We start from the raw sequence: 55,717 nt of genomic DNA on the forward strand, positions 1-55,717 counted from the left end.
AAACTTTAAATGGTATTATAAGTTTTGTGCGAATAACCAAACTTAAAAATTAATATTTTAAAAATAGTTTATAAAAAAAGCTCCAAAGAAATTTGGAGCTTTTGCTTTTTATAATAATCCGCCACCGCTTTGGGTTTCGTTTTCATCACGTTGTTTGCGTTGTAGTGCTTTGTTTTTTCCGCCACCAAACATATAATTTAATCCTATATAAACTGTTCTGCTTTCCCAATAAAAAGCACCCGTTTGTTTGTAAGGGATACTTGAGTCAAACTGAAAATGCATGGTATTAAAAACATCATTTAATCTTCCTGTAATACTTCCTTTTCCTTTTAGGACAGTATAAGTAGCTCCTATGTCTGCCTTATACATTGGGCTTCTCTCAAATTGTAATCCTAAATCACGACCACGATACATTCCGAATAAATTAATTTTTAGATTTTTTGTTGCTGAAAATGTTTGGTTTAAACGAGCATTAAAACTTATTACATCTATTGCCGCTTTTTCTTGTAAACCACTAATTGCATTTTCTACGGTTCCTCTTACGGTTTTAAAATAAGCATCGGCACTTGCATTTGCAGACCACCATTTTGTAAATTTTAAATTTGCTGAGGTTTCAATTCCGTAAGCATTATTACTATTAAAATTGGCATAAGAAAGGATATCTTGGTTGTTATTGCTTGGGTTTTTATATATAGATCTGCTAATTTCACTATTTATTTGTCGGTAGAAAACCCCAGAGGTAATAGATCCAATTTTTGTGGTACGGGTATAATTTATCTCAAACGAATGGGTAAATTGTGGTTTTAATTCTGGGTTTCCTCTAGATTCTACAAGAGGTGTTGTCCATTCTCTAATAGGACTTATTTGTTCTATACTTGGTCTGTCTACACGTCTTGAATAATTAAAATTGAATGCGTTTTTTTCGCTCGCTGCATAAGTAAAAAATGCCGATGGGTAAAAGGACAAGATATTGTCTTTTATGGTTTGATTTCCGTTAAATTTTTTTGTTGGGTTTATAGCGTTTTCATTTCTCTGGAAATCTCCATCGATGGTATAATTTTCGATGCGAATACCAACCTGTCCGCTCCATTTTTCCCATTGCTTGCTATAATTGGTATATAATGCCGTAATGTTTCGGTTGAAGGTAAAGGCGTTATTTGTTGTTGTCGAATTAAATGTAGTAGGTTTGTTTGTAGATTCGTCAAAATTATTTTCTGTATTTTGAATTCTAGTTTCTAAACCAACTTCTAACTTTGTAGTTTCGGTTAATGGGTTTACATAATCAGCATTAAACTGAATGTAATTTGTTTTTCCGTGAATAATGTTTGTTTTTAAGGCACTAGATATTGGATTGAATTGGGTTAAATCGTAATTAGTATTTTCTTTATCTTTTGTATTAGAAACATTAACCTGAAATTCTATATTCTCTCCTTTTTTAGTAAAATCGTGTTTAAAATCTAAATCATAGGTTTGCGTATTTTCATCAGATTTAGATTTGAATAATTGGCTTGAATCGCTATTTGTGGCGTTAATATAATTTATATCTGTAAGGCCATAACCGCTTCCGTTGGTAATATTTTGGTTAGTATATATCGAGAATGTATTTTTGTCGTTAATATAATAATCTAAGCCTAATTTTAATAAATGAGAGGTATTTAAATTATCAAATTCAAATTGTTGCTCATTTTCTAACATTGGTCTAAAACTGTTTATGTAGCCATGGTTTTTGTTTTTTCCGTGGTTTAATCCATAATTAGTATAAATATTTACTTTGCCTATTTTATAATTTAGGTTTAAAGCGGTATTTAATTTTGGTGTTTTTCCAAAAGTTACACCAGAATTTATACTGCCATTAAAACCAGTATTTGCATTTTTGTGCAAAATAATATTAATAATTCCACTCATGCCTTCAGGGCTATATTTTGCCGAAGGATTTGTAATGAGTTCAATTTGTTTGATAGATGAAGATGGGATTTGTTGTAATAATTGTGTTGCACTAATATTTGTGGGTTTGCCATCTACTAGAACTTTTACATTAGTATTTCCTCTTAAACTTAATTCTTTGGTCTGCGGATCTATACTTACCGTAGGGATATTGTTCATTATTTCTGAAGCGGTTGTTCCAGAAGCAATTAAATCTTTGCCAACGGTTACTATTTTTCTGTCTATTTTTTGCTCGATGCTAGAGCGTTCTTTTACGATAGAAACTTCGTTGAGTTGCGTTGCTTCTTCTTCTAGAGCGATTGTTTTTAGTGTAATGTTTTTATTTTGGGTGGTTAAGGTAATATTGTTAACTTGTTTTTTGTAGCCTATAAACTGAACTTCGACGGTTAGTTCTTGTAATGCTAAATTTGTAATGCTAAAGATTCCGTTTTCTTTTGTAATAGCACCAGATATAATTTTTGTACCGTCTTTTATAGTTATCGATGCGTAAGGGATAACTTCATTTGTTTTCTTGTCTATTACTTTTCCAGAAATACTGCCTGAATTTTTAGTTTCAGGAACAGAATTTTGAGCTTTTACAAAAGTAAAATTTAATAAAGTAATCAGGATTAGGATTTTAATTTTCATGATTTTTTTTGATGATGATTTTTTTAAACTACTTCGATAGCAGTGCTTACTAGACTGCTAGATTGGTTTTTTGTTACGTTTTTAAGATAAGTTTAACAAAAAAGCCCCGATAATTGTATGTATCGAGGCTTTTATGTTTAGTTATCTTTTAAGGGTAAAATGTGATTTAAATATTTTAGAAGTTTCTTTTTCGTTATAATTTATTGTAAACCAATAGTCGGTTGCGGGCAATGGTTGTTCGTTATAGGTTCCGTTCCAGCCATCGCTTGTTGGGGTCATTTGCTTGATTAGTTTTCCAAATCTGTCAAAAATAAATATCATTGCATTTGGGTTTGTAATTTTCAAATTTGGAATATTCCAAGTTTCATTGTAACCATCACCATTTGGGGTAAAGAATTTAGGATAATTTATAATAATTGCTTTTACTGGAGAAGGAGCACAATGTTCGTTTTTGTCTCTTGCCGAAATGGTGTGTTCGCCTGGATAAATGTTGTAAAAGATATTACTACTTTGGTACAAACCATTATCTAATTGATATTCATAATTTCCTGAACCAGCTCCTAAAACGTTTACAGTGATATAAGTCGAATTTTCGAACGCATCGCTATAATCGAAAGTAATATAAGGTTCGTATAGCGTAATTTTTGTGGTTATGGTTTTAGGACAGTTTAGAATTGTAGAGGTGTCTGTAACTGTTACAGAGTAGGCTCCAACTTTATTTGTTGTAATAACACTTGTGTTTGCAGCATAAGGTGCATTGTCTAGTGTCCAGGTATAAGTATAATTTGGGTTAGATAGTTCAGTGTTTAGGGTTACGAAATTTAATAAAGTTCCTGTTTTGTGATCTTTGCAGATAAAATATTCGGGATTTAATTGCGGATTAGGCAAAAGATCTACTTTTAGTTTTAATTCTGTTATTGCAAAACAAGAAGTAATTGGGATATTATTGTTTTTGCTTACTCTTATCCAAACGCTATCATTGTTTGGATTATTATTTTTGTATGTTGTTGAATTGGGAATTGGAATAGCGTTTGGATTGTTAGCTTCAGCCAGCGAAGTGTAATATGTAATAGAATAATCTGTTGTTGGTGTTTGGGTTCCTAAAACTTCTGTTTCGCTTTGGGTTAAATCAAATTCGAAAATGCCATCATTTAATTTAAAGGTGTCACATTTTTCTATCACATTTACAGGATAAGCGGTGGGTGTTTTATTAATAATAATATTAAAGGAGGTTTCATCGGAACAAATCTGATGTACATTGGTTTCTGTATAAATAAAAATAGGTGCTGAGGTCGAGGTTGTATAAGTTTGTTGGGTTACAATACTACCTGTGCCGTGTGGTCCTCCTGTGGCGGTATAGTAATAAAAATTTGTAGGTAGTGTAGGTAAAGTGTAAGTATCGCAAGCATATCTGTCTTTTTTCATTTCATTGGTAATCGCAACGCCATCAAATTTGATAATAAATGAGGTTTCACTATTGCAAGACGCATCATTCGGATTTTCGGCGTAAATATATATTGTTTCTAAATTACTAGGCGTATTTTCCTGAAAAATGGTGTAGGGTAGTGCTATAGGAGTTTGGGGTATAAGGGGGTTGTGCGGTTTGTGGTAATAATTTCCTACAGGTGGTTGGTTTATAATGGTAAAATCGTAACATACTGTATATTCTGTTGCTATAGGAGCTAATGCTGGTTTTTGGTTTATAGTAATTGTCCAAGGTTGTTCGTTATAGCAAATTGGTAATAATGCAGTTGTAGATTCTTTGTAAATATATAGAGTTGTTGTGTTTGTAATAATATGTCCTACAGCAAGTTGTGTGTTTAGGGGTGTTGTTGGTCCGCCTGATAAAGTGTAATAAGTACCCCCCTCTAAATTTACGGGTAGTGTATATAAATTGCATCTAGTTTCTGGTGCTGGAGCAGTTAGGGTTGGTTTTATAATTCTAATCGTAAATGAGTAATTGTAAGTACAAGGCGCACCAGCTACATAGTGAAATATTGTAGTAGTAGTGTTTATGAGTCTAGGGGTAATTATTGTTCCGCCTCCATTGGCTTGTGTGCGGTATTCTCCAACAAGCGGAGCTGCTAAATTATAAGGACCACAGCTATCGGTATTGTCAAGGAAACTATCTGTTCCTATTACTACCGAGAAGTTTAATATGGGGGTTTTGCAATTGTTGTTTTCTGCAAATAAATATACTGTTGTGTTAGTTGTTATAGGTAATACGACTGGAGTATAAATACCAGTTGGAATAGCTAAAGTATAATATTTTGCAGTTCCAATATCTGTGCTTATAGGTTGTAACGAATTAACGACTGTACAGTCGAATAAGTTAGGATAGCTCCCCGTTATGGTAGGTGTTTTGCTAATTGTAACCGTAAAACTTGTAAATATAATACAGGTAGGATCAGTTGGCGATTGATAATATACATGTATTGTAGTAACTCCTAAACTTGTAATAGGCATTCCTGTTGGTGGCGGAAACAATTCGGTATTGCCATTTATTGGTCCACCTGCATTAGTAAAATAGCGAGTGCCAAGATAGGGATAGTTAGGTAAAGGATAGCTGTCGCAAGCGGTTACGTTTCCTGGTGTTAAGTCTTGTTCTTTTACAATGGTTACCTGAAAATCTGTTTGAGCATTACAGCCTGTTGTGGGATTTTGGTAATAAATGTAAATAAGCTGACTTATGCTTACTTGATGACCAATAGCATATAATGTACCTGTCCCATTTATTCCAGAATAGTAATTTCCTAAAGCAGGTGTTAGAGCAGGTAAGTAGTAACTGGCACATACAAACTGATCTGGTTTGTCTTCAATAATAGGTTTTGTATTTACAATTAAATTAAAATTTATGATACTCGAGCAACTAGGTTCTGTCTTCACATAAACGGCAATATATATAGTTGCATTACCTGAATTAAAAGCTATGGCTGTATTAATGGGGTTTGCGCCAGAGGCAGCATCGGTAGCAGTGAGATGATACGAAATACCGTAAATGCTAGACGATTGAGCGCCTAAAACGGTATTTGTTTGTGCTATATTTCCTAAATAGAAATCAGCTCGACCAGATTCTGAGATAGTTTCGCATTCTAGCATATTAGCAGGAAAATTTGCAATAGGACTAGGGGTAAGCTCTAAAATAAATGATTTAGAATAATAACATCCAGTTGTTAGGTTTTGTATGCGTATCCAAATGGTTTTAGGCAAACTTGCCGAAGCCACGGTATAACTAGTTGGTAGCGGGGAGGTATTGCCTGCATTTGCTTCATTTTGAAGTGCATAATAACTTATTAGGTAATTTGAACCTAGACCAACTATTGGCGTGTTTGTTGCTAAATCGAAAGTATAATTCGCAGAACCATTGTTGCATTTGTATAAGTTTATGGGGTCGGGAGTACTAATAGGTATATTATATTCAATGACAATATTATTGGTAGCTACTTCACAACTTGTCGATTGTACATAATATGTTAGTAGGTAAGTACCAGACTCATTAATAGTGAGGTTAGGGTCTGTTTCTCCGGGAATAGGAATGCCATTTATATCTTTCCATACAAAATCAAATAAATTAGGATCTAATCCTGAATATATCGTATAAGGTTGGTTTGTGTTATTGTTATTACATGGTGCGGTTCCGTTTGCAATGGTTAGATCTGGACCTAAAACATCTTGACCAAAATCGAAACTACCACCACCTAAAAATACAGCCGAATCAATTTTATTGTCATTAACCCCGTCGGCAATAACTAGTTTTATGTGATAGGTATCTGTTGTTGATAAGTTTGTAGCATAGGCATTCATAACCACCGTTTGTCCATTGTAGTTTGTTACTGCCGCCGTTGCCGCTGTGCCATCATTAAACAATCCAAAATAATTAGAATTGTTTGAAGAGCAAGAGGGGTTGTAAATACTGTTTCTAATGGTTTGAACAGATATTGGTATGGTAGTACTAGGAATAACTGCAAGATTTTTAGTTACACCTGTTGTGTTATTTTTTAATAAAAAGGCAAACGCATCTGGCGAAAAACATTGGTAATTACCATATTCTTCGGAGGCAAATAAAAAATTAAAATTAAAATTGGGCGAAAGAGGTTTAAAATCAAATTCTAAAACAGTGGCGTTTTTAGAAACTATAGTTATTCCAGCTAATGCAAGAGCCATTTCTAGGTCAGAATCTCCAGCCCAAGCTAGCGTTCCGTCGCTTAAAACAGTATTATTTGGACCAGGGGCATTCATTACATTTCCCGTAGTTAGGATTACGCCATTTTGCAAAGGAAAAGCCGGATTTGTATTTGTAAAATAGCCAATACCATTTGTAGATCCAAAATTTGTTCCAGTCCTTGAGCTCACATTATTTATGCTTAAGCAAGGGCTATTGTTTGTAAGTACAGTTTTTACTAAACCATCTATGGTATAAGTACTTGTATTTACAGTGATTACTTGCGAAAATCCAACGACTGAAAACAGTAAAAACGATAGTAGTATGACTTTTTTCATAGGTAAACAATTAAAGTGATAGACAATAAATGAATGTAAAAGACTGATTAAGAACGTTTTTTTTTTGCTAAGGAGGAGCTTTGTTAAAACAAAAAATAGCGAAAACTATTTTTGTAAAAACATTTTCAAGAAATTCAAATAAACTGTAATGATATAAATTTACTTATTTTTTTCCAATTAAATAGTATCTTTGAACTTCAAAAAAAATAAAAGTAAAAATGTCACTACAAGAAATTCTAAATCCAAGTATCAAAACCGCAATTCATCAACTTTTCGACCTTACAATCGAAAAAATAGAATTTCAATCAACAAGGAAAGAATTTGATGGCGATATTACAATGGTTATCTTTCCTTTATTAAAATTAATAAAAACACCCCAGGCAACACCGAACGGTGCAAAGCTAAATCCAGCCGATTTAGGAAATAAAATTGGAAACTATTTAGTCGAAAATGTAGCCCAAGTAGAAGCTTTTAATGTAGTTTCAGGTTTTTTAAATATTGTAATCGCTAATGATTATTATATTAATTTCTTCAACACAATAAAGACCGATGCACAATTTGGTTTTGTATCTCCAAGCGAACATGACAAAGCCATTATGGTCGAATATTCTTCGCCAAACACAAACAAACCATTACATTTAGGTCACGTTCGTAATAATCTTTTAGGCTATTCTGTTGCCGAAATTATAAAAGCTTCGGGTAAAAAAGTATATAAAACTCAAATTATCAACGATAGAGGAATTCATATTTGCAAATCGATGCTCGCTTGGCAGAAATTTGGACACTCAGAAACACCAGAAACTTCTGGTTTAAAAGGCGATAAATTAGTAGGTAAATATTATGTTGCCTTCGATAAAGCTTACAAAGTTGAAATAGCCGAATTAATGTTGCAAGGAAAAACCGAAGAAGAAGCTAAAAAACAAGCCCCAATTATTATCGAAGCACAACAAATGCTACTCGATTGGGAAGCAGGAAAGCCAGCAGTAATTACACTCTGGAAAACCATGAACCAATGGGTTTATGACGGTTTTGCAACAACATACAAAAATTTAGGAGTTAATTTCGATTCTTATTATTACGAAAGTAACACCTATTTATTAGGAAAGGAAGTAGTACAAATAGGATTAGATAAAGGTGTTTTCGAAAAAGATCCAGACGGTTCTGTTTGGATAGATTTGACACAAGACGGACTAGATCGTAAAATTGTACTTCGTTCTGACGGAACAGCAGTTTATATGACACAAGACATAGGAACAGCCATTCAGCGTGTTAAAGATTTTTCAGATGTTGGCGGTATGGTTTATACAGTGGGTAATGAGCAGGATTATCACTTTCGCGTTTTGTTTTTAATACTAAAAAAACTAGGATTCGATTGGGCATCTAGCCTATATCATTTATCATACGGAATGGTCGAACTACCTTCTGGCAAAATGAAATCTCGAGAAGGAACAGTCGTAGATGCCGATGATTTGATGGAAGAAATGACCAGCACAGCCCAGAAATTATCAGAAGATTTAGGAAAGCTTGAAAGTTATTCAGAAGAAGAAAAAGCAATATTATATAAAACTATTGGTTTGGGTGCACTCAAGTATTATATACTTAAAGTAGATCCTAAAAAATCGATGATGTTTAATCCTGAAGAATCTGTAGATTTTGCAGGAAATACAGGGCCATTTATTCAATATACTTACGCCCGTATTCAATCTATTTTACGCAAAGCAAATTTTGATATTACAGTTACAATTTCGACTAAATTGCATCCAAAAGAAAAAGAACTTATCAAGCAAATAGAAATGTATCCCGAAGTAATTCAGCATGCTGCTGCCAATCACAGTCCAGCATTAATAGCAAATTATATTTACGATTTAGTAAAAGAATACAACTCGTTTTACCAAACAGTTTCTATTCTTGGAGAAGAAGATAATGACAAAAAAGTGTTCAGAGTTCAGTTGTCTAAAAAAGTTGCCGATACTATAAAAACAGCATTCACGCTTTTAGGGATTGATGTTCCGGAGAGAATGTAATTTTTAATTGCACATTACTTTTTTGTTATTTAAGAATGATCTCTTTTTAAGAGGTGAAAACAAAAAAATCCGTCTCATTTTTATATGAGGCGGATTTTTTTTTAAAACCAAGCCAAAGCTTTAATTTAAAATCATAGTGTATTTAATATCTTCCACAGATAAATAAACGTTCCTTTGTTTTAGATTTAGTAAATCTATAAGTTCATATAATTCGAATCTATCAATTAGTAGCATAAGGTTGGTTTGTAAAGTAGGAATCGGAATTTTTTTCTCATAGATAGAGTTTTCGTATTCTTTTTCCCAATAGCTAACATCAATCTTAGACAAATAAATTTTAAAGCTCTCTAATTCGAAAGGCGTTAAGCTAAAGGTCAAATTCTTGTATGATAATTGGAAATTTTCTGAACTTGTACATTGGATCAAATTTCCATTTAAACTCGTGTTTAGAAATTTACACATAACATTTATTTTATAATGTAACTATCAATAATTTTGTTTACTTCTTCTCTTGGAGTGTCAGGTTTTAATGAAAAAAGTTTCACAAATAAAGGTTGGTTATCTACTGCTTTCTCGAGAGATAAGTCTTTGTTTTTAGCAAAAACCAATTCCCATTTGTCTCTTAATTTTTTCCAAAGACCATTGTTTTTTTTCCAATAGTTTTGTGCTATAATACATTTCGAATCATCTACTTTAGTATATACATCGTAACCTTTTTCTTGCGCAAGTAAAAAATCTTTCTGATTGTTGGCACGCACTATTTTGTCGTTATCTTGATTGTGTATCCATCCAAAATTAGTTATTTCGTGGGTGTTATTACGTTTCAAAACATTGTAGTCATTACGAATAGTGTGTTCACGTCTTGGCAAAGGAGCATCTGTAATGTTTTGCCAAAAATGTCTGTTGTCTGCATGAATCCAAGTTGCGGTACCTTCGTACCTTGGGCTATCATCTACTTGATATACTTTTTGTGTCCATTGCCCTTTTACCTCTTTTTTAGATAAGGTTTTAAACTTCCAAGTTAAATCTTTATAAAATTCATAAAAATTTGTATTCTCAAACTCCCAATCTTGTCTCCAGTGTTTTACGATATCATCCTCTTTTTCTCCCACAATTAGCAAATGTTGTAAGGCTATTTTGTTAGGTTGATCCTCTAATAATTCGACCCATTCTAGGCCTGAATCATGTTTTGTTTTCGATGGTTTGTAGTTTATACTGTCTTTCGAATAATTAAAAGTTTCGCTAAAGTTAAACTTTACTTCATAGCAACCACACATCGATTTAATTGCTTTTATGTCTTCTTGTTTTTTCGAATCTTGACTTTTTGCCGAGAAACCAATTAGGATAATAGACGTCGAGAATAGAATTGTTTTGATTTTCATAATGTTATGTTTTAGTATTGAAATTTTTATGCAAATATATTACATTTATTTAGAACAATTAAAAATAAGGACATATATTTGCAGAAAATAATTAAGAATGGTTATAAATAAAGCTTTTGGTTTGCACTTGTTACTGCTTTCGTTTGTGGGGTTTTCTCAGGAAAAGCAATTGTCTGATAGTGTAAAAGTTGCCACATTAAATGATGTTGTAATAACGGCAACCAGAACAGAAAGACAACTTTCTTCTTTGCCATTACCAATCTCTATAATTACTTCGGCAGATATTTCTAAAGCAGGTATTTCTAGATTAAATGAAATTCTTACCGAACAAACAGGTTTAATTACCGTTCCAGATTTTGGTGGCGCAGAAGGAATTCAGGTGCAAGGATTAGATGCTGCTTATACTTTAATCCTAATTGATGGTGTGCCACTTGTGGGGCGAAGTGCGGGAACTTTAGACCTATCTCGAATTAGTGTAGGGAATATAGATAGGATTGAAATTGTAAAAGGAGCATCGTCATCATTATACGGATCCGAAGCCTTGGCTGGTGTTATAAACATTATTACCAAAAAACCAAAATCCGATCATTTTTCGGGCAATCTTTCCTATCGTTACGCTAGCTTTAACACACATGATGCTACTGCTAACTTTGTTTGGAAAAAGAAGAAATTCTCGGGAAGTTTTTTTACCAATTATTTTGATACCAATGGTTATGATTTAGATAAGAAAAACAGTTTGCAAACAGTCGAACCATATTATAATACAACAATTCAACCCAAATTATATTATGACTTTTCAGATAAATTGAAACTGATAGTTGGTACACGTTTTTATCATCAAAAACAAGATAATAAGACTATAATTAATAATAAAAATTACCAAGGTGATGCGGTAATAAACGAATGGAATTCTCAAATAAAATTAGAACACAATTGGAATTCTAAGATAAATTCTGAGTACGAAATTTATCTAACTAATTACAAAACAGATGCGTTTCTTAATAATTCAAAAAACATATTATTTGAAGAGAGTTTTTATGACCAATGGCTTATTCGTCCCGAAATTAGAACTACTTTTTCTATAAATAATAACAAGCTAACAGCCGGAATTGGGATAAACCACGAAACATTAGATAGAACTTATTTTGGGATTAATGCAAACTTTAATTCGCAATACGGATTCCTACAATATGATTACAATCCGTCTAAAAAGTGGAATATTTTAGCTGGCTTTAGGTACGATAATCACAATCAATACAAATCACAATTAAGTCCTAAAATTGCCATAAATTATAAAGTTACAGATCATTTATCTTTAAAAACAGCTGTAGGATACGGATTTAAAGCGCCAGATTTCCGTCAGTTATATTTCGATTTTACTAATTCGTCCGTTGGTTATACCGTTTTGGGGTATAACGTGGCAGATACTAGATTGAATGCTTTAGACAATCAAGGTCAAATTTTAAAACGAATAAAAGATATTTCTTTTGATAATCCTTTGAAACCAGAAAGCTCTTTAAATTTTAATTTAGGAATATTTTACCAAAGAAGTAAATTAAAAATAGAGGTTAATGCTTTTTATAACGCTATTTCTAATTTAATAGATACAAGAGCTATTGCCATAAAATATACTGGACAAAATGTTTTTAGTTATTATAATGTAGGCAAAATTTTTACTTACGGAACGGAATTTAATTCGGCTTATAGTTTTTCTAATAATTTAAAAATTTCATTGGGTTATCAGTATCTAATAGCTAAAGACAAATCGGTTATTGATGATTTCGAAACCCATCAATATATACGTGATTCTCAAACTTTAGAAACTATTAAAATTAATAAAGTAGCTTATTTCGGACTATTTAATCGTTCCAAGCACACTGCAAATGTTAAGTTTTTATACATGATTCCGAAAATAAAAACAGATATTAATTTGCGTGTTTTTTATAGAAGTAAATACGGATTATTCGATACCAATAACAATCAGATATTAGATGTATATGATGATTTTGTTAAGGGTTATTTTATAACAAACGTATCAATATCAAAACAAATAAAAGAAAAATTTTCTTTTCAAGTAGGAGCTAATAACCTTTTAGATTATACCAATCCAAAGGAAATAAGTAATCTTTCAGGAAGGCAAATTTTCGGAAAATTGCAATTTAATTTTTAATCAATTTAATACTTTATTTTATGTCGAAAACTATCGCACGAACAAGAATATTTGGCGTTGTAAACCTTTTTCTTCGATTATTTTTAGGAGGTATGCTGCTTTTAGGAGGCGTATCTAAATTTGATAAACCTATGCCGCTAGCAACAAGTCAGATAGAACAAGTTAAAAAAGGAACATTAACTACTGAAAACGTTGAGGTTTTGAAGATGGAAAATTACCTCTTCGGAATGAAGCAAACAAATTATTTTTGGCAATTTTTGGGCGCAGTCGATATTCTTTTTGGCTTGCTAATTGTTAGTCAGGTCTTTGGTTTATTAGGCGAAATTATGGCACTTCCTATAACGATTAACATTTTTTTATTTCATCTTTTTCTCGAAAGAAACGAAATCGCAGAGTTGGTCGAAGTTTCTCTTATTCTAGCCGTAAATATTTGGCTAATAGCCTACGAATACAATCGCTGGAAAGGCATTGTATTTAAAAAACAAATTTTTAATTAACATTTATATTTTAACACTTTCATTATGAAAAATCATTTTTTTAAAGTTGCAGTTTTAGCACTAACAATTTTCGTGTCTTCTTGTAGTAAAGACGAACCTGCTACTGCTGTTCTTACTCCGCAACCACAAATTACTACATTAGAAGTAAAGACGGTTTCAAACCTTAATGCACCACAAGTAGGTATGTCGTTTGGACCTGTATCGGGCGAATTTACTAAATTTAGTTTCTCTGAAAATGCTGTTGTAACAAACGATAATTGGGATGTTGCTTTTCGAGGTACAACCATTCTTGTAAACGGAGGTGCTGCAATTGGTATTGCAGGAGAGCCATCTAGAACTGGTATGGGTGCTGTAAGTATTGCTAACAATACATTAAGTGGTGTTACTGCATTTCCTGCGGCAGATACTTTTAGACAAGACGCAAATTCTAGCTACGCAATTCCAATAGGGAGCGGTAATGGTTGGTACAATTATAACGGTGCGACTAATATTGTTACTCCTCTTGCCGGAAAAGTATTTGTAGTAAAAACACACAACGGGAAATATGCTAAATTTGAAATTTTAAGCTATTACAAAGACACTCCTGCAAATCCAGATGCAGCAACATCTGTAGGGCGTCATTATACTTTTAAGTTTGTTTATCAGGCTAATAGCACGACATCATTTTAATATAAATGTGGCGTGAGATAGTTTTAGATAGCTAGACTTTGTTTATTTTTTTTTGTTTAGTTAGAAAGGCTGTCTAATTCTTTAGACAGCCTTTTTTTAATAAAAATACAATATGTTAGATTATACAATATTTATTCTTGAAAAAGTAAGTTTCAATTTGAATCTTTTTTCGAAAGAATTGCAAAAAGCCTTAAAAATACTTATTCCTGCAGATATCATGCAACTTCAAGATTGGTTTTATTATTTTACAAAAGATAAAAAAGAATTGCTAATATTTGAATCCTATTTTTTGAAATTTAAAATCGAAGCCAATTCATTTTCTAACTTATAAGTTACATTTCTTATATTAATGATTATATTTGCGCATTACTAATATACTCAAATTAATTCTGAAAGACTTCTTCTTTCTGTGTGGAATCAAGTGAAATTCTTGAACTGTCGTGCAACTGTGTTTTCCTAGTTAAGGAATAAGTCAGATACATATAATTAATTTTTGTTTAAGCATCACGAAAGTGCTTAGACTCACGTAACTTCATTAATCTCTAATGAAACCATGCGTTTGTTTTATTCACTTTTTTAAATATAAAAACGAATAAGCATGAAACACACACGATTACCCCTCAATTTTACTATTGCTTTACAATATTTTAAAAATATACGAGTATGTTAGAGCAGTACGACAAAGCTTTTGCTAAGTATAGAAAATCTTTAAAAACAATTCCTTTGCCAATTATATGTTGGGATTTTCATAGTATTAAGAATTTAGAATTATTAGATTTTGATGCTATTCAGAAAAATTGGAACGAAAAAATAAGTTTCCTAAAAATCGTTAATAACGATAAGAAAGACATTATTGTAACTGACGAAAATTTCAAAATTATTTTTGTAACAAAAAATATTGTAGCAATAACAGGCTATAATTCGGACGAAATTATTGGAAAATCTCCCAAAATGTTTCAAGGAGTTTTAACTTCAGAAAGCATAAAAAATAATATTAGAAAGGCAATAATAAATAAAAAACCATTTAAAGAAGTAATTATAAACTACAAAAAAGACGGTTCTACTTATTTATGCGAAATCGAAGCAATTCCGAAATTTAATAAAAAAGGAGAATTTTTAAACTATATCGCTTTCGAAAGAATAGCATCTTAAATATATGAAAACACAAGAAGAAAAAATTAACGAATCTATTACACGGGTTTTTAAAGCCGTATTTCCTAACACAACAAACCATTACGATACCTTATTTGGCGGTACCGCAATGCAATATATGGACGAAGTTGCTTTTATAACAGCCACAAGATACAGCCGCCAGAAAATGGTAACAGTAAGCAGTGATCGAATAGATTTTAAAAGACCAATTCCTCATGGAACAATTATAGAACTTATAGGCAAAGTAACTTATTTAGGAACTACAAGTCTAAAGGTTAGTGTAGATATTTTTATTGAAGAAATGTACACAAATTCTAGAGAAAAAGCAATAATAGGAGAATTTACATTTGTTGCAATTGGTGAAAATAAAATGCCTATTAAAATCGATTAAAACACAAACTCTAAAGTAGCATAAAAAGTTCTATTATCAGACGGGATAATCCCAGGACCAGGATAGCCTGTGGCACGTCTGGTAAAATAACTATTATTTGTAAAATTATTTATTCCAGATTCTATTTTAAAGTGTTTCAATTTGTAAGAACACGAGAAATCTGCAACATAGTAAGTAGGTATTTGCCCAAAAATACCATACGTATTATCGTTTTTATCGGTAAAATTATTATTTGCTTCTGTAAATTGCGAAGAAACATAAGCCATTTGAATACCCGACATAAAATTTTTGTAACCAATTCCTGTTCCAGTTTTTATATTATATAAGGGCACAAATTCAACTTTTTTACCTTTAATATTAGATATTTCTGAATTCAGATATTCAGATTCTGTAATGGCAGTATTTAAAAAAACATTCCAAGTAAGTTGTTTCTTAGTAGCAAAAAAAGTTTTACTTAGACTCCAGTCTAACATTGTCTCAAAACCATAGGTTACAGCAGTTCCTATATTGCCTCTAAATCTCACAATTGCAGCAGAACCATTAGGGTTCCTTCTTTCAAACTCTCCAATTTTATCGTCGTAATACAGTCCAAAAATATTAGTATCGAATGTAATTTTATCGCTAATTTGCCCGCGAACTCCTATATCGGAGGTATATCCTTTTTCATCTGAAATGTTTTTGTCTATTACTTGGCTTGGCGATACAGTGCGTATATCGTTAAAAGTTACTGAACGGTAATTTTGAGAAATATTTCCATAAAATTCTATTCTGTTTTTGGGTTTGTAACTCAAGCCAATTCCTAGCAAAAGTAAGTTTCTATCTTTAATGATATGTTCTGATATATTTTTATCAAGGATTATATTTCCAGCAAAATCTCGGTTTATTTGTCTATAAAAACCAATAGCCTGTGTTTTTATATTTTCGAATCTAAACCCTGGTGTTATAGAAAATTTTGGTGATATTTTGAAAATATTTTCACCAAAAACAGCCAAATTTAAGTTTGGATATTTATAATTGGATTGATTTTGGTAAAAAGGAAATTCATTTGAAGCAACTTCAAAATTAGCATCGCTACCAGAACTTCCAGCATTTTGAATTCCTGAATTATCAGATTGATAATATTTAGCCCCAATCAAAAAAGCACTAATGTTGTTTTTAATTTTATATCTTTTCAGAAATCGGGCTTCGGCACTCCAATTTTTAAACACTCCAATTATTAAATCTCTTTCTGTTTCTAAAGCATCAGGATTTGAAACACGGTTAGAACGATAACCAATTGCTTTTCTAGAGGCATCTAGCCCAAATAATTGCAATGAAAAATCTGTTGTAGGATTAAATTTATGCTTTAACCTCAAAGCAAATAAGTTCCAGTTTACAGCAAACCAGTTTCTTGTTCGGTTGCTTTGTAATGGGTTTTTGTTAAACATTACATCGGTTAATCCACCTGCTTGTTGGGCTAAATAACTAAAATGGGTATAATCAAAATGCAATGAAGTTTTGTCTGTAAATTGATAATTTAAGTTTCCAAAGTAGTTTTTACTTTCAAAGTTAGAATTGGGTCTAAAACCATCACCTTGTTTGTAATTGTAAAAAGTATAATAGCTAAATTTCCCGTTAGTTCCAGATAACGAAGTAAAATTGGTAAATAAACCATAGGATCCGACGGTGTTTCTAGTAGTAATTTCGAATGGTTTTGTAGTTGGTTTCTTGATTTTGAAATTAACCAATCCCCCAAATTGTGTTCCGTATTGTAATGAAGCAGCACCACGAATAACTTGTATTTCTGCTAAACCTTCGGTTGGTGTGGCATAATAACTTTCGGGGTAACCCAAAACATCGGCAGAAATATCATAATCGTTTTGGCGTGTATTGAAATTAGAGGTTCGATTAGGATTTAATCCTCTACCGCCAATGCTAAGTTGCAGTCCGCCATCGGAACTTTCGTTGATGGTTAAACCTACAACTTGCGCAAAAATTTGTCTAGCATTATTGGTTGATTTATTTATGGTTAGTTTTTCAATAGCAATAACTTCGGTTTTTTTACCAGCATAAATAGCAGTTTCTTCAATATCTCGCAATTTATTGAGCGCAAAAATTTTCTCTTTTTGATTTTTTATAACAACTTCCGAAAGGGTGGTTATTTTTTCTAAAATTATTATTTTATTTTTTTCTGATGGTGCCATTTCGATTTCTACAATACTATAATTTTCTTTATAAAAGGTAAAATCATAGTTGCTTAATTTTTCTACTTCAATAGAAAAAGCTCCGTTTTTGTCAGAAAACGATTTTGTTCCAGTTGTTTTATTATAAATCTCTACCAAAGGTAATTTTGCTCCAGAAATTGAAGTAATTGTTCCCGAAATTTTATTTTGAGAAAAACAATTGAAGCTGAAAAGTATAAAAACTAAAAATTTAAAATCCGATAATTTCATCGTTAAAAGGTAATATCCAAGTTTTGTGTTGGAAAGATTCATACTGGTTTGCAAGATTTATTTTTGGGTCTATATATTTTTGGCTCAATCTTCCGTTTAGCGCAACATAACTTTCTACATAAACTTCTGGGTTCTTCAGACCTTGTTTTTTATAAAATTCGCAAAGATAATGTGCATATTCTAATATAAAATCTGGTTGAAATGACATTTGCTTTTCTTGAAATGTAGTTAAAAAAGAACTGTTATTTACTCTTATTTCTTTTTTAGTCGTGAGGTCCTTTACAATAAATTGTGTGTATCCTGCTTTTTCCATAAGCATTACACGCCAAGAAAAACGGAAACCTTCTTCGGTCCAAAATAATTCGTTTGGATAGCAAAGATATCGAAAGGGAAATAATAATTGAAAAGTAATGAACAGACCAATAAATATTAATTTTAATTTGTTGATTGTATTATATTCTTGAATTTTTACTTTTTTATTTTCAAAACAGTTAACATTTATTTTTAATAGATTAGAAATAAATATCAAACAATTCTTATGAAAGTTAGTATCGAAAAAAATCAGAGTACTAATAATCATGACATAAGGAAAAACACCAATTGGGAACAAAATTTTTGTTAGAACATGAAAAATAACAACAAGAACAAAAGCAAATACTCTAGTTTTTCTATATAATAACAAAAAAACAATGCTTAAGTCATACAATGTTCCTGTCCAGCTAAAGGCATAGTGAACCCAATTTTGGCTAAGTAATGAACCAATAATTGGTAGGTTAGAGTTAGAGGGTAGCCATATTTTGAGTGGCATAGCCTCAAGAATCCAGTCAGAATTTAGTTTTGCTAAACCCGCATAAAAATAAACAATTCCTAATAATAGTTTTAAAATATCGGTATTCCAAGTAGGAATTTTTTGAAAAGCAATTTTACTGTTTTTAAAAGCATCTACAGAAAACTGAGCGTTGGCAGGTAAAAAGATAAGCACAAAACTAATTATCGAAATAAAGTAGTAATGATTTAAATAAGTCGTTTTGTCAATCAATTCGATATATGTAAAACTCAAGAAAAATGTAATAATTGCAATTCTGTATTTATAGCCAATAGCCACAAACAGCGCTGCAATTGCTGCAATTAGAAACAGCAAATAAGTATAAATTCCTAAAGATTTTACCCAGCTAAAACCATAATAAGTAAAATGAAATTGGGGTTGGATATAAAATTTTTCTATCCAATTATAACTTGCAAAACGAATTAAACTAAAAAGCATCATAAAACCAAACGCTAGTCTAAAAAAGGCTAGCGTTGTAGCTTCTGAGTATGTATTTAGATATTTTTTGAGGTTAAAATTCATGATTAATCGCCATCACCATCCACATAATCGATAGCTATATTTAAAGCTTGCATCATATCTAGTTTTGTGTACACAACATTTTGTTGCAAAGCATCGTAAGCAGCAAGCATTTTTGTATTGTCATTAGTTACTTGTTGCGAAAAGCTATCGTTTAATGCGTTGTTTGCCGCATAAATAGGGGTAAATTGATTGTTGATAATGGTACTTAATTTTTGACCATTTCTGACCACATTTAAGAAGTCTAAATACGACCTAAATCCTTCGCCAGTTGTTGTACTATTGAAATGCTTACCATTAAAAAAATCTTGACTGGCTTTTACGGCTTCGTTTAATAATATTTTTGATATATTATTTTTATAATAAGCCTCTGTTTTTTCAGGATATTTTACGCCACTAGAAAAAACGCCTGCTGGAATACCCAATTTTCCTGTACGAATGTCTTTCTCTAAGTTTTTTACAAAATTATTGGCCGTTTTGTTTATAGAACTACTTACCGAGGTGCCGTTGTTGGCAATGTAGCTGGTTTTGAAGCCTGAATTCCAGCTGGTAACAATAGCGTCTGCATTGGTTTTTAATCTATTGGCAACAGCCAGTAGGTATGATTTGTAATTTGTAGCATTTGTATTCGTTGTATAAAACCCAACAATTGTAGCATCATTTGTGTGTAATCCATTTAGCAAATAATCTAGCGCAGGAAAACCTTGTTTGTCAAATTGCGATAGGTGCTCTAAATTATAACTTCCAGAAGTGATATTTGCTTCAATTCCTATTCTGTTTGTAGGATAAGTATTTGAGGATTCTTTTATATAAATTTCTTCGGCTTTGCCAAAATTATATATCGAAATGTACTGGTATGCTTTATATGATTCTAACCAAGACGCTCTAACCGTTTCTAAATTAGAAACGGTTGGCGTTGTGTTAAAATTATTTATATTTGTTACTAATAATTGTACTTTTTCTTGGTAATTTACATAACTAGGCACAATAATATTGTTTGCCCAATTAGTTAATAGGGCTGTTCTGTCATAAGCGTTTTCAGTCTTTACAGTTTCTTCTTCATTTTTTGAACAGGAAAATAAAAACGTTGCTAGGCTTAAAATTAAGACTACTTTTTTCATATAAAAATAAAATTATTTTGCAAAAATACAAATTGTTTTTAATTTAATCTAAATTAATTTACCGTAGCAGCCTGCAGTACTGTAAAACCAAATTTTGCAGCAATTTGAGTTGAAATAGCATCTAGTTTTAGACCTAGTGTGTTTATATCCCAAAGACCATTTGTGCCACTTATCATAGAAGCTAACATGGTATCAACTTCTGCTTTAGTAAAGTATGGGTTGTTTGTTCCTGGTTTGTTTGTGTAACGCAAAGAAAGGATAAAACCGTAAGCTTCTGATAAAGCATGAAATGCACCGGCACCATTTGCTGTTGTTAACTTTCCTTTACCTTCTTGTAAATAAAAGACCGCTCTTACGGCAGGAATCATTGCTATTTTTGCTTTAATAATATCTATTTGCGCATCACGAACCGCATAATCATTAGCAACAATAGCTGCTCTACCTTTGCGGAATGCTAAATCGATATCGGCTTTAAGGGTGTTAAAGTCTGAATCGGCACTTACTTGGTTTATATAACTACTCCAAAATTTGAAAGTATTTGGTGTTGTAGTTGTGTTGTCTGCACCATAAAGATAACCGTAAGCTTCGTCCCAATTGTGTTCCATCGTTGTATAGGATTTACCTGTTTCTAAAACTTTAGATGTGTTATTAGTTCTATTAGTTCCTTCGTCTAGTTTGTTTAAACTTAGATAATTGTTGCAAATTTGATCCATCATGCAAGAACCCATCATACCTTTTAGGAGAACTTGCTGAGGCTCTAATCCGTTGGTAGCAAACAATCTTTTGCTAGTCCCATCAGTATAAATACCTGCTATTCCTGCACTGGCATTAATTCCTTGGCTGGCTGCTTTGGCGTTCACGAACTGCGTTACATACAAATTTCTAATCTCTGTTTGTTCAACTACTGAACCACCACCCTGATATAAACTAAAATAGTCTTTAGATGCTGCGGTCTTGTCTTTTAATTGTTTTCCTGAAGCGTTTAAGCCTGCTCCTATGAAACGGTTGTTTTTGTTCTCATACATATCCGATAAGAATGCATCATCGACTGCTGTTGCGGTTGTTGCAGCAGTTTTTATATAGTTGCCCATTTCGTCTAGCATTAATAAACGGCTTGTTTGTCCGGCATAATCTACAGATGTTACAGAATTTCTTTCGAATGTATAGGTTGCAGGAATATTATAATTGAAACTTGTAGGGGCTACTACAGCGGGTATAGTTTCGTCATCTTTAGTACAAGAAGCTAATGATATAAAAGCTAATGAAGCTAATAAAATTTTTTCGTTTAACATAGTGTTTTATTTAGATTGAATTAAAATAATTTTCGCAAATATATAATCTAAATTTAAAACAAACAATCTTTATTTAAAATTATTCTAAATAAAGATTGTTTGTTTGTGAAAAAAAAATACTTTTGTATTAAATTTAATCATTCTAAATAAAAACAATGAAACAATTAAAAACATTTTTCTTCATAGTCATTACGATGTCTTTATGTTCTGCTTCTTCTATTTCTGGTGGTAACGACGAATTGGTAATAGTAAAGAAAGCTAAGGACACTAATAAATATATTGCGGTTTATTTTTCTGGATCAGATTGGTGTTCCATTTGTCATGTATTTAAAAAAGAGTTTGTCGAGCAAAAAGAGATTGCTACAATTTTAGGTACTGATTATGTATATTATAATGCCGATTTTCCCCAGCGGAAAAAATTAGCAAAAGAGATTGCAATAACTAATGATGCTATTGCAGAAAAACTAAATCCAAACGGTATTTTTCCGCTGTTAGTCATTGCAGATGAAAATTTGAATGTAAGAAAAATAATTACAAAAGTCATGGGGTATGACAAAGGCTTGCTTGCTTTAAAAGCAAGTGTTAAAAAATAACCATCTTCATGCAATCTTTAAAAAACATGAAAACCTACACAGAATCAATACCTTCTATGACTTCAATTTTATCTATTTCTATTGTCATGGATGAAAATGACGAAAAAGAAGCTTCTTTGCTATTAAGAAAAGGATTTGACAAAGCTAAGGAGATTATACAAATAATTTCGGCTTGGGAAGTTGGCACACAGATGCATGCTGTAAACCAAGCGGCAGGAATTTGTCCTGTTGTTGTTTGCGATGAATTATTTTATTTAATACAAAGAGGCTTAAAAATAGCTGAACTTACTAATGGTTTGTTTGATATAACTTTTGCCTCTATAGATAAGATATGGTATTTTGACAAACCAATGTACAAGTTGCCTAGTGCATTAGAAATTGCTAAATCTATTTCTAATATCAATTATAAATATGTAGAATTAGACCCCGAAAATAAATCTATTTTTATTACTAATAAAGGGACAAAAATAGAATTGGGTGCAATAGGTAAAGGCTACATTGCCAATGAGATAAAGAAACTTCTTTTAGTAAACGGAATTCAATCTGGATTAGTAAACGCAGGAGGCGATTTAGTGTGTTGGGGTAAGAATAGTGAAGGGTTTCCTTGGCGTGTTGGTATTGCCGATCCTAATAAAAAAGAATCCTTCATTGCTTGGTTGCCGTTAGAAAATCAGGCTGTGGCTACCTCTGGAAGTTATGAAAAATATGCTCTTATACACGGCGAAAAATACTCACATATCATACATCCGCAAACAGGTTATCCTGTAAAAGGGCTTCAAAGTGTTACTATCATTAGTCCAGATCCTGAATTGTGCGATGCTATTGCGACTTCTGTTTTTTTGATGGGGTTAGAAAAAGGTTTGGCGTTTGTAAATCAATTTAATGACATACAGTGCTTTATGATAGATGATAAGAATCAATATTATTATTCAGACAATTTAAATACAAATCAATATGTTCAAACAAATTAAAATAATCTTAGGAGTGCTAATATTAATAACTACTTGTAGCAGATGTACCCCAGTGAAAGCTTATCAAAGGCAATACGTATCTGACTATTCGATGCAAACAGGAACAACCTCAATAGAAAAACTAGAATCAGAAGGGTTTTCTTTTCGAGAAGGCGCCTCTGGTGGCGAAACAGGAAAAACAGGTGGTGGATGCGGTTGCAATTAAATCATTCTTATTCAAATTATAAATCATTCCTTTTATTATGCTCATTATACATTTATTTATCTCTTCTCTTCCTAGTTTAAACGTTTTGATAATGCTCTTTATGCTGTTAGTGGGTAAATTTTCATTTGCTCAAAACCTAAAGCGAAAAGAGATAAAAGACAAAAGACCTACTAAAATTACTTTATTAAGTAATTATTACGACCAAGATGGAAATAAAAGTGCCGTAAATGGCGGTTTAGGTTCCCAGAAAATAGAAAGTTTTTCTCAAGAAGTACATTTATATCTTCCTGTAAAATCGACCGATGCTTTAGCTATAGATGCAGGAGTAGATCATTTTACCTCAGCTTCTTTAGCTAGTATCGATAAATATGTTTCTCAAGCCAGTAGTGGTAACTCAGGCATTAGTGGTAGCGAAACCCGCATGTATGCAAACATTGCTTTCGAACATCAAATTTCTGAAAGACTAATAATATCTCCAAGAATAGGCTTCTCTAGCGAATATGACGTGCAGTCTGTAAATGCAGGAATCTCATTGCTAAAAAAGCTGCAAAATAATGATGGTGCAATTTCAACCAGCTTTGGTGCAACATTAGATAGATGGATGGTTGTGCACCCAGGTGAGTTTCGTGCTTCAGGTTTAGATGCAGAAACGGGGGCTTCAGTAAGTTCTGTAAATCCTTATGCAACACCTTTTGTATATAGCGGCGAGTCGATCTCGAAAAACGGACAAGCATATCCTGTAGATTGGAGAGCTTCTTATGCTCTTGTAAACGGATATTCATTTGCCATCAATCAAAAGATGAATGCCTCTGTAGGAATAGATTTGTTAGCACAGCGAGGCTTACTCTCTACGCCCTTCCATCGGGTTTATTTTAATGATGGCATAGGAGATGAGTATCAGAAAGAAGTTCGAATCGAAAAATTACCAAGAGAAAGGTATAAAATTGCCATTTCAGGAAGGTTTAATTACTTTTTAGATCCTGCTATAGTTTTAAGAAGTTATGCCAGATTGTATAAAGATACTTGGGATATTAATTCGATAACTTTAGGATTAGAAACCGTACTTAAGTTTAATAAATCATTTGCGGCAACGCCTTTTTTTAGATACCACAAGCAAGAAGGAACCTCTTATTATCGAGCTTATGGTCAGCACGTATATACCCCTGGAGATTTTTATACAAGTGACATAGATTTAGGTAGTTTTTCTGCAATTCGTTCAGGATTAGCACTTCGTTATGTACCGTTTGCTAATTTAAAATTAGACAGCAACGGAAAGCCTGTAAAACACTTTGCTTCAATGAAAGATGTTGGTTTAAGATATGGCTATAATAATAGAGAAGATGGTTTAACAGGGCACTCTTTATCTTTCGAAATCACTTTTGAACTGTAATAATTATAAAAACAAATTAATAATAAAAATGAAAACATTTTCTATAAAACGCTTAATATTAATGCTTTTAGCAATCGTATCTTTAGCCTCTTGTACACGTACTGATATTGAAGCGCCCTTGGTATATCCCAATCCCTATAAAGTTTTGGAAGATTTAAACACTATTAAAGATTATGCAACCATCAAGGTCATATCTAGAACAACTGCTATGGCAGTAGGCGATATGGGTCAGGTAATAAAAACAACAGACCAAGGTGTAACTTGGGACAAACTAGATTTAGGAATAACCAATTACCTAAACGATGTAGATTTCACATCAGACCAAATAGGATGGATTGTTGGAGAATCTAGTGTAATAAAAAAGACCACAAACCAAGGACTTAATTGGACAGATAAAAAACCAGCCACATTACCTAGTACAGAAAACGTTCTTGCCGTAAAATTTCTTAATGAAAACATAGGGGTTTGTACTACGGCTACTGGAAAAATATTAATGACCCAAGATGGTGGTGAAAATTGGACAATAAAAGTAGCAAAAAATGCTATTGGAGCTGATATTGTTACGGCATTGCGATCTATTTACATTAAAGATACAACTACTTTTTATCTTGTAGGATCTGCTGGAATAATTTTAAAAACAACAGATTTCGGAACAACATTTACGGTTTTACCAACCGCACAAACTACCAACTCGGCAACTACAATATTGTATAGAATAAAATCACCTTCAAATAAGGTCGCTTACACCTGTGGTTCTGGAGGAATGGTTTTAAAAATAAATTTAGAAAATGATGCCATAACATCTGTAAAACCACCAATGACCGAGACTATGTTTGGCATTAGTTTTATAAACGATAATGTAGGATATGTAGTAGGGAAATTTGGTCTAATTTTTAAAACAACAGATGCTGGTACAAGTTGGATTCGTGAAAAATCTGGCGTATCTAGTACATTAACTGATGTTGCCTACTGGGACGAAAATCTAGGTTATATTGTAGGAAATAAATTAATCTTGAAATCTAAAAAAGACTAAAAAACTGTAATATTTACATTAAAAGTAAAAAAAAAATGAAAACATCAGTTTTAAAACACAAAGCAGTAATAGGGCTAATAATATTTACCATTCTAGCTATATCGTGTACGAAAGAGAGTTTCCCAGAACCAAAACCAAAGGTTACGGATTATGCAATAAGCACAAACAGTTTAATCTTAAACTCTATTATCAACGATATAGATTTTAAAGGATTAGATACCGGATTTGCAGTTGGTACATTCCTAAACGGTATTGTACAAGAAGGCGTAATCCTAAAAACCAACAATGCAGGTAAAGACTGGCAAAAACTAGTTTCTCCTGCTCTTTTAGGACAATTTTATAGCAATTATTTCATAGACAATCAAACAGGCTGGATTGTAGGTGATTTGGGAACAATCTTAAAAACCACCAACGGAGGTACAACCTTTACTACACAAACAAGTGGTACAACAGAGCGTTTGTATGCAGTGACTTTTGCAGATGCAAATAATGGCGTTTGTGTGGGAGCAAAAGGAATTCTTCGAACTACAACAAATGGAGGAGCAACTTGGGAGGTAAAGAATAGTGGACTTACTAGTTCTACAGATTTAAGAGCCGTTTATATCTACAATGCTACGACAATTATAGTATGCGGATCGAACGGGGTTTTAAGACGATCAAACGATTTTGGTCTTACATGGGGAGTAATAACAACACAAGAAACGGTTAGATTACAAGACATGCATTTTCCTATAGCAAACATTGGATACATATGCGGACAAGAAGGTGTCGTTTTAAAAATAAATCTAACTGATAATACTGTAACCAAACAATACTTACCCGTAGACGAACAAATGAGAGCCATCTATTTCGTAAATGAACAAATAGGTTATACATCAGGATCATACGGCGATTTACTAAAAACAACCAATGGCGGACAAAATTGGAAATTACAAAACATTGACCCTATTGCCTACAATTTGTATTCTATAGATTTTCCCACAGAAAAACAAGGATACATTGCAGGAGTAAGAACGCTATTAACAACAAATACCAAATAAGCTGTAATTATATGAAAACTAAAAATATATTACAGTTTCTATTGCTCTTTACAATGTTTGCAAAAGCACAGCACAAAGATGTTTTTCAAATAGCAAGAAATGGCACTTTAGAAGAAATAGAATCTTTATATAATTCAAATCATGAAATTATTAACACGCTAAATGACCAGCAATACAGCCCTTTAATTTTAGCCTGCTATAATGGAAATGTAAAAGTAGCCTTGTTTCTTGCCGAAAAAGTAAAAGAGATTAACTATAACTCCACTTCAGGAACTGCACTAATGGCGAGTGTAATGAGCGGCGATATAAACATTCTTAAAAAACTTCTTGAGCATAATGCGAATGTAAACATAACCGATAAAAACCAAAAAACGGCACTTATTTACGCTTGTTTTTTCAATAAAACAGAAATAGCAAAACTCCTATTAAAGGCCGAAACTAATATAAATCATAAAGATAATGACGGGAAAACAGCTTTAGATTACGCCACTTTTAATAAGAATACCGAATTAATTATATTACTAACCAATAAATAACAACTAATGAAAAAACAATTATTTCAATGCGTATTCGCCTTCTTACTAATTTGTAATGCCAGTTATTCCCAAATAAAATCATCTGGAACAGTCATTCTAGACCCTGGAGTAATGAGTGTGAAGTTTGACCTTAACCAAGCTACATCAATTGTAACGCTTACCCTAACTGGCCCGTCTAACAAATGGTTTGCTATTGGTTTTAATGCAGATGAAATGGATCCAAATACCGATATGGTTTCAATGAAAAGCAGCACCGTTTTAGGAGATGAAAGGCTTGTAGTTGGTGGCCATCATGATGACCCCGTGGCCGATGCAGTAAATAATTGGACGCTTACCAGTAATATAGTAACTGGCAGTACAAGGACAATTGTCGCCACTAGAGCTTTTGTTGCCGAAAATACCGATTATACTTTCGCATACAGTAGAAACTCACTAAAAATAATTTGGGCCTATGCAAAGAAAACAACCTATGGCTATGACAATAAACACCATGGAGATAATTATGATTTTAAATTGATAAATTTTACGACTTTAGGGGAAGAAAATTATAATTATTCGAACGAAATAAATATTTTTCCTAATCCTTCTGATGGTATTTTTAATATCAGTAAGAAAACCGAAGTAAATATTGATACCATAAGAGTATTCGATATAAACGCAAAATTAATACGAACCATTAGTTTAAAAAACAATCATTTTACTAATGCTATTAACTTAGAAGATCTAACCTCTGGCAAATATTTCTTAGAACTCAGTAATGATTCGGAAAAAACAGTAAAAACAGTAATTATTAATTAGTCTTTAACTAATTGATAAAATTATTTAAATTTATTCTAAATAAATATTGTTTATTTGTGAAAAAAAAATACTTTTACATTAAATTTAATCATTCTAAATAACACAATTATGAAATTCTTTTTAAGAATCACTTTAACAATGGCAGGAATAGTACTTTTGTCCTGCAATAATGATAAAGAAGAAGCGGTTGTAGCACCAGTAAAAAACGTTACAAAAAAAGAAGTAATAGAAAATTACGCAAACATAGCCTACGAAAATTACAAGAAAGCTTATGATGATGCGGTAATTCTTAAATCTGCAATAACAACTTTTACAACAACTCCAACCCAAGTAAATTTTGATAATGCAAAAAATAAGTGGAAAGTAGCTAGAGAAAGTTACGGAACTACCGAAGCATTTCGCTTTGCAAATGGGCCAATAGATAATACAACAGGACCAGAGAGTTTTCTAAATTCTTGGCCTCTAGATGAAAATTTTATTGATTATGTAAATGGGGCACCTAACGCTGGGATAGTTAATAATGAAGCACTGTTTCCAATTATTACTAAATCTGTATTGAAAGAACAAAACGAACTAGGAGGAGAAAAAAACATATCTGTAGGGTACCATGCAATTGAATTTTTGTTGTGGGGACAAGATTTAACTGCGCCATCGGTAAACAAACCAGGGCAAAGACCTTATACTGATTATATTATTGCTGGCGGAACAGCTGCAAATCAGGCAAGAAGAACTGCATATCTTGTTGCTTGCTCTGATTTATTAACAGATAATCTACTAGAGGTAGTAAACCAATGGAAAGTGGGCGGTGCCTATAGAACGACATTCTTAGGGTTGCCAGAAAATGAAGCTCTGAAAAACATGTATTTAGGAATAACCACTTTAATCTCTGCCGAATTACCAGTAGAGCGTATGGAAGTTGCACTTGGTAATGCTGATCAAGAAGACGAACATTCTTGTTTTAGCGACAACACACACAGAGATATTATATTAAATTTGCAAGGAGTAATAAATGTTTATCAAGGAAAATATGGTTCTATAGATGGTGCCTCTCTTGAAGATTTAGTAAGCCAAGCCAATGTTCAAGCCAATACCGAAACCAATGCCTCTATAGCGCTATCGCTAACTAAAGCAAATGCTCTTTTCAATCCTTTCGACCTTGCAATTTCAGGAGGCGCAACTTCGGTTGAAGGAGCCAAAGTAAAATTGGCAGCAATGCAATTTAAAGACTTAGGATCCAATCTTTTAAATGGTGCAACTAAAATTGGGATAATTGTAAATTAACCCGTTTGGAGTAATTTAATTTATTTGTAAATTGCGCTAATTATATAATAAAAATATTTTTTAAAATCTCATTATTTGGGTGTTACCACAAGGGTTGGGCTTTTTTATTACAAACGGAGTTTGCTGAACTTCGATAAAATTAAAAGTATATTGAAACAATCTTTTTGAGGCTTTTTCTACCTCACAAAGATTGTTTCAATACCTAATAAAAAAACCCTGCAAATAATAAAATTAAGCCGTTTTAATAACATAGATCTTATTCTGTTTTATTAAGACGTTTTACTTTGTTATAGCAAAAATAGCTTTGTGAACTAAAAAAAGGTCTATGACCACTTTTTTCTATCTGTTTCTATTTCAAAAATAATGAGCATTTATAATTATCTATCAAGTTAAATTAATAATTTTGCTATAATAAATTAACAAAATCGTTTTTAATATTAAAAACGATTTTTTATATTTTCAAAAATGAAACATATCATAAAAATCTTAGTATTTATATTTTTTGTGCAGTTTATAAGTTGCAATACTGATAATGATAGTAAATACCAGGAAGTTCCAGCGCTTCTCTTGCCTGAAAATGGCGAAGAATATTCTGGAGGACAAGCAACCGTATTTAATTCATCAGAAGAAGCATTTGGTTTTTTTGCTAGGAATTTAACTCAAGAGGAACAAACTGATTTTGGGATGGGGAATTCTTTTTTTAGACAAAGTTGGGTTTCTGCACCAGCTTCAACAACGGCACGAGATGGTTTAGGACCTTTTTTTAATGCAGTTTCTTGTTCAAGCTGTCATTTTAAAGATGGTCGTGGTCGTCCGCCAGCTTTCGATGGCGAATTAGGTCGTGGTCTGTTATTACGTTTAAGTTTAGCGGGAAATCATCCTAACGGCAGCTCTTTTTCTGATCCAATTTATGGTGGGCAGTTGCAAGACAATGCTGTTTTAGGGCAAACTGTAAAAGGGAAATACACAATAACTTATCAATTAATTTCTGAAACCCTAGCAGACGGAACAGTTATTCAGCTTAGGAAACCAATATATCAAATAAATAATTTGGGTTACGGTGCTTTAGCAGGTGGGGTTTTAGTGTCACCTAGAATAGCCAATCAGATGATTGGTTTGGGTTTACTTGAAGCAGTACCAGAATCTACTATTTTAGGATTTATAGCCACTAATAATAGTAACGAAATAAGCGGAAAAGCAAATTACGTGTACGATGTAGAAAGTAATTCTCAAAAGTTAGGGCGTTTTGGCTGGAAAGCCAATCAACCCACTATACGCCAGCAAGCAGCAGGTGCTTTTTCAGGAGATATGGGAATTACAACAAGTATTTTTCCTAACGAAAACGCTCCTCCAAGCGTTAATTTGAACACTATTCCTAACGGAGGTAGTCCTGAAATATCAGATGATAATTTAGCTAAAGTTGTATTATATTCCAGTTCGTTAGCAGTTCCAGCAAGGAGAAATTATACCGAACAAAACGTGTTAAAAGGAAAAAAAATATTTCAAGAAATAAATTGTACGGCATGTCATGTTCCAAAAATACAAACGAGTACAAATTATCCAATTCTAGCCTTTAGAAACCAGACCATAAGACCCTATACAGATCTCTTATTGCATGATATGGGAGAAGAATTATCTGATAATGCCTCAGATTTTCTTGCCAATGGTAACGAATGGAGAACACAACCACTCTGGGGAATAGGATTAATTAATACAGTAAACGGACACACTAATTTACTACATGATGGTAGAGCGAGAAACATAACCGAAGCTATTTTATGGCATGGAGGAGAAGCACAAACAGCTAAACTAAAATTTAAACAATTAACAACCATAGATAGAAATAATTTGCTTGAATTTATTAATTCATTATAAGAATTAGTTAATCAAATCGATTGATTTTTGTATCGCAAATTCTTTAAAAAATATCTAATTTTCTAATTCGCAAATTCTTTCAATTAGTTTATATTTGCACCATCAAAACAAAAAAATCATGTTCAATAGTTTAAGCGAAAAGTTAGATAAAGCCTTCCATATATTAAAAGGTCACGGAAAAATCACCGAAGTAAACGTTGCCGATACACTAAAAGAAGTGCGTCGTGCCTTACTAGATGCCGATGTTAACTTCAAAATAGCCAAAGATTTTACTGCCAAAGTAAAAGAAAAAGCAATAGGAGCAGACGTTCTAACAACCTTACAGCCAGGACAATTATTAGTTAAAATTGTAAAAGACGAATTAACCGAGTTAATGGGGGGCGATGTAGCAGGAATTAACCTTTCTGGAACACCAACAGTAATTTTAATGTCAGGATTGCAAGGTTCTGGAAAAACTACTTTTTCAGGAAAGTTGGCTAATTTTTTAAAAACTAAAAAGAACAAAAAACCATTATTGGTTGCCTGCGATATTTATCGCCCTGCTGCAATAAATCAATTACATGTAGTTGGAGGACAAATAGGTGTCGAGGTTTACTCTGAACCAGAAAATAAAAATCCAGTAGAAATTGCTCAAAATGCAATAAAGCACGCTAAAGCCAATGGTTTTAATGTCGTTATAGTAGATACAGCGGGTCGTTTAGCTGTCGATGAAGAAATGATGGCAGAAATTTCTCGTGTTCATAAAGCAATTCAACCACAAGAAACCTTGTTTGTTGTAGATGCAATGACAGGACAAGATGCCGTAAATACAGCAAAAGCTTTCAATGATATTTTAAATTTCGATGGTGTAATTCTTACTAAATTAGATGGAGATACCCGTGGTGGAGCAGCAATTTCTATTAAATCAGTAGTAAACAAACCTATTAAATTTGTAGGAACTGGCGAAAAAATGGATGCGATTGATGTTTTCTATCCAGAGCGTATGGCAGAGCGTATTCTTGGTATGGGCGATGTTGTGTCGCTTGTAGAAAGAGCGCAAGAGCAATACGATGAAGAAGAGGCTAGAAAAATTCAACGAAAAATTGCTAAGAACGAATTTGGTTTCGATGATTTTTTATCTCAAATTCAGCAAGTAAAAAAAATGGGAAATATGAAAGATCTTGTAGGCATGATTCCTGGAGCAGGAAAAGCACTAAAAGATGTAGAGATTCAAGACGATGCTTTCAAACATATTGAAGCCATAATATATTCGATGACACCAACCGAGAGAAGCAAACCAGCAATAATCGACGTGAAGCGAAAAGCAAGAATTGCAAAAGGTGCAGGAAGAAAACTAGAAGAAGTTAATCAGCTCATGAAACAGTTTGATCAAATGAGTAAAATGATGAAAATAATGCAAGGTCCAGGTGGGAAAAATATGATGAAAATGATGGGCGGAATGAAAGGCGGAATGCCAGGAATGAAATAATAATTAGTCATAAAGTCGAAAGTCATAAAGTCATACAAACTTTCGACTTTCGACTTTCAACTTTAAGACCAAAATAACAATGATTCTACTAGACGGAAAAAAAACAGCACAAGACATTAAAAACGAAATTACAGCCGAAGTAAATAAAATGAAAGCCAACGGCGAGAAAGTACCGCATCTAGCAGCATTAATTGTGGGTAGCGATGGCGCCAGCTTAACCTATGTAGGGAGTAAAGTAAAAGCCTGCGAATTAGTAGGATTCGAATCGACATTAGTAAAAATGCCAAGTACTACCTCAGAAACCGAATTGCTTAAAAAAATAAAGGAATTAAACCAGAATGACGACATAGACGGATTTATTGTTCAGCTCCCATTACCAGAACAAATAGATACTCAAAAAGTACTAATGACCATCGACCCTAGTAAAGATGTAGATGGTTTTCATCCAGAAAATTTTGGAAAAATGGCACTCGATATGACCACATTTATTCCAGCAACACCATTCGGAATTCTAGAATTATTAGAACGTTACGGAGTAGAAACAAAAGGGAAACATACAGTAGTTATTGGTCGTAGCCACATTGTAGGCCGTCCTATGAGTATCTTAATGGGAAGAAAAGGTTTTCCAGGAAATTCGACAGTTACACTAACACACAGTTACACAAAAAATATTGCACAAATTACCACACAAGCAGATATTATAATTTCAGCATTAGGCGTTCCTAATTATCTTAAAGCCGAAATGGTAAAAGACGGTGCCGTTATTATCGATGTAGGAATTACTAGAGTTCCGGACGAAACAAACGAGAAAGGATATGTAATTACGGGCGATGTCGATTTCGAAAACGTATCTAAAAAAGCATCACATATTACGCCAGTTCCAGGAGGAGTTGGCCCCATGACTATTGCAATGTTGCTAAAAAACACTTTACTAGCAAGAGAACAACGAAAAGTAAACAACTAATTCGTCATTGCATAAATCGCTTTATGTTGATCAAATTATTTTCCACAGATTAAAAAATTAAAAATGTTTTTTATATAGCATAGTAAAAATATGTGCTAATCTTCTTAATTTGTGGGTAATAAAAACACAAACCTTTTAACTATAATTTCTTATGAAAATTTCTGTTGCAACAAAATCTAAATTAGAAATTATCAAAAAATTAGCTTATAAAATTTGGCCAAGTACATACGGAACAATTCTTCCAGAAGTACAACTCAAATTTATGCTCGATAAATTTTACAATTTAGACTACTTGACAAATCTATTAATACATGAAAATCAAGTCTTTTTATTAATAGAAGAAAACAACGAATATTTAGGCTTTTGTTCGTATGAATTAAATTACCAATCTTCAAACAAAACCAAATTACACAAGATTTATATTTTGCCAGAAACACAAGGAAAAGGAATTGGTAAATTCGCATTAGCAGCAGTAGAAAAAATAGCGTTAGAAAACAAGAATACAATACTTTTGCTAAATGTAAATCGAGGTAATAAAGCCCAAGAATTTTATAAAAAGCAAGGGTATTTAATTGTAAAAACAATAGATATCGAAATTGAAAATGGTTATTTGATGGAAGATTTTGTAATGGAAAAAGAGTTGTAAAACAAAATGTATATAACACGATTTTCACTAATTTACATAAATTGATTCGTGTAAATTAGTGAAATTCGTGTTTAAACTTAACTTGTACCTTTTTTAAAATATCGTATATTCGTAAAATGAATTTTCTACGAAAAACACTATTCCCATTTGCCATTTTATATGATTTTATAACCAGTATTCGTAATTTTTTATTCGATTGTGGGATTCTAAAATCGCATGCTTTCCCTATACCAGTTATTGCAGTAGGAAATCTAAGCGTTGGCGGTACAGGAAAAACACCACAAATAGAATACTTAATCAGATTATTGTCTAATAAATATCAGATTGCTACATTAAGTAGAGGGTATAAGCGAAAATCTGAAGGTTTTATCTTGGCAAACCCTACTTCAAACGCAGAAATTTTGGGAGATGAACCTTTTCAGTTTTACAAGAAATTCCCTAATATTCAAGTCGCTGTTGCTGCCAATCGCAAAAATGGGATCGAACGATTACTCTCCTTACCTAACAAACCAGAAATAATTTTGTTAGACGATGCTTTTCAACACAGAAAAGTTAAAGCAGGATTTTATATACTACTTACTGCTTACAATGATTTGTTTATTAATGATTTTATGTTGCCCACAGGTAATCTTCGAGAAAGTAGGAGCGGAGCAAAAAGAGCCAATATGATAATTGTCACAAAATGCCCCAAAGATATTTCTGAACTTGCACAAAATAAAATAAAAGAAGCGTTAATAAATTATAATAACAAAAAAGCAGAAGTGTTTTTTACCTTTATAGATTATGATGATAAAATATATTCAGCAAACAAAGTATTAAATGTAAATGAGGTAAAAACCGCAAGTAAATTACTTCTAGCAGGAATTGCTAAGCCAGAATCTTTTTTTGCTCATTTGCAATCTCAAAATGACGAATGCTTAGTATATCCTGACCATCATCATTTTTTAGAAAAAAATATTACTGATATTAAAGAAAAAGCAAAAAACAAAATCATTATTACTACCGAAAAAGATTTTGTTCGCCTTAGTGAAAAGCTAAATAGTGACAATCTTTTTTATTTACCAATAAAAAGTTTATTTGTAAATAACGAAAAAAAATTTGATAAAAAAATCATAAATTATGTGGAATCTAGTACAACAAACGGTTAATTATATTGTAGGGAAAACTAATTTTTTACCAGAATATGGAGTTATTTTAGGTTCAGGATTAGGAAATTTTACCGATGATATTAATATAGAATATATCTTGCCTTATTCAGAAATTCCAAATTTTCCAGTTTCTACGGTTGAAGGGCACAAGGGAGCTTTAGTTTTCGGAACCATTCAAGGAAAAAAAATAGTTGCTATGCAAGGCCGTTTCCATTTTTATGAAGGATACGATATGAAGCAAGTAACTTTTCCTGTTCGGGTGATGAAATATCTTGGAGTAGAAAAACTAATTGTATCTAATGCCTCAGGAGGAGTAAATCCTAATTATAAAGTGGGTTCTATAATCTTAATTAAAGATCATATTAATATGATGCCAGAACACCCGCTTCGTGGAAAAAATGACGAACGATTTGGACCACGATTTGTAAATATGAGCGAACCATATAGTCGTAAAATGATTGTTAAAGCAAAAGAAATTGCTTCCTATCTAGATATTCAAGTGCAAGATGGAGTATATCTTGGTTTGCAAGGCCCAACATACGAAACACTATCGGAGTATAAAATGGTTAAAAACGTTGGCGCAGATTGTGTAGGAATGAGCACTGTTCCTGAAGTTATCGTTGCCAGACACATGAATCTTGAGTGTTTCGGATTATCGATAATTACAGATATGGGTAACGAAGCTAGTATAGAAACAGTATCTCATGCTGAGGTGCTTGAAGCTGCTCAAAAAGCAGAACCTCATGTTCGTAATTTAATAAAAGAATTAATTATACAATATTAGGCTCTATTAATAATGCACACTCTATAACTTTATAAAAATTATCAGGATTAAAAGGTTTGGTAATCACATCATTCATACCATAAGAAAGTAGTATTTCTCTGTTTTCGTTCAGAGAAATTGCTGTAAGTGCAATGATTGGCGTGGTAGTATTAAATTTTCTAATCTCGGCAGTAGCTATAGTTCCATTTATTCCAGGCAAATGCACATCCATTAAGACTAAGTCGTAATTATTAGTTTGCATTTTTATTATCGCATCTTCGCCAGTTTCGCATATTTGGCAACGTATTTTTTTCTTTTCTAGGAATTTTCTGGTAATCATTTGGTTTATTTTATTGTCTTCTACTAATAAAACATTTTTATTGATAAATATTTTTTCATCAATAAGGTTGTTTAAAGTTGAAGGAATGATTTCCTGACCAATGGTGAAACTTAAATTGAATGTAAACGTAGATCCGATACCAATTTGACTGTGCACTTCTATCTTTCCATTCATTAATGCAAGCAATCTTTTTACAATGGTTAGCCCCAATCCTGTGCCACCATATTTTCGGTTAATTTCTACAGATCCTTGCGAGAAACTTTCAAAAATAGATTCTTGTTTGTCTGTTGGAATACCAATTCCATTATCTTTAACTTCAAATTTAACGAGGCAACTGGTATCATCTCTATTTACAACCCTAGCATTTACAATGATATTTCCGTTTTCGGTAAATTTTAAAGCATTACTTATTAGGTTTATAAATATTTGAGATAATTTTGTAGGATCGCCAATTAAAATTTCGGGAGCGTCATTATCTATAGTTAAAATAAAATGATTGTTATTTTGTCGGGCTTGTTCTTTAAGTGAATTTTGAATATTGTTTAGTAATTCTTTAAGATTAAAGCTAATATTTTCTATTTCGATATTATCAGATTCTATTCTGTTTATCTCAAGAATTTCGTTAATGTAAGTAAGCAAATGATTTCCCGAAAACTTCAATGATTTTAAATATTCTATTTGTCTTGGTTTTGGATTGTCATCTAGCAAAATATGCGAAATTCCATTGATGGCATTTAGTGGAGTTCTTAATTCGTGACTAACTGTCGATAAAAATTCGGCACGGGCTTTCGATGCTTTTTCGATTCTTTCTTTTGCAATTTCGAGCTCATTATTTTTATCTCGAAGCAATTCGTTCGATTTGTTTCTGATGATATTATTTTTATAAAGAGACAAACTTAAAAGCGAAAGAATAGTGATTAATGCAATACTCAATATATTAATTAATTTAGAAAACTTATTCGATTTTTCCTGCTGCTTTTTTTCTTTGTCTAATTTATCTAAAGAAGCTATCATATCATCAACTTTAATTAAAGTTTTATCGCTGTTTTTTAATACAGAATTTAAAGAATCTTTTAGTTGGGTATAAATTTTTAAAAAATTAAGTGAATTTCTAGTTTGCTTCATATTGTCGTAAACGTCACTTAGCTTTTTGCTAATTTTTAATTGCTGACTGGTATTGTCATTCTCAACACTTAATTTGTAGCCTCTATTTAAATAATTTACAGCAAGATTATATGTTTTTTCTTTTGATTTTATTAGTCCTAATTGATATAATGCTTCAGATTGTAGTTTAAATTTGTCTTTTCCTATAGGTAATTTTGAAATTTGTAGAAATATATTTTCGGCTTGATTTACTTGTTTTTTGTTTAAATACATAAGTCCTTTTTCAAGGTTTACCATATTTATTGCATTAGATAAATTGATGCTTTCGTAAACTAAATTTGCTTTTTGAAAATAGGATTCGGCTTTGTTAAAGCTTTCTTTTTGCATATAGCACAAGCCTAGATTGTAGTAAGTTAGTGCTAATTTAGAATTAACAGGAATGGTATTTAGGATACAAACTGTTCGTAATAAATTTTCAATAGCAATATCGTATTTTTTTAAATCTATATACACTGTAGACAAACAATAGTAGCCGTTTGCTACTACGCTTTTATTATTGTTTTTTTTGCCAAAAGCGATCGATTTTTTTGCGTTTTCTAGTGCTTTGTCAAACCGCTTGTTTGTTTTAAAATAATTGGCTTTTTTTGTGTAAAAAGTAGAACTGTCTGTTTTTAATATGGGTTCTTCCGCGTTTCTTGAGAAGGCAGAAAGTGAAAAAATAAAAAATAAAAATACGAATAATTGTTTGGGCATTTTTTTGGGTTAAGGAAGCATAACTAAATATAATTATTTTTTATGAATAATTAAAATTAAATCGATAATTCTACTAGAATAGCCAATTTCGTTATCGTACCACCCTACTACTTTGACCATTTTGTCTATAACAGAAGTGAGTTGTGCATCAAACAAGCAGGAATTTTTATTTCCAATAATATCGACAGAAACAATAGGGTCTTCGGTGTAAGCAAGGATTCCTTTTAACTTATTTTCTGCTGCTGTTTTGAAAGCAAGATTTATTTCTTGAATAGTAACTTCACGTTTTACATTGAAAGTTATATCGGTCAGTGAGCCGTCTGGAACAGGAACACGAATGCCACAACCTCCAATTTTGCCTTCTAGATTTGGAAATATTTTTGTTAATGCTTTTGCAGCGCCGGTTGTTGTGGGTACTATGCTTTGGCTTGCTCCACGGGCTCTACGCAAGTCTTTGTGTGGCTGATCGTGTAAACTCTGATCGGTGGTATAAGAGTGCACGGTGGTAATATAAGCTTGCTCGATACCGCATAATTCCTGGATAACTTTTATCATTGGAGCGGCATTATTTGTGGTGCAACTTGCATTAGAAATTATAGTTTCTGTTCCGTCTAGGATGTGTTCATTTATACCTAGAACTACAGTTTTTATGTTTTCTACTTCGGCAGGAGCAGATAGGATTACTTTTTTTGCACCCGCTAAGATATGTGCGTTTATGTCGTTGAAAGTTTTGTATTTTCCTGTGCTTTCTATGACAATATCTATAGCTAAAGATTTCCAGTTTAATTTTGAAATCTCTTTTTCATGAAAAAATAAATATGGTTTTGCATCGACTAAAATTGCCTCTTCATTTGAAGAGACATCAGAGGGTAAAACACCGTGAATACTGTCATATTTCAATAAATGAGCCATCGTTTTGTTGTTTGCAATGTCATTTATTGCAATGACTTCAATTGTAGGGTGGTTTAGTAATAGTCGAAATAAATTTCGACCAATTCTTCCAAAACCATTTATTGCAATACGTGTTTTCAAAATTATTCGGGGTTTTCTTTATTTGGTTAAATAAATGGCTAAATAAGCATTTTTATAATATGTGTTTTTGTGCATGATATGACGAACGAACTAAAGGGCCACTTTCTACATGGCGAAATCCCATTTCTTTACCCAAAAGTTCGTATTTTTCGAACTGTTCAGGGGTTATAAATTCTTTTACGGGAAGGTGTTTTTTACTAGGTTGTAAGTATTGCCCTATGGTTACAATATCTACATTGGCTTCACGCAAATCTTTCATGGTTTGTATGACTTCTTCTTCGGTTTCGCCTAGTCCAAGCATGATTCCGGATTTTGTTCTTTTTATTCCTTTGGCTTTTAAATAGCGTAAAACTTCTAAACTTTTGTCATATTTAGCCTGAATTCTTACTTCGCGAGTTAACCTACGAACGGTTTCTACATTGTGTGAAACAACTTCTGGGTTGGCTGCTACGATTCGGTCTAAATTTCTTTCTACACCTTGAAAATCTGGAATTAATGTCTCTAAAGTTGTTTCAGGATTCATTCTTCTGATTGCTTTTACGGTTTCTATCCAAATGATAGACCCCATGTCTTTTAGATCATCTCTATCAACACTTGTAATCACAGCGTGTTTAATGTTCATTATTTTTATCGAACGGGCCACTTTTTCTGGTTCGTCCCAATCGACTGTTTCTGGTCTTCCTGTTTTTACACCACAAAAGCCACAAGAACGAGTGCAAATATTTCCTAAAATCATGAATGTTGCTGTTCCTTCTCCCCAGCATTCTCCCATATTTGGGCAACTTCCAGAGGTGCAAATGGTGTTTAGTTTGTATTTGTCTACAAGTCCACGCAATTCGGTATATTTTTGGCCAATAGGTAATTTTACTTTTAGCCATTTTGGTTTTCCTACAGGGAGTATATTAGAATCTAGTACGGTTTCCATAAAATGTAATTTTTTACACAACAAAGATAATATTTTAGATTTTAGATTTCAGATTTCAGATTATAAAATAAAACACTAATTTTTTTTAATGGGTCTTTGTGTAATATTTGGTGCGTATATTGTGATTCTAGGAATGAGGAATCTCATAATCTGAGTCACTTGATAGGATTTTTCATCCTTCATAATAGCAAACTGTGTATTTCTTATTGCAGCATATTTAATAATAAAATTGGCAATAATAGTATGCAGATAATATATATAATAATTGTTTGCCGTTTTTTTTATAAGAGATTTTATGCGAAATATTTATCATAAAAAAGTACACTAAAAATAGTTTTTAGTGTACTTTATTTTTTGTGTTTTAGCTTATTGTGTTTTTACTACGATTGGTAAAGAATATGATGTTCTTACTGGTTTTCCTTTGTAAATTCCAGGTTCCCATTTTGTTTTTATAGCTTTTAATACACGAATAGCTTCTATATCTAATCCAAAACCTGGATTGTCTGGAACTGTAATGTTCGATAGTGTTCCGTCTCTTTCGACCACAAAATAAACTAGGATTTTTATTATTTTTTCTTCATCTAGTTCTGGTGTTGTAAATTTTTTGCCAACTGTTTTTAAAAATTCGTTTATTCCGCCCGGAAAATTAGGATTTCTATCTAAAGTTTCTGGAGAGAAAGGATCGTTTATAGGCTTTTCAATAGGCAGAATAATTTCACCACCACCACCACCATCACCACCACCAGTGTTTGTGTTTCCTGTTTCGGGATTGTTTCCCGTTTTAGTCGTATTATTGTTTGTAGGTTTTGTTTCCGGAATTTCTGTTTTCGGAGCGTCTTGTTTTTTTACAACTACGGGAATAGCATGTGTTTTAGGGGTTTTTGGTTCTTCTTTTTTTACGGTTGTTTCCTCCTTTTTTGGTTCTTCTTTTTTTGGTTGTAAATTTACAGGAGTTATTGGGCAATACATGGTGGGTATTGCTACAATTACGGGTTTTTTAGTAAATGAACTTAATACAACTGGTAAAAGTGCGATTCCGGAAATTAATGCGATGGCACTAAAAAAAGCTTTCATAGTTGTTTTTCCGTTTTCTTGGCGCAATTGGTATGCTCCGTATTCTTTGTTTTTTCCTTCAAAAACCAACTCTAACCATTCGTTTTTGTTAATGTTTAATTTTGACATAATTCTAGGTTTTTATAATTAATAATCTTTCAATGTTTTGATTAATTAATTGATAAAATCGTGCCAAAATTGTATTTAACATGTTAAATTTATTTTTTTTATTTTAAATGTTAATTAATAATATAATTATTGATTATAATTCAAAAAAAACTAATTTCAGGCTACTAATTATGCTTTTGTAATAATCTCTGCTAATAGTTTCTTAGCTCTTAGAAGTTTAATTTTTACATTATTGAGTGGTTCGTTTAAATCGTCTGCAATTTCTTGGTAACTCATTTCCTGAAAATAGCGCATCTGAATAACTTCTTGGTAGGCTGGTTTTAGTTCTTTGATAAATTGTAGTAGTCGAGATAAATTTTGTTCCGTAATTAATTTGTCTTCTGCCGAAGGGGAGGTGTCGGCAACGGAATAAGCGATGTCATTTTCTTCGTCGGTAATGTCTATAAAAAGCGATGATTTTTTCTTTCGGAGCAAATCGATGTGTACATTTTTTGCAATAGCAATTAGCCAAGTATTAAACTGAAATTCGGGATTGTAAGTGGCTATTTTGTCGAAAGCTTTCGAGAAAGTTTCTATCGCAATATCCTCGGCATCGGTTTCATTTTCTGTGCGTTGTAGCATAAAGCCATATACTTCGTTCCAATAGCTGTCTAGGAGAAAAGTAAAAGCAATTTGGTCGCCTAGTTTGGCTTTGTCTATATGTTGTTTTATTTCCAAGTGACTGGTTTTGAGAAAATATTTCTAATAAACACACTTAATTGTGTGAATATAAGAATTGTTTCTAGGATTGGAAACCAATACATTACGTCTTTTTCTTTTAGTTTTCCTGCTGAATATCCTAGCGAGATCCATGCAATTATATATCTATAAACAATTAGTGATGTTACAATAATCCACTGAAATTGGAAAATTAATAAAATAATGGGGATAAGCAGGAAAAATATTTGTGAAAAATAAAAAATGCCCAATTGTATTTTGTCGGGAGATTTATAATATTTTGCTGTCGAAATATGACGACGTTTTTGCATAATCCAGTCTGGAAAGGTTTTTTTAGCTGTCGAATAAGTAAAACTTTCGGGATTATAGGCAATAGCTGTATTGTGTTTGTTTGCTGCTTCGTTTATAAATAAATCATCGTCGCCAGAACGTATTTTTATGTGGTTTATAAAGCCATTTACCTTAAAAAACTCATCTCTTTTGTAGGCTAAATTCCTGCCAACTCCCATGTAAGGTTTACCTATTTTTGCCCAAGAGAAGTATTGTGTAGCAGTAAGTAAAGTTTCGAAACGTATTAATTTGTTTAAGAAACCAGATTCTTTTTCGTACGCACCATAACCTAAAACAATGGTTTTGTGTAGTGTAAAATGAGAAGACATTTCGGTAATCCAATTTTCAGATTTAGGATAACAATCCGCATCTGTAAATAGCAAATAATCTTTTGTAGCTGCTTTGATACCAAGGGTTAAGGCGAATTTTTTGTTTCCCCAAAACGCCTCGTTATTTGCTACTTTTACTAATTTTATGTTAGTATATTGCTTTTCGAACTGTTCGAAAATTTCTAAAGTTTCGTCGCTAGAGGCATCGTCTATTAGTATAATTTCGAAATTCGAATAATTTTGGTTGGCCAGTAGCGGAATAAATTTTTGTATATTTTCTTCTTCATTTTTTGCACAAACAATTACTGAAACAGATATATGTTTGGTTGTGCTTTCTTGGGTTTTTGAAAAAGAAAATTTACCAAAGACAAACAAATAGTAAATTGTCTGAATAACTACAATTCCTATAAAAAGATAAAGCAAAATGAATAAAAATTGTGTCATAAAAAGGTGTCGAAAAATATTTTGCAAAGGTACTAAAAGATTTTAGATTTCAGATTTCAGATTTCAGATTGTTTGCAAAAGATTATTTTTTAGATAATAGATGTATTGAAAATAATTAATTAAAACCTCGTTTTCTAACCAATAACCAAATTACAACTGGCGCACCAATTATAGAAGTTATGGCATTTATGGGTAAAGTAATATTCGTTCCAGGCATTTGCGAAACCATATCGCAAAATAACATGATAATAGCGCCAAAAAGTAAAGTACTCCAAAATAAAACCCAATGATTGCTAGTGTGAAAAACTATTTTTGCAATATGAGGAACAGCTAGTCCAATAAAAGCTATGGGGCCTGCAAAGGCGGTAATACTTCCAGCTAATAGACTCGTTGCGATGATAATGATAAGCTTGGCTTTTTTGAAGTTTATTCCCATACTTCGAGCATAATTTTCGCCTAATAATAGTGCGTCTAAGGCTTTAATATTCATGATGCTTAAAAACAAACCAATTGTTACTGATGTAAAAAGAATTACAATCTGATTCCAAGATAAATTACCCAAACTTCCCATAGACCAAAAAGTAAATTTCTGCAATTGTTCTGCCGAAGAAAAGTAGGTTAAAACACTAACTACAGCACCAGCAAAACTACTAAACATGAGCCCTACGATGAGAATGATAGTGGTGTCTCGCATTTGTTTTGAAACTAATAAAACTAGGAATAAAACCAGTAAACTTCCCGAGCAAGAAGCCAGCATAATGCCGTAAGGCGACAAAAAATAATTGGCAAGTATAGCGGGCAAATAACTGGCTCCTAAAATAACAAATGCAACCCCCAAACTAGCCCCTGAACTTAGCCCTAAAACATAAGGACCTGCAAGCGGATTTCTAAATAAAGTTTGCATTAATAATCCGGAAACAGACAGCCCCATTCCTACTAAAATAGCCGTGATGGCTTTGGGTAAACGATAATTAAGAATAATATATTCCCAAGTAGATTTACTGGCTTGCCCCCCTGTTAAACTGGTATAAACTTCCTTGAATGGAATTGTAACCGAACCAAAACTAATGTTAATAAAGAATAAAAAAAACAGCCCTATAATTAGTGCAAAAAAAAGAATAGTATTTCGTTTTTGGTTTGCCAATTTAGTTTAATTTTTGTGCAAATGTAAAAGTATAATCTGGAAGCAATTCAGGATGAAAAATCTTAATATAATCTTTTAAAACCAAATCAGGCCTACTTGGTGATAATTCATAAAAAATGGTGCCGCCAGTAGCGCCTAATTTACTTTCAAAACTATAAATATTTTTAGATTTTAAAGCATCAAACTGACTATAATGTGGGTTTGTATTGGCTAAAGCAGCTATGTTTTTATAGGCACCAGTAGGAATCCAATATTGTGCAGTTTTTGCTTTTTCTAGTATTTTTTCGAACGATAAGCTCATGCTTCCTGTTCCTGCAACATTTGCCCATAAATAATTAGCTTTTGCATCTTTCATAAATTGGGCTACCCAACTGTTTCCTCGGGCTACATACCATTGGTCTTGGTACATCGAGCCATATAATACAGTCGATTTTGCTTTTTTTGAAGCAACTAATGTTAGCGCATTATCGTAATTTTTTACAATATTGTCAAAGAGTGTTTTAGCCTCTTTTTCTTTGCCAAATAGTGCGCCAAATAGTTTAATCCATTCTGCTTTTCCTAGCGGAGATTGTTCCATCCAATCGGCTTCAATAAGTACTTTTAGACCACTCTTTTGCAAATTATCAATCATAGGATTAGTATTATCTACCCCAAAAGCCACGATGAGATTGGGAGCCAATTCTATGAGTTGTTCTACATTTAATTTTTCGTTTTGCCCTACGTTTTTTACAAAACCAGCATCAATTAACTTTCGGGTTTTTTCTGACGAAACATAATCGGTATGCGGAAAACCCACTAATGATTTCTCTACACCAAGCATTTCTAGAAAAGGAACGTTAGTGGTTGATGTAACCACAATAGATTGCAAAGGAACACCAATTGTTATGTGTTTTTGTAAACTATCAGGAACAACTCCGTTCTTCTCTTTTAGAATATAAGTAAAACTTTTATGAGCATCTGGCCAAGGATTTGAAACTTTTATTACTGTATATCCTTCGTGCTTAATAAGCACTAAACTTTTAGAATAGCGTATCAAATTACCAGCAATTGTAATTGTTTCTGTTCTAGTTGTTTCGTTTTTTTTGCATCCAACGACTGCTAAAAACAAGATAAAACAATATAATTTTAGGAGATTTAGTTTCATCACTTTTTCAAATTTAAAAGCCAAAGGTAAAGGATATTTTTTTTATAACGAGAATCAAATTTTTTCAAATCTAGATCCAAGTATAAAACATAACATAAAATTTATGCCAATAGTTATGTGCATAACTTTATATTTGTCTTCTATTATTTGTTTAACAAAAGTAAAATGAGGGCTAGTTTTCCTATTAATACCATTCAAATAAAAAACTGTTCATCCTGCGCAACGCCTTTCAATTGTGGCAATACGCCAGAAGGGCGACAATGTTGGTGTCATGATTTCCCCCCTATTTTTACACCATCACAAGCCATAGATTGTTTGTGTCCGAATTGTTTTAAAGTATCATGTTCTTCAAGAACAGACGAATATCTTGCCACTATAACACCAGAAACCGCTTCTGAAAACATAGCGAAAAACTTGCCAAAAACAACAACCTTACAAGAAGGAATTGACTATTATATAGAGAACGGGAATTATGTTTTTAAAGCATTTTTTCATCTCAAAAGAGGACATTGTTGTACCAACGGATGCAGGCATTGTCCTTACGGATTCAAAAAAACAACGAAAAAATGATATACCTAATTACAGGCGGAGAACGCTCAGGAAAAAGCAGTTATGCCGAAAATTTAGCAAAACAATTAGCCGAAAACCCAATGCACGTAGCAACCGCCAGAACATGGGACGACGATTTTCAGAACAGAATAAACCGCCATCAAAAAGACAGAGACCAGAGATGGACAAACATCGAAAAAGAAAAACATTTATCCGAAATAGATTTTTCAGGCAAAGTAGCCATTATAGACTGCGTAACACTCTGGCTGACCAACTTTTTTATCGACACTAAAAACGATGTGCCTTTGTCCCTAGAGCAAGCCAAAGCTGAAATTAATGCCATTGCAAAACAACAAAACACCACAATAATTATCGTTACAAACGAAATAGGAATGGGCGTTCATGCCCAAACCCACAGCGGACGAAAATTTACAGAACTACAAGGCTGGATAAACCAATATATAGCCCAAAAAGCAAACAAAGTAATACTAATGATTTCCGGAATTCCTGTTACAATTAAAGAGGAATAACCATAATATACCCCCAAAACATTAATACTTTATCATAGGGAAACAAAACCTAAAAAAATCAGATCAAATGAGCCAATAATTTGGGCGTTACCACAAGGGTCGGGCTGTGCGCTATATCTTTTGTGGCGAACCCCGCCACAAAAGGATGCCGCTACCATCCCTAACGCGCCCGCAACCCAATAAGATGAATCTAGACCAAATCATACAATCCCGCAGAGATACCCGTCATTTTACAGACGATGAAGTACCAGATCAAGTAATCCAAAAAGCACTGCAAGCAGGACACTACGCACCATCTGTAGGCTTAACTAATGCCACAAAATATTACACCATCAAATGTAAAAAAATCAAAAAAGCAATCAAAAAAATATTTCTAGATTATGATCAAAAAGCAATAAACCTAACAGATACCCAACAACAAAAACAACAATACCAAGCCCTAAAACTAGAAGCCATCGAAGAAGCACCACTAGGATTAGTAATTTGTTACGATCGTTCGGTACTCAATAATTTTACCATAGGAACCGTAGGGAGCAACGAAGCCATAAAATTTAGTGCAGTTTGTGCCGCACAAAACATTTGGCTTTCCCTCACAGCACAAGGTTATTCTATGGGTTGGGTTTCAATTTTAAATTATTATGAGTTTAAAAAACTATTAGGATTGCCAGAAAACATAGAACCTTTAGGCTATTTTTGCATTGGCAAACCTGCCACAAATTATAACAACCAACCCATGTTGCAACAACTCAACTGGAAGCAAAAACCCGAAAAACCTTCTGTTCAAGAAATCTCAACACTTCCTAAAAAAAAATCAGAAATTAAATGGGTTATCAATAAGTCAGAAAAACCTATTTTATCTAAATTTAAGGAGACTTTACAAAATAAAATAAACAATAAAACAAAACCAGTAGGATCATTAGGCGTTTTAGAAACATTAGCCCAACAAATTGCTACCGTTTTTCAAACCCTAGAACCAAGAATAACAAAACCCAACATGGTAGTTTTTGCTGCCGATCACGGTATTGCAAATCACGGCATAAGCGCCTATCCGCAAGACGTAACAAGGCAAATGGTTGCTAATTTTCTAGAAGGTGGCGCAGCAATAAATGTTTTTTGCAAACAAAACAGCATCAAATTATCTATTGTAGATGCTGGGGTAAATTATGATTTTCCCACAAATACAGATCTCATTTCATCAAAAATAGCAAAAGGAACACAATCCTTTCTGTACGAAGCAGCAATGAGTACAACCGAACTCGATTTGTGTTTTACTAAAGGAAGTGAAATCGTAAAAGCTATCGCAAAAACAAATAGTAATTGTATTGGTTTTGGCGAAATGGGAATAGGAAATACAGCAACAGCTTCGGTTTTAATGAGTGTTATTTTAGAATTGCCAATCGAAGATTGCGTAGGAAAAGGAACTGGCGTAAATGATGAAAAACTAAAATTGAAGCAAGAAATTCTTAAAAAAGCAATACAAAACTACCAAGGCACAAATAATTTAGATTCAAAATTAGCTTATTTTGGAGGTTTCGAAATTATGCAAATGGCAGGAGCAATGCTTCAAGCCTATAACAATAATATGCTGATTCTAGTAGACGGATTTATATGTACTGTTGCTTTCTTAATTGCATTCGAAAAAAATCCAGCCATATTAAAAAACGCCATTTTTTGCCACCAATCTGCCGAGCAAGCACATATAAAATTGTTAGATTATTTAAAAGTAAAACCCATTTTAAATTTAAATTTGCGATTGGGCGAAGGAACTGGTTGTGCGGTTGCATTTCCAATAATTCAATCGGCAGTGGCCTTTTTGAATGAAATGGCGAGTTTTGAAAGTGCCAATATTAGCCAAAAATAGAAAGTTTAAGTTTTGTAAAAACCTTTACACTAAAATGAAAAAAGAAATACACATATTTTTTACCGCATTAATGTTTTATACTCGAATTCCGTGTCCAAAAAACATCGATCACAATCCAGAATATCTCAACAAAGCCTCTCGGTATTTTCCGGTTATTGGTTGGATTGTTGGCGCAATAAGCTTTGTGGCTTATTATTTCTCATCTATTATCTTCTCTCATGAAATAGCCGTTATTTTATCCATGATTGCAGGAATTCTAACCACAGGTGCTTTTCACGAAGATGGTTTTGCCGATGTTTGTGACGGTTTTGGTGGCGGCTGGACCAAAGAAAAAATCCTAATAATCATGAAAGATAGTGCCATTGGAGCCTACGGAGCCATTGGTTTGGTGTTGCTTTTTTTACTCAAGTATCAGAGTTTGAATGAAGTTTTTCATCAATCGTTAATCATCAATCTTTTATTGTTTGTAACGGCACATGCTATAAGTCGTTTAGCCGCTATTTCTATCGTATTTACACACAAATATTCTCGCGATGATGCTTCTAGTAAAAGCAAACCTATTGCTCAAGGTTACACTTGGCGAGAAGTATGGGGTGCATTCTTTTTCGGGATATTGCCACTTCTGTTTTTGTCTTACTTTTATTGGCAATTTGTATTGGTAATTATCCCTATAACGATGACTCGTTTTTTTCTAGTGCGCTATTTCCAGAAATGGATTAACGGTTACACGGGCGATTGTCTAGGAGCTACCCAACAAGTGTGCGAAGTTGTATTTTATCTGTCAATTATAGGGATATGGAAATTTATTTAGTACGTCATACCGAAACAGTTTGCGAAAAAGGTATTTGTTACGGTCAAGCCGATGTACAAATTAAACCTAATTATTTATCTATTTTCGAATCTATAAAAAATCAAATTCCCAAAGGCGCTATTGTATATTCAAGTTCTTTAAAGCGATGCACAATATTAGCAAATTATATTTCTTCTGAAAATTACAAAACGGATTCCCGATTAATGGAAATGAATTTTGGCGATTGGGAATTAAAAAAATGGAATGATATTTCGCTAGAAACCATGAATCCTTGGATGCAAGATTTCGTAAATGTATCTGTGCCAAATGGCGAATCATTTATACAATTACATAAAAGAGTAGTCAGTTTTTTAAACGATTTAAAACAATCAAATTCATCAAATCCAGTTGTCATTATTACGCATGCGGGTGTTATTCGAAGTGTTTTGTGTCAAATTTATAATTTACCACTTCAAGATGCTTTTCAGTATAAAGTTGATTTTGGCGAAGTAAAAAAGATAAAATTATGATAAAAATTTATTTTAAAAGCAATAAAAATGAATATAGTTTAAAAATAAGTCTAAATAACTCTAATAAGTTATGTTATTGTTATTAATATAATTATATTTACACCCAAATTAAGGTTTCTTTTTGTTTTGTAAAAAAAAGGAATTAAAAGGGAATTTGGATAAATACCAAAGCTGTTCCCGCAACTGTAAGCTAGAAAGCTTGTTGTTATCTGCAAAGTCACTGTTTAAAATTCTAGAATTTAGAATTTAGATTTCATTTTTTTTAAGCTGAAATCGAAAATCCTAAATTAAAGATTAAGAATGGGAAGGCAAACAACAAGACGCAAGCCAGGAGACCTGCCTTAATTCTTAACAAATATCCAATCTCCGGGAAAGAGATTCTGAGATTATGACTTTAAGAAATTATATTTTATTCTGCTTAATTTTTCTTTGTCAATTGGTTTTGGCACAAAATGATACTATAACAAATTTAAAAGAAGTTGTGGTGTCAGATACTTATCTGCATAACAATAACAAATCGCAATCTATTCAGGTTTTAAATGATTCGGTAATAATTAAAAATCAATCTTCGCTTGCTAGTTTGCTTAATTACAATAGCACCATTTATTTTAAAGAATATGGTCGTGGTATGTTATCTACGGTTTCTTTTCGGGGAACAACATCAGCACAAACAGCCGTGATTTGGAATGGGATAAATATTAATTCACAACTAAATGGCAGCACAGATTTCAACACCGTAACGGGAAACGATTATGCTACAATTAGTGTTAAGGCTGGTGGTGGTAGTGTGATTTACGGTAGTGGTGCTGTGGGTGGTAGTGTGCATTTAAACAATAATTTGAGTTTCAAAAAACAGTTTACTAATACCCTACAATTATCTTACGGTAGTTTCGATACATCTGGAATAAACTATAAAACGCTACTATCTAACGAGAAATGGAGTACTCAAATTGGTTTTTCTTACCATGAGTCTAAGAACGAATATCCTTACATCGAGCTGTTTAATTGGAAAGGAGCGCAAAGAAAAAATTTAAACGGAGAATATTTAAATACAAGTTTGAATGCTAATATTGGGTATAAAATTAATTCGAATAATCTCATTAAATTGTACAGTCAAACCTCAAATACCGACAGGCATTTGTCTTTAGTGTCTGAATCCGATACAAAAACAAAATATGTAAACAGTTTTAGTCGTAACTTATTAGAGTATGATAGTAATTTTTATCAATATTCTATCAATCTTAAATCAGCATATATTATAGAAGAATATCAATATTTTGCAAATATAGCAAGTGATTATTTTAGTTTTGGAAAGTCAGAAAGTGCCATTGCAAAATTAGATTTTAGCTATCAAATATTAAAATCTTTAAAAATAAATACAATTTTAGATTATAGTCAAACTAAAGGTTATGGTACAAGTTTTGGTAATAACACAAGAAAAATTGGTTCGGCAGCGCTATTAGTCAAACAACAGTTGGGTAAAAAATGGCAAAATGAGTTAGGAATTCGTCAAGAAATTACAGATAATTACAAAAGTCCGTTGCTGCTTTCTGCGGGAACGTCTCGCTTTTTGAATAACTGGTACACTGTAAAAATAAATTTTTCCAGAAATTACAGAATGCCCACTTTCAATGATTTGTATTGGGAAGGAACTTCAGATCACGGAAATCCAAATCTAAAAGTAGAAAGTTCTTATCAAGCTGAGGTTGGAAATGTATTTTCGTTCAAAAAAATTAAGCTTTCTCAAACATTTTACTGCAATAAAATAAAAGACCTAATAAGTTGGAAACCTGGAGATGGTGGTGGTTGGACACCACAAAACACAAATAAAGTTACAACATACGGATTAGAAACAGTATTGGGTTGGGCAAATAATATTGGCAAACATCTTTTTAGTATGAGCGGGAGCTATGCTTATACAATATCTCAAGACGAGGAAACAAAAAAACAATTGTTTTTTGTTCCTTTTCATAAAATTACAGCATCAGTAGGTTATTCGCATAAGAATTTTGCTGTAAATTATCAGTTTTTATACAACGGATTTGTATATACAAGATCCGATAATGACCCCAAAGAAATCATAAAATCGTATAAAGTATCAAACATAGGGATCGATTATGATTTTAAATTTTTAAGCAATTCAAAATTAGGTTTTCAAGTACTTAATTTATTCAATAAAAAATACCAAACCCTAGAAGACAGACCATCTCCAGGTAGAAATTTTAATATATACATAACCCTTAAATTTTAATAAATATGAAGTTCAGTAAATTGTTTTTAGTAGCTCTTATGAGCTTTCCATTGTTTTTTTCTTGTTCAAAAGATGAGGATGTGCCAGTAGCACCAGTTTTAGGAGCTTATGAAAATGGCGCTTTTATTTTAAATGAAGGGAGTTCAGGACAAGGTTCTGTTTCTTTTATAGGTAATGATTTAACTAGTTTTACACAAGATATACATGCCGTTGTTAACCCTGGGGACTTACTCGGAAAATATGTGCAATCTATGTTTTTTAATGGTGACTACGCTTATATTATTGCGGGAGGATCTAATAAAATTAATGTTGTAAACAGAAAAACATTCAAATTAGTTTCAAAAATAGAAACAGGATTGGTTAATCCAAGATACGGAGTTGTAGTAAACGGAAAAGCCTACGTTACTAATGCAAATACTTATTCTTTTTCAAATGCAGCTACTGGAAATACCGATGATTATGTTGCTGTAATTAATCTTACAACAAATTTAGTTGAATCTAAAATTCAATTAAATGCAACAGCAAATAGAATATTATTAGAAAACGGCAAATTATACATAACAGAACCATTTAATAGTACAAAATTATTAGTTGTAAACCCAACTACTAATACATTGGAAACACCTATAGATATAGGAGCTTCTGCCGATACAATGGAAGTTAAAAACGGATTTTTATACGCATTAAGAAGCCCTTTTGGAGGACCAAGTGAAATTGTAAAAGTAAAATTATCAGACGCTACGACAAGCACAGTTGTTTTTCCAGCGGCATTAAATGATGCTAAAAATTTAGATATTTATGAAAATAAAATCTATTACACAGTTGGCACATCAGTTTACGCAATGGATATAGCGTCAACCACTGCATCAACAATACCAGTTTTAAGTTATACTTCAACTTCAGCATGGGGAAAAATGTACGGTTTTGCAGTAAATGGAGGGCGAATTTATATTGCCGATGGTGGCGATTTTTCAGCAAATAGTGAAGCCTATATTTACTCATTAACAGGAACATTGCAAAAAGAATTAACGGTGGGAGTGGGACCAAATGGTTTTTATTTTAACTAGATTGAAATAAAATTTATACAATTATTTTAAGCCTCGTTCTAACCAATTAGAACGAGGCTTTTTTGTATTCATAAAAATAAAGTTTAGTATCTTGTAACAAAAACAACCCTCATTCGTCTTGACTATATAACCAACTAGTATGAACCAAATTGAATTTATAAACCATATAAAACCATTTACGAACAAAATGTTCAGGTTAGCCAAACGATTATTAGTAAGCACGGAAGAAGCCGAAGATGCAACCCAAGAAGTTCTAGTTAAACTTTGGAAGAAAAACAATCTGCTAAATGATTTTATAAGTATCGAAGCCTATGCCATGACGGTAACAAAAAATTATTGTTTAGATGTTCTGAAATCAAAACGAGCAAAAAATTTGCAAATTGTACATAATAACTATACCGAAAAAGGTGCCAGTTTGCAACAAAAAGTAGAAGACAATGATTCCTGCAATTGGGTAGAAAAAGCAATAAATGATTTGCCAGAACAACAAAAGCTAATTATCCAAATGCGAGATGTCGAACAATATGAATTTGAAGAAATTGCAAAAATATTAGAAATGAGCGAAGCAACAATTAGAGTAGCCCTATCGAGAGCCAGAAAAACAATAAGAGAAAAACTGACAAACACCCATAACTATGGAATTCAATAAAATAGAAATATTACTCGAAAAATACTTTCAAGGAGAAACCTCGATTGCCGACGAAAACGACTTGCGAAGCTACTTTTTATCTCAAGACATAGCACCACATTTACAACGATATAAAGCAATGTTTGGATATTTTACCCAAACAAAAAAACAAGAATTTGCACAAGAGACACTACAAATTGCTAAAAAAAGAAAAGTTATGTGGCGCTCTGTTGCCGCATCTATTGTATTTTTGTTTGGTCTTGCAACATTTTTTATGATAAACACTAATAAGCCTGTAAATAAGCAACATGAGTTAGGAACTTATGAAAATCCCGAAATTGCATTCAAAGAAACACAAAAAGCACTAGCATTATTATCATCAAATGTAAATCTTGGCATAGAAAGTGTAAGGTATGTACAAGAGTACGAAACTACAAAGAAAAGAGTCTTTAAGTAAAAATAAAAACAAGAAGAGGTTCTAGGCCTTCAAAAAAAACATATAAGTAATTAGAAAAAAACGCTAAAAAAATAATTTTTTAAAAATCAATAAATAAAAATAAAAACCATGAAAAAAAAATCAATAATTATAGCCTTATTTGTTCTACTGCCATTTTTTAGTCAAGCACAATCGTTGTTCGATAAATATGACGGGCAAGATAGTGTAACTTCTATAATCGTAAACAAAAAAATGTTCGATTTAATGAGTAAGGTAAAAATGGAAACTTCAGATAAAGATGCTCAAAAATATTTAGCATTGATAAAAAAATTAGACAACCTAAAAGTATTTATGACATCGAGCGTGAAAACAACTGCTGATATGAGATTTAATGTAGATAAATATCTTAAAAGCAGTAATTTAGACGAGTTGATGCGGGTAAATGATGGTGGGAAAAACGTAAAAATTTATGTAAAATCTGGAAGCTCAGATACCCAAGTAAAAGAACTATTAATGTTTATAGAAAACACAAACGCAAAAGACAATCAAACCGTTTTAATGTCACTTACAGGCGATTTTGATATTAATGAAATTTCGACACTAACAAATAAAATGAATATCCCTGGCGGAGATGTTCTTAAAAAAGCAGGAAAATAATCATGGTAAAAATAGTAAGATTCCTCGTAGGTTGTACTTTGGCTTTGTTATTTAGCTGTAAAAGCGAACCAAGTTTGCAAAAATATTTTGTCGAAAAAACCGAAAACAAAGATTTTTTAGCCATAGATTTGACTCCAAAAATGTTGAATATAAACAACGCTAAATTAACTGACTCACAAAAAGAAGCTTTAACATCATTTCGAAAAATGAATGTATTAGCATTTAAAGTAAATGAAAAAAACAAAGCCCAGTTTGATATTGAAAGAGCAACAGTAACTTCGATTCTCAAAGATGAAAAATACCAACAACTAATGAAGTTTGGTTCTGGTGCAGCAGGTGTTCAGATAAGTTTTGTAGGAACTGATGAGCATATTGACGAATTTATTATTTACGGAAACAAAAAAGAAAAAGGTTTTGCTATAGTGCGAGTGCTAGGAAAAGATATGAATCCTACTTATATTGTAAAAATAATGAGCCTTCTTAAAAACGGAAATGTTAATCTAGATCAATTAAAACCATTACAAGAGTTGATGAAATAATATGGTTATGCCATTCTAATAAAAAAAACACTTTAATTTGCTACGTATATTGTCATCCAGAGAAACAAGAAATTTCATAATCTGAATCACATGATAGGATTTATTACTCCTCACAATAGCAAACTGTGTATTTGTTATTCCAGTAATACCAATTTAGCTTTAAAAATACTGGAATATTTAT

Annotated in this window: 49 protein-coding genes and 1 riboswitch; of the genes, 33 read left to right on the forward strand and 16 right to left on the reverse strand. The window is 32.4% G+C overall.

Going from position 1 to position 55,717, the window contains the following annotated elements; translation table 11 throughout:
• Positions 1 to 108: 108 nt before the first annotated feature.
• Positions 109 to 2,571 (reverse strand): outer membrane beta-barrel family protein, encoded by a 2,463-nt coding sequence (locus B0A57_RS07235; RefSeq protein WP_011963618.1) that lies wholly within the window; start codon positions 2,569 to 2,571, stop codon positions 109 to 111.
• Positions 2,572 to 2,712: 141 nt separating this feature from the next.
• The gene (locus B0A57_RS07240; protein ID WP_034097613.1) at positions 2,713 to 7,071 is read right to left on the reverse strand and encodes a T9SS type B sorting domain-containing protein; all 4,359 of its coding nucleotides are present in this window, start codon (positions 7,069 to 7,071) and stop codon (positions 2,713 to 2,715) included.
• 218 nt (positions 7,072 to 7,289) lie between these two features.
• Here B0A57_RS07240 and argS point away from each other — a divergent pair, with 218 nt between their 5' ends.
• Positions 7,290 to 9,095, forward strand: coding sequence for an arginine--tRNA ligase (gene argS / locus B0A57_RS07245; RefSeq protein WP_034097615.1), 1,806 nt, complete (start codon positions 7,290 to 7,292; stop codon positions 9,093 to 9,095).
• Between the two features lie 120 nt (positions 9,096 to 9,215).
• Here argS and B0A57_RS07250 read toward each other — a convergent pair whose 3' ends face one another.
• Together B0A57_RS07250 and B0A57_RS07255 are read right to left on the reverse strand one after the other, a co-directional pair.
• Complete coding sequence (locus B0A57_RS07250; RefSeq protein WP_011963615.1) at positions 9,216 to 9,554, reverse strand: DUF6686 family protein; 339 nt, start codon at positions 9,552 to 9,554, stop codon at positions 9,216 to 9,218.
• 5 nt (positions 9,555 to 9,559) lie between these two features.
• The gene (locus tag B0A57_RS07255; protein ID WP_011963614.1) at positions 9,560 to 10,474 is read right to left on the reverse strand and encodes a DUF6607 family protein; all 915 of its coding nucleotides are present in this window, start codon (positions 10,472 to 10,474) and stop codon (positions 9,560 to 9,562) included.
• 97 nt (positions 10,475 to 10,571) lie between these two features.
• On the opposite strand from B0A57_RS07255, the gene B0A57_RS07260 reads away from it, so the two are divergent.
• From B0A57_RS07260 to B0A57_RS07285, 6 genes are all read left to right on the forward strand, one after another.
• Positions 10,572 to 12,644 (forward strand): TonB-dependent receptor plug domain-containing protein, encoded by a 2,073-nt coding sequence (locus B0A57_RS07260; protein WP_011963613.1) that lies wholly within the window; start codon positions 10,572 to 10,574, stop codon positions 12,642 to 12,644.
• Between the two features lie 20 nt (positions 12,645 to 12,664).
• Complete coding sequence (locus tag B0A57_RS07265; RefSeq protein ID WP_011963612.1) at positions 12,665 to 13,141, forward strand: DoxX family membrane protein; 477 nt, start codon at positions 12,665 to 12,667, stop codon at positions 13,139 to 13,141.
• A gap of 24 nt (positions 13,142 to 13,165) precedes the next feature.
• The gene (locus tag B0A57_RS07270; protein WP_011963611.1) at positions 13,166 to 13,810 is read left to right on the forward strand and encodes an HmuY family protein; all 645 of its coding nucleotides are present in this window, start codon (positions 13,166 to 13,168) and stop codon (positions 13,808 to 13,810) included.
• A 112-nt stretch (positions 13,811 to 13,922) separates the two neighbouring features.
• Complete coding sequence (locus B0A57_RS07275; protein WP_034097618.1) at positions 13,923 to 14,141, forward strand: hypothetical protein; 219 nt, start codon at positions 13,923 to 13,925, stop codon at positions 14,139 to 14,141.
• A gap of 332 nt (positions 14,142 to 14,473) precedes the next feature.
• Positions 14,474 to 14,962 carry a PAS domain-containing protein gene (locus B0A57_RS07280; protein ID WP_011963609.1) on the forward strand — a complete coding sequence of 163 codons (489 nt, stop codon included), beginning with the start codon at positions 14,474 to 14,476 and terminating at the stop codon, positions 14,960 to 14,962.
• Between the two features lie 4 nt (positions 14,963 to 14,966).
• Positions 14,967 to 15,353 (forward strand): acyl-CoA thioesterase, encoded by a 387-nt coding sequence (locus B0A57_RS07285; protein ID WP_011963608.1) that lies wholly within the window; start codon positions 14,967 to 14,969, stop codon positions 15,351 to 15,353.
• Here B0A57_RS07285 and B0A57_RS07290 read toward each other — a convergent pair.
• Genes B0A57_RS07290 through B0A57_RS07305 form a run of 4 tightly spaced genes read right to left on the reverse strand, consistent with a single transcriptional unit; the run spans position 15,350 to position 21,543 of the window.
• Entirely contained in the window at positions 15,350 to 17,785 is a 2,436-nt protein-coding gene (locus B0A57_RS07290; protein WP_034097621.1) for a TonB-dependent receptor family protein, read from the reverse strand. The two genes, B0A57_RS07285 and B0A57_RS07290, sit on opposite strands and share 4 nt — an antisense overlap.
• Positions 17,766 to 19,133 (reverse strand): HTTM domain-containing protein, encoded by a 1,368-nt coding sequence (locus B0A57_RS07295; protein WP_034097623.1) that lies wholly within the window; start codon positions 19,131 to 19,133, stop codon positions 17,766 to 17,768. Before B0A57_RS07295 ends, B0A57_RS07290 begins: the two co-directional genes overlap by 20 nt.
• A 2-nt stretch (positions 19,134 to 19,135) precedes the next feature.
• Entirely contained in the window at positions 19,136 to 20,251 is a 1,116-nt protein-coding gene (locus tag B0A57_RS07300; protein ID WP_034097624.1) for an imelysin family protein, read from the reverse strand.
• 53 nt (positions 20,252 to 20,304) lie between these two features.
• Positions 20,305 to 21,543 carry a DUF4856 domain-containing protein gene (locus tag B0A57_RS07305; RefSeq protein ID WP_034097628.1) on the reverse strand — a complete coding sequence of 413 codons (1,239 nt, stop codon included), beginning with the start codon at positions 21,541 to 21,543 and terminating at the stop codon, positions 20,305 to 20,307.
• A gap of 155 nt (positions 21,544 to 21,698) precedes the next feature.
• Here B0A57_RS07305 and B0A57_RS07310 point away from each other — a divergent pair, with 155 nt between their 5' ends.
• The 15 genes from B0A57_RS07310 (at position 21,699) to B0A57_RS07380 (ending at position 36,275) form a co-directional block, all read left to right on the forward strand.
• Entirely contained in the window at positions 21,699 to 22,136 is a 438-nt protein-coding gene (locus B0A57_RS07310; RefSeq protein ID WP_011963603.1) for a thioredoxin family protein, read from the forward strand.
• 26 nt (positions 22,137 to 22,162) lie between these two features.
• Positions 22,163 to 23,107 (forward strand): FAD:protein FMN transferase, encoded by a 945-nt coding sequence (locus B0A57_RS07315; RefSeq protein WP_059223299.1) that lies wholly within the window; start codon positions 22,163 to 22,165, stop codon positions 23,105 to 23,107.
• 13 nt (positions 23,108 to 23,120) lie between these two features.
• A complete protein-coding gene (locus B0A57_RS07320) occupies positions 23,121 to 23,312 on the forward strand; it encodes a DUF4266 domain-containing protein (RefSeq protein WP_227032647.1) in 192 nt (63 codons plus the stop codon).
• A gap of 91 nt (positions 23,313 to 23,403) precedes the next feature.
• A complete protein-coding gene (locus tag B0A57_RS07325; RefSeq protein ID WP_162179048.1) occupies positions 23,404 to 24,702 on the forward strand; it encodes a DUF3570 domain-containing protein in 1,299 nt (432 codons plus the stop codon).
• Between the two features lie 28 nt (positions 24,703 to 24,730).
• Positions 24,731 to 25,735 (forward strand): WD40/YVTN/BNR-like repeat-containing protein, encoded by a 1,005-nt coding sequence (locus tag B0A57_RS07330; protein WP_034097639.1) that lies wholly within the window; start codon positions 24,731 to 24,733, stop codon positions 25,733 to 25,735.
• Between the two features lie 35 nt (positions 25,736 to 25,770).
• Positions 25,771 to 26,775, forward strand: a complete 1,005-nt coding sequence (locus B0A57_RS07335; protein WP_011963599.1) for a YCF48-related protein — start codon at positions 25,771 to 25,773, stop codon at positions 26,773 to 26,775.
• A gap of 11 nt (positions 26,776 to 26,786) precedes the next feature.
• Entirely contained in the window at positions 26,787 to 27,311 is a 525-nt protein-coding gene (locus B0A57_RS07340) for an ankyrin repeat domain-containing protein (protein ID WP_038466224.1), read from the forward strand.
• Positions 27,312 to 27,317: 6 nt separating this feature from the next.
• Positions 27,318 to 28,109, forward strand: coding sequence for a T9SS type A sorting domain-containing protein (locus B0A57_RS07345; RefSeq protein ID WP_034097642.1), 792 nt, complete (start codon positions 27,318 to 27,320; stop codon positions 28,107 to 28,109).
• 108 nt (positions 28,110 to 28,217) lie between these two features.
• Complete coding sequence (locus B0A57_RS07350; protein WP_011963596.1) at positions 28,218 to 29,390, forward strand: imelysin family protein; 1,173 nt, start codon at positions 28,218 to 28,220, stop codon at positions 29,388 to 29,390.
• Between the two features lie 465 nt (positions 29,391 to 29,855).
• Entirely contained in the window at positions 29,856 to 31,265 is a 1,410-nt protein-coding gene (locus tag B0A57_RS07355; protein WP_034097644.1) for a di-heme oxidoreductase family protein, read from the forward strand.
• 118 nt (positions 31,266 to 31,383) lie between these two features.
• A complete protein-coding gene (ffh, locus tag B0A57_RS07360) occupies positions 31,384 to 32,733 on the forward strand; it encodes a signal recognition particle protein (RefSeq protein WP_011963594.1) in 1,350 nt (449 codons plus the stop codon).
• A gap of 79 nt (positions 32,734 to 32,812) precedes the next feature.
• The gene (locus B0A57_RS07365) at positions 32,813 to 33,697 is read left to right on the forward strand and encodes a bifunctional 5,10-methylenetetrahydrofolate dehydrogenase/5,10-methenyltetrahydrofolate cyclohydrolase (protein WP_011963593.1); all 885 of its coding nucleotides are present in this window, start codon (positions 32,813 to 32,815) and stop codon (positions 33,695 to 33,697) included.
• A gap of 151 nt (positions 33,698 to 33,848) precedes the next feature.
• On the forward strand, positions 33,849 to 34,343 hold the full coding sequence (locus B0A57_RS07370) for a GNAT family N-acetyltransferase (RefSeq protein ID WP_011963592.1): 495 nt from the start codon (positions 33,849 to 33,851) through the stop codon (positions 34,341 to 34,343).
• 116 nt (positions 34,344 to 34,459) lie between these two features.
• Entirely contained in the window at positions 34,460 to 35,491 is a 1,032-nt protein-coding gene (gene lpxK, locus B0A57_RS07375) for a tetraacyldisaccharide 4'-kinase (RefSeq protein WP_034097646.1), read from the forward strand.
• Positions 35,463 to 36,275, forward strand: a complete 813-nt coding sequence (locus B0A57_RS07380) for a purine-nucleoside phosphorylase (RefSeq protein ID WP_034097648.1) — start codon at positions 35,463 to 35,465, stop codon at positions 36,273 to 36,275. The genes lpxK and B0A57_RS07380 overlap by 29 nt, the downstream gene beginning before the upstream one ends.
• Here the strand turns inward: B0A57_RS07380 and B0A57_RS07385 are convergent.
• The 8 genes from B0A57_RS07385 to B0A57_RS07425 form a co-directional block, all read right to left on the reverse strand.
• Positions 36,262 to 38,451 carry a tetratricopeptide repeat-containing hybrid sensor histidine kinase/response regulator gene (locus B0A57_RS07385; RefSeq protein WP_034097650.1) on the reverse strand — a complete coding sequence of 730 codons (2,190 nt, stop codon included), beginning with the start codon at positions 38,449 to 38,451 and terminating at the stop codon, positions 36,262 to 36,264. The genes B0A57_RS07380 and B0A57_RS07385 overlap by 14 nt on opposite strands.
• A gap of 33 nt (positions 38,452 to 38,484) precedes the next feature.
• Complete coding sequence (gene gap / locus B0A57_RS07390) at positions 38,485 to 39,483, reverse strand: type I glyceraldehyde-3-phosphate dehydrogenase (RefSeq protein ID WP_011963588.1); 999 nt, start codon at positions 39,481 to 39,483, stop codon at positions 38,485 to 38,487.
• Between the two features lie 52 nt (positions 39,484 to 39,535).
• The gene (gene lipA, locus B0A57_RS07395) at positions 39,536 to 40,408 is read right to left on the reverse strand and encodes a lipoyl synthase (RefSeq protein WP_034097652.1); all 873 of its coding nucleotides are present in this window, start codon (positions 40,406 to 40,408) and stop codon (positions 39,536 to 39,538) included.
• A 366-nt stretch (positions 40,409 to 40,774) separates the two neighbouring features.
• A complete protein-coding gene (locus B0A57_RS07405) occupies positions 40,775 to 41,590 on the reverse strand; it encodes an energy transducer TonB (RefSeq protein WP_038466230.1) in 816 nt (271 codons plus the stop codon).
• Positions 41,591 to 41,758: 168 nt separating this feature from the next.
• Positions 41,759 to 42,307 (reverse strand): RNA polymerase sigma factor, encoded by a 549-nt coding sequence (locus B0A57_RS07410; protein WP_011963584.1) that lies wholly within the window; start codon positions 42,305 to 42,307, stop codon positions 41,759 to 41,761.
• Positions 42,298 to 43,410 carry a glycosyltransferase gene (locus B0A57_RS07415; RefSeq protein ID WP_011963583.1) on the reverse strand — a complete coding sequence of 371 codons (1,113 nt, stop codon included), beginning with the start codon at positions 43,408 to 43,410 and terminating at the stop codon, positions 42,298 to 42,300. The genes B0A57_RS07410 and B0A57_RS07415 overlap by 10 nt, the downstream gene beginning before the upstream one ends.
• Before the next feature lie 115 nt (positions 43,411 to 43,525).
• Positions 43,526 to 44,554 carry an iron ABC transporter permease gene (locus B0A57_RS07420; RefSeq protein ID WP_034097656.1) on the reverse strand — a complete coding sequence of 343 codons (1,029 nt, stop codon included), beginning with the start codon at positions 44,552 to 44,554 and terminating at the stop codon, positions 43,526 to 43,528.
• 1 nt (position 44,555) lies between these two features.
• Entirely contained in the window at positions 44,556 to 45,698 is a 1,143-nt protein-coding gene (locus B0A57_RS07425; RefSeq protein ID WP_034097658.1) for an ABC transporter substrate-binding protein, read from the reverse strand.
• 165 nt (positions 45,699 to 45,863) lie between these two features.
• On the opposite strand from B0A57_RS07425, the gene B0A57_RS07430 reads away from it, so the two are divergent.
• From B0A57_RS07430 to B0A57_RS07480, 11 genes are all read left to right on the forward strand, one after another.
• On the forward strand, positions 45,864 to 46,268 hold the full coding sequence (locus B0A57_RS07430; protein ID WP_011963580.1) for a DUF5522 domain-containing protein: 405 nt from the start codon (positions 45,864 to 45,866) through the stop codon (positions 46,266 to 46,268).
• The gene (cobU, locus tag B0A57_RS07435; protein WP_034097660.1) at positions 46,265 to 46,777 is read left to right on the forward strand and encodes a bifunctional adenosylcobinamide kinase/adenosylcobinamide-phosphate guanylyltransferase; all 513 of its coding nucleotides are present in this window, start codon (positions 46,265 to 46,267) and stop codon (positions 46,775 to 46,777) included. The genes B0A57_RS07430 and cobU overlap by 4 nt, the downstream gene beginning before the upstream one ends.
• Positions 46,778 to 46,961: 184 nt before the next feature.
• Positions 46,962 to 48,638, forward strand: coding sequence for a nicotinate-nucleotide--dimethylbenzimidazole phosphoribosyltransferase (cobT, locus tag B0A57_RS07440; RefSeq protein WP_071948492.1), 1,677 nt, complete (start codon positions 46,962 to 46,964; stop codon positions 48,636 to 48,638).
• A 34-nt stretch (positions 48,639 to 48,672) separates the two neighbouring features.
• Positions 48,673 to 49,449, forward strand: coding sequence for an adenosylcobinamide-GDP ribazoletransferase (locus B0A57_RS07445; RefSeq protein WP_034097662.1), 777 nt, complete (start codon positions 48,673 to 48,675; stop codon positions 49,447 to 49,449).
• Positions 49,434 to 49,958, forward strand: a complete 525-nt coding sequence (gene cobC, locus B0A57_RS07450; protein ID WP_011963576.1) for an alpha-ribazole phosphatase — start codon at positions 49,434 to 49,436, stop codon at positions 49,956 to 49,958. The genes B0A57_RS07445 and cobC overlap by 16 nt, the downstream gene beginning before the upstream one ends.
• A gap of 94 nt (positions 49,959 to 50,052) precedes the next feature.
• Positions 50,053 to 50,316, forward strand: a riboswitch (cobalamin riboswitch).
• A 30-nt stretch (positions 50,317 to 50,346) separates the two neighbouring features.
• Positions 50,347 to 52,209, forward strand: coding sequence for a TonB-dependent receptor plug domain-containing protein (locus B0A57_RS07455; protein WP_034097664.1), 1,863 nt, complete (start codon positions 50,347 to 50,349; stop codon positions 52,207 to 52,209).
• 5 nt (positions 52,210 to 52,214) lie between these two features.
• The gene (locus tag B0A57_RS07460) at positions 52,215 to 53,276 is read left to right on the forward strand and encodes a YncE family protein (RefSeq protein ID WP_034097666.1); all 1,062 of its coding nucleotides are present in this window, start codon (positions 52,215 to 52,217) and stop codon (positions 53,274 to 53,276) included.
• Between the two features lie 139 nt (positions 53,277 to 53,415).
• On the forward strand, positions 53,416 to 53,925 hold the full coding sequence (locus B0A57_RS07465) for an RNA polymerase sigma factor (protein ID WP_034097668.1): 510 nt from the start codon (positions 53,416 to 53,418) through the stop codon (positions 53,923 to 53,925).
• Positions 53,912 to 54,361, forward strand: a complete 450-nt coding sequence (locus B0A57_RS07470) for a hypothetical protein (protein WP_034097670.1) — start codon at positions 53,912 to 53,914, stop codon at positions 54,359 to 54,361. Before B0A57_RS07465 ends, B0A57_RS07470 begins: the two co-directional genes overlap by 14 nt.
• Positions 54,362 to 54,469: 108 nt before the next feature.
• Positions 54,470 to 54,997, forward strand: coding sequence for a DUF4252 domain-containing protein (locus B0A57_RS07475; RefSeq protein ID WP_011963571.1), 528 nt, complete (start codon positions 54,470 to 54,472; stop codon positions 54,995 to 54,997).
• 2 nt (positions 54,998 to 54,999) lie between these two features.
• Positions 55,000 to 55,536, forward strand: coding sequence for a DUF4252 domain-containing protein (locus B0A57_RS07480; protein ID WP_034097672.1), 537 nt, complete (start codon positions 55,000 to 55,002; stop codon positions 55,534 to 55,536).
• The last annotated feature ends 181 nt before the right edge of the window (positions 55,537 to 55,717 follow it).

Origin of the sequence: Flavobacterium psychrophilum DSM 3660 = ATCC 49418 (assembly GCF_002217405.1) — a bacterium.
Taxonomy (GTDB): domain Bacteria; phylum Bacteroidota; class Bacteroidia; order Flavobacteriales; family Flavobacteriaceae; genus Flavobacterium; species Flavobacterium psychrophilum.

Bases quoted from the DNA above. Each gene is read 5' to 3' on its own strand.
- B0A57_RS07445 (WP_034097662.1), top strand. From the start codon at position 48,673: ATGAAAAAAGAAATACACATATTTTTTACCGCATTAATGTTTTATACT.
- B0A57_RS07280 (WP_011963609.1), top strand. From the start codon at position 14,474: ATGTTAGAGCAGTACGACAAAGCTTTTGCTAAGTATAGAAAATCTTTA.
- lipA (WP_034097652.1), bottom strand. From the start codon at position 40,408: ATGGAAACCGTACTAGATTCTAATATACTCCCTGTAGGAAAACCAAAA.
- ffh (WP_011963594.1), top strand. From the start codon at position 31,384: ATGTTCAATAGTTTAAGCGAAAAGTTAGATAAAGCCTTCCATATATTA.
- B0A57_RS07380 (WP_034097648.1), top strand. From the start codon at position 35,463: ATGTGGAATCTAGTACAACAAACGGTTAATTATATTGTAGGGAAAACT.
- cobC (WP_011963576.1), top strand. From the start codon at position 49,434: ATGGAAATTTATTTAGTACGTCATACCGAAACAGTTTGCGAAAAAGGT.
- B0A57_RS07385 (WP_034097650.1), bottom strand. From the start codon at position 38,451: ATGCCCAAACAATTATTCGTATTTTTATTTTTTATTTTTTCACTTTCT.
- B0A57_RS07275 (WP_034097618.1), top strand. From the start codon at position 13,923: ATGTTAGATTATACAATATTTATTCTTGAAAAAGTAAGTTTCAATTTG.
- B0A57_RS07425 (WP_034097658.1), bottom strand. From the start codon at position 45,698: ATGAAACTAAATCTCCTAAAATTATATTGTTTTATCTTGTTTTTAGCA.
- B0A57_RS07310 (WP_011963603.1), top strand. From the start codon at position 21,699: ATGAAACAATTAAAAACATTTTTCTTCATAGTCATTACGATGTCTTTA.
- B0A57_RS07350 (WP_011963596.1), top strand. From the start codon at position 28,218: ATGAAATTCTTTTTAAGAATCACTTTAACAATGGCAGGAATAGTACTT.
- B0A57_RS07325 (WP_162179048.1), top strand. From the start codon at position 23,404: ATGCTCTTTATGCTGTTAGTGGGTAAATTTTCATTTGCTCAAAACCTA.
- B0A57_RS07480 (WP_034097672.1), top strand. From the start codon at position 55,000: ATGGTAAAAATAGTAAGATTCCTCGTAGGTTGTACTTTGGCTTTGTTA.
- B0A57_RS07290 (WP_034097621.1), bottom strand. From the start codon at position 17,785: ATGAAATTATCGGATTTTAAATTTTTAGTTTTTATACTTTTCAGCTTC.
- cobT (WP_071948492.1), top strand. From the start codon at position 46,962: ATGAATCTAGACCAAATCATACAATCCCGCAGAGATACCCGTCATTTT.
- B0A57_RS07305 (WP_034097628.1), bottom strand. From the start codon at position 21,543: ATGTTAAACGAAAAAATTTTATTAGCTTCATTAGCTTTTATATCATTA.
- B0A57_RS07335 (WP_011963599.1), top strand. From the start codon at position 25,771: ATGAAAACATCAGTTTTAAAACACAAAGCAGTAATAGGGCTAATAATA.
- argS (WP_034097615.1), top strand. From the start codon at position 7,290: ATGTCACTACAAGAAATTCTAAATCCAAGTATCAAAACCGCAATTCAT.
- B0A57_RS07255 (WP_011963614.1), bottom strand. From the start codon at position 10,474: ATGAAAATCAAAACAATTCTATTCTCGACGTCTATTATCCTAATTGGT.
- B0A57_RS07295 (WP_034097623.1), bottom strand. From the start codon at position 19,133: ATGAATTTTAACCTCAAAAAATATCTAAATACATACTCAGAAGCTACA.
- B0A57_RS07355 (WP_034097644.1), top strand. From the start codon at position 29,856: ATGAAACATATCATAAAAATCTTAGTATTTATATTTTTTGTGCAGTTT.
- B0A57_RS07460 (WP_034097666.1), top strand. From the start codon at position 52,215: ATGAAGTTCAGTAAATTGTTTTTAGTAGCTCTTATGAGCTTTCCATTG.
- B0A57_RS07430 (WP_011963580.1), top strand. From the start codon at position 45,864: ATGAGGGCTAGTTTTCCTATTAATACCATTCAAATAAAAAACTGTTCA.
- B0A57_RS07405 (WP_038466230.1), bottom strand. From the start codon at position 41,590: ATGTCAAAATTAAACATTAACAAAAACGAATGGTTAGAGTTGGTTTTT.
- B0A57_RS07345 (WP_034097642.1), top strand. From the start codon at position 27,318: ATGAAAAAACAATTATTTCAATGCGTATTCGCCTTCTTACTAATTTGT.
- B0A57_RS07250 (WP_011963615.1), bottom strand. From the start codon at position 9,554: ATGTGTAAATTTCTAAACACGAGTTTAAATGGAAATTTGATCCAATGT.
- B0A57_RS07300 (WP_034097624.1), bottom strand. From the start codon at position 20,251: ATGAAAAAAGTAGTCTTAATTTTAAGCCTAGCAACGTTTTTATTTTCC.
- B0A57_RS07470 (WP_034097670.1), top strand. From the start codon at position 53,912: ATGGAATTCAATAAAATAGAAATATTACTCGAAAAATACTTTCAAGGA.
- B0A57_RS07315 (WP_059223299.1), top strand. From the start codon at position 22,163: ATGAAAACCTACACAGAATCAATACCTTCTATGACTTCAATTTTATCT.
- cobU (WP_034097660.1), top strand. From the start codon at position 46,265: ATGATATACCTAATTACAGGCGGAGAACGCTCAGGAAAAAGCAGTTAT.
- B0A57_RS07475 (WP_011963571.1), top strand. From the start codon at position 54,470: ATGAAAAAAAAATCAATAATTATAGCCTTATTTGTTCTACTGCCATTT.
- B0A57_RS07240 (WP_034097613.1), bottom strand. From the start codon at position 7,071: ATGAAAAAAGTCATACTACTATCGTTTTTACTGTTTTCAGTCGTTGGA.
- B0A57_RS07465 (WP_034097668.1), top strand. From the start codon at position 53,416: ATGAACCAAATTGAATTTATAAACCATATAAAACCATTTACGAACAAA.
- B0A57_RS07455 (WP_034097664.1), top strand. From the start codon at position 50,347: ATGACTTTAAGAAATTATATTTTATTCTGCTTAATTTTTCTTTGTCAA.
- B0A57_RS07260 (WP_011963613.1), top strand. From the start codon at position 10,572: ATGGTTATAAATAAAGCTTTTGGTTTGCACTTGTTACTGCTTTCGTTT.
- B0A57_RS07285 (WP_011963608.1), top strand. From the start codon at position 14,967: ATGAAAACACAAGAAGAAAAAATTAACGAATCTATTACACGGGTTTTT.
- B0A57_RS07365 (WP_011963593.1), top strand. From the start codon at position 32,813: ATGATTCTACTAGACGGAAAAAAAACAGCACAAGACATTAAAAACGAA.
- B0A57_RS07235 (WP_011963618.1), bottom strand. From the start codon at position 2,571: ATGAAAATTAAAATCCTAATCCTGATTACTTTATTAAATTTTACTTTT.
- B0A57_RS07370 (WP_011963592.1), top strand. From the start codon at position 33,849: ATGAAAATTTCTGTTGCAACAAAATCTAAATTAGAAATTATCAAAAAA.
- B0A57_RS07270 (WP_011963611.1), top strand. From the start codon at position 13,166: ATGAAAAATCATTTTTTTAAAGTTGCAGTTTTAGCACTAACAATTTTC.
- lpxK (WP_034097646.1), top strand. From the start codon at position 34,460: ATGAATTTTCTACGAAAAACACTATTCCCATTTGCCATTTTATATGAT.
- B0A57_RS07265 (WP_011963612.1), top strand. From the start codon at position 12,665: ATGTCGAAAACTATCGCACGAACAAGAATATTTGGCGTTGTAAACCTT.
- B0A57_RS07330 (WP_034097639.1), top strand. From the start codon at position 24,731: ATGAAAACATTTTCTATAAAACGCTTAATATTAATGCTTTTAGCAATC.
- B0A57_RS07340 (WP_038466224.1), top strand. From the start codon at position 26,787: ATGAAAACTAAAAATATATTACAGTTTCTATTGCTCTTTACAATGTTT.
- B0A57_RS07415 (WP_011963583.1), bottom strand. From the start codon at position 43,410: ATGACACAATTTTTATTCATTTTGCTTTATCTTTTTATAGGAATTGTA.